47 protein-coding genes and 6 pseudogenes (1 of these 53 cut by a window edge) are annotated in these 57,671 nt (G+C 69.3%); 22 read left to right on the top strand and 31 right to left on the bottom strand.

From position 1 onward, the window contains the following. Together ACIGXX_RS17240 and ACIGXX_RS17235 are read left to right on the top strand one after the other, a co-directional pair. Positions 1-249: the 3' portion of an aldo/keto reductase gene (locus tag ACIGXX_RS17240; protein ID WP_399976385.1), read on the top strand. The gene continues 603 nt to the left of window position 1, outside the view; only the last 249 of its 852 coding nucleotides appear in the window; its start codon lies off the left edge, out of view; its stop codon occupies positions 247-249. A gap of 157 nt (positions 250-406) precedes the next feature. Then, a complete protein-coding gene (locus ACIGXX_RS17235; RefSeq protein WP_399976382.1) occupies positions 407-1,033 on the top strand; it encodes a flavodoxin in 627 nt (208 codons plus the stop codon). An 805-nt stretch (positions 1,034-1,838) separates the two neighbouring features. Here ACIGXX_RS17235 and ACIGXX_RS17230 read toward each other — a convergent pair. From ACIGXX_RS17230 to ACIGXX_RS17215, 4 genes are all read right to left on the bottom strand, one after another. Continuing rightward, positions 1,839-2,117, bottom strand: coding sequence for a hypothetical protein (locus tag ACIGXX_RS17230; protein ID WP_361472589.1), 279 nt, complete (start codon positions 2,115-2,117; stop codon positions 1,839-1,841). A gap of 313 nt (positions 2,118-2,430) precedes the next feature. Then, positions 2,431-3,222, bottom strand: a complete 792-nt coding sequence (locus tag ACIGXX_RS17225) for a hypothetical protein (protein ID WP_399976379.1) — start codon at positions 3,220-3,222, stop codon at positions 2,431-2,433. After that, positions 3,215-4,006: a hypothetical protein gene (locus ACIGXX_RS17220; RefSeq protein WP_399976376.1), complete on the bottom strand. Its 792-nt coding sequence runs from the start codon at positions 4,004-4,006 to the stop codon at positions 3,215-3,217. Before ACIGXX_RS17220 ends, ACIGXX_RS17225 begins: the two co-directional genes overlap by 8 nt. After that, positions 4,003-4,338, bottom strand: coding sequence for a CU044_2847 family protein (locus ACIGXX_RS17215; protein WP_361472596.1), 336 nt, complete (start codon positions 4,336-4,338; stop codon positions 4,003-4,005). Before ACIGXX_RS17215 ends, ACIGXX_RS17220 begins: the two co-directional genes overlap by 4 nt. A 164-nt stretch (positions 4,339-4,502) precedes the next feature. On the opposite strand from ACIGXX_RS17215, the pseudogene ACIGXX_RS17210 reads away from it, so the two are divergent. Continuing rightward, a pseudogene (locus tag ACIGXX_RS17210) lies at positions 4,503-5,098 on the top strand (FAD-binding domain-containing protein); the annotation flags it as partial. A gap of 445 nt (positions 5,099-5,543) precedes the next feature. Here ACIGXX_RS17210 and ACIGXX_RS17205 read toward each other — a convergent pair. The 5 genes from ACIGXX_RS17205 to ACIGXX_RS17185 form a co-directional block, all read right to left on the bottom strand. Continuing rightward, positions 5,544-6,098, bottom strand: coding sequence for a DUF4383 domain-containing protein (locus ACIGXX_RS17205; protein WP_351167832.1), 555 nt, complete (start codon positions 6,096-6,098; stop codon positions 5,544-5,546). A 532-nt stretch (positions 6,099-6,630) separates the two neighbouring features. Then, positions 6,631-7,203: an ECF RNA polymerase sigma factor SigK gene (gene sigK, locus ACIGXX_RS17200; RefSeq protein WP_399976898.1), complete on the bottom strand. Its 573-nt coding sequence runs from the start codon at positions 7,201-7,203 to the stop codon at positions 6,631-6,633. Positions 7,204-7,462: 259 nt separating this feature from the next. After that, positions 7,463-9,034 (bottom strand): SDR family oxidoreductase, encoded by a 1,572-nt coding sequence (locus ACIGXX_RS17195; RefSeq protein ID WP_366463748.1) that lies wholly within the window; start codon positions 9,032-9,034, stop codon positions 7,463-7,465. A 62-nt stretch (positions 9,035-9,096) separates the two neighbouring features. Then, the gene (locus tag ACIGXX_RS17190; RefSeq protein WP_366463747.1) at positions 9,097-10,089 is read right to left on the bottom strand and encodes a hypothetical protein; all 993 of its coding nucleotides are present in this window, start codon (positions 10,087-10,089) and stop codon (positions 9,097-9,099) included. Then, positions 10,089-10,685 (bottom strand): sigma-70 family RNA polymerase sigma factor, encoded by a 597-nt coding sequence (locus ACIGXX_RS17185; protein WP_351167841.1) that lies wholly within the window; start codon positions 10,683-10,685, stop codon positions 10,089-10,091. The genes ACIGXX_RS17190 and ACIGXX_RS17185 overlap by 1 nt, the downstream gene beginning before the upstream one ends. A 152-nt stretch (positions 10,686-10,837) precedes the next feature. Between ACIGXX_RS17185 and ACIGXX_RS17180 the strand changes: the two genes are divergently transcribed. From ACIGXX_RS17180 to ACIGXX_RS17155, 6 genes are all read left to right on the top strand, one after another. Further along, on the top strand, positions 10,838-11,824 hold the full coding sequence (locus ACIGXX_RS17180; protein WP_399976371.1) for a MerR family transcriptional regulator: 987 nt from the start codon (positions 10,838-10,840) through the stop codon (positions 11,822-11,824). Between the two features lie 96 nt (positions 11,825-11,920). Next, positions 11,921-13,174: an NAD(P)/FAD-dependent oxidoreductase gene (locus tag ACIGXX_RS17175; RefSeq protein WP_366464824.1), complete on the top strand. Its 1,254-nt coding sequence runs from the start codon at positions 11,921-11,923 to the stop codon at positions 13,172-13,174. A 282-nt stretch (positions 13,175-13,456) separates the two neighbouring features. Next, positions 13,457-14,176, top strand: coding sequence for a methyltransferase domain-containing protein (locus ACIGXX_RS17170; protein ID WP_366464825.1), 720 nt, complete (start codon positions 13,457-13,459; stop codon positions 14,174-14,176). 190 nt (positions 14,177-14,366) lie between these two features. Then, on the top strand, positions 14,367-15,161 hold the full coding sequence (locus tag ACIGXX_RS17165) for an anti-sigma factor (RefSeq protein ID WP_366464826.1): 795 nt from the start codon (positions 14,367-14,369) through the stop codon (positions 15,159-15,161). A gap of 134 nt (positions 15,162-15,295) precedes the next feature. Continuing rightward, entirely contained in the window at positions 15,296-16,531 is a 1,236-nt protein-coding gene (locus ACIGXX_RS17160; protein ID WP_399976366.1) for a lycopene cyclase family protein, read from the top strand. Positions 16,532-16,622: 91 nt separating this feature from the next. After that, entirely contained in the window at positions 16,623-18,119 is a 1,497-nt protein-coding gene (locus ACIGXX_RS17155) for an FAD-dependent oxidoreductase (RefSeq protein ID WP_366464828.1), read from the top strand. 149 nt (positions 18,120-18,268) lie between these two features. Here ACIGXX_RS17155 and ACIGXX_RS17150 read toward each other — a convergent pair whose 3' ends face one another. The 6 genes from ACIGXX_RS17150 to ACIGXX_RS17125 all read right to left on the bottom strand — a co-directional run bounded on the left by ACIGXX_RS17150 (position 18,269) and on the right by ACIGXX_RS17125 (position 24,279). Further along, positions 18,269-19,291 carry a DUF5914 domain-containing protein gene (locus ACIGXX_RS17150; protein ID WP_366464829.1) on the bottom strand — a complete coding sequence of 341 codons (1,023 nt, stop codon included), beginning with the start codon at positions 19,289-19,291 and terminating at the stop codon, positions 18,269-18,271. Beyond that, the gene (locus tag ACIGXX_RS17145) at positions 19,288-20,331 is read right to left on the bottom strand and encodes a phytoene/squalene synthase family protein (RefSeq protein WP_366464830.1); all 1,044 of its coding nucleotides are present in this window, start codon (positions 20,329-20,331) and stop codon (positions 19,288-19,290) included. Before ACIGXX_RS17145 ends, ACIGXX_RS17150 begins: the two co-directional genes overlap by 4 nt. Next, positions 20,328-21,866 (bottom strand): phytoene desaturase family protein, encoded by a 1,539-nt coding sequence (gene crtI / locus ACIGXX_RS17140; RefSeq protein ID WP_366464831.1) that lies wholly within the window; start codon positions 21,864-21,866, stop codon positions 20,328-20,330. Before crtI ends, ACIGXX_RS17145 begins: the two co-directional genes overlap by 4 nt. Further along, positions 21,863-23,038, bottom strand: a complete 1,176-nt coding sequence (locus tag ACIGXX_RS17135; RefSeq protein ID WP_366464832.1) for a polyprenyl synthetase family protein — start codon at positions 23,036-23,038, stop codon at positions 21,863-21,865. The genes crtI and ACIGXX_RS17135 overlap by 4 nt, the downstream gene beginning before the upstream one ends. Positions 23,039-23,543: 505 nt before the next feature. Continuing rightward, positions 23,544-23,723, bottom strand: coding sequence for a DUF6480 family protein (locus tag ACIGXX_RS17130; RefSeq protein WP_351167862.1), 180 nt, complete (start codon positions 23,721-23,723; stop codon positions 23,544-23,546). 109 nt (positions 23,724-23,832) lie between these two features. After that, positions 23,833-24,279: an SRPBCC family protein gene (locus ACIGXX_RS17125; protein ID WP_399976359.1), complete on the bottom strand. Its 447-nt coding sequence runs from the start codon at positions 24,277-24,279 to the stop codon at positions 23,833-23,835. 337 nt (positions 24,280-24,616) lie between these two features. On the opposite strand from ACIGXX_RS17125, the gene ACIGXX_RS17120 reads away from it, so the two are divergent. Beyond that, positions 24,617-25,459: an oxygenase MpaB family protein gene (locus tag ACIGXX_RS17120; RefSeq protein WP_399976357.1), complete on the top strand. Its 843-nt coding sequence runs from the start codon at positions 24,617-24,619 to the stop codon at positions 25,457-25,459. A 311-nt stretch (positions 25,460-25,770) separates the two neighbouring features. Continuing rightward, on the top strand, positions 25,771-25,998 hold the full coding sequence (locus tag ACIGXX_RS17115; RefSeq protein ID WP_351167868.1) for a DUF2945 domain-containing protein: 228 nt from the start codon (positions 25,771-25,773) through the stop codon (positions 25,996-25,998). A gap of 218 nt (positions 25,999-26,216) precedes the next feature. Here ACIGXX_RS17115 and ACIGXX_RS17110 read toward each other — a convergent pair whose 3' ends face one another. The 8 genes and pseudogenes from ACIGXX_RS17110 to ACIGXX_RS17075 form a co-directional block, all read right to left on the bottom strand. Further along, entirely contained in the window at positions 26,217-26,576 is a 360-nt protein-coding gene (locus ACIGXX_RS17110) for a hypothetical protein (RefSeq protein ID WP_383824939.1), read from the bottom strand. Between the two features lie 351 nt (positions 26,577-26,927). Beyond that, positions 26,928-28,643: an oxidoreductase gene (locus tag ACIGXX_RS17105; protein ID WP_383824936.1), complete on the bottom strand. Its 1,716-nt coding sequence runs from the start codon at positions 28,641-28,643 to the stop codon at positions 26,928-26,930. Between the two features lie 132 nt (positions 28,644-28,775). Beyond that, positions 28,776-29,147, bottom strand: coding sequence for a hypothetical protein (locus ACIGXX_RS17100; protein WP_399976353.1), 372 nt, complete (start codon positions 29,145-29,147; stop codon positions 28,776-28,778). Between the two features lie 595 nt (positions 29,148-29,742). Further along, positions 29,743-30,012, bottom strand: a pseudogene (locus ACIGXX_RS17095) (helix-turn-helix domain-containing protein); the annotation flags it as partial. Between the two features lie 384 nt (positions 30,013-30,396). Next, complete coding sequence (locus tag ACIGXX_RS17090; RefSeq protein WP_366464835.1) at positions 30,397-31,599, bottom strand: family 1 glycosylhydrolase; 1,203 nt, start codon at positions 31,597-31,599, stop codon at positions 30,397-30,399. 176 nt (positions 31,600-31,775) lie between these two features. Then, complete coding sequence (locus ACIGXX_RS17085; RefSeq protein ID WP_366464836.1) at positions 31,776-33,119, bottom strand: MFS transporter; 1,344 nt, start codon at positions 33,117-33,119, stop codon at positions 31,776-31,778. A gap of 113 nt (positions 33,120-33,232) precedes the next feature. Then, positions 33,233-34,996, bottom strand: a complete 1,764-nt coding sequence (locus ACIGXX_RS17080; protein ID WP_399976349.1) for a sulfatase — start codon at positions 34,994-34,996, stop codon at positions 33,233-33,235. After that, positions 34,993-35,562: a PadR family transcriptional regulator gene (locus tag ACIGXX_RS17075; protein WP_351167881.1), complete on the bottom strand. Its 570-nt coding sequence runs from the start codon at positions 35,560-35,562 to the stop codon at positions 34,993-34,995. Before ACIGXX_RS17075 ends, ACIGXX_RS17080 begins: the two co-directional genes overlap by 4 nt. 83 nt (positions 35,563-35,645) lie before the next feature. Here ACIGXX_RS17075 and ACIGXX_RS17070 point away from each other — a divergent pair, with 83 nt between their 5' ends. Further along, a complete protein-coding gene (locus tag ACIGXX_RS17070) occupies positions 35,646-36,572 on the top strand; it encodes a formylglycine-generating enzyme family protein (RefSeq protein WP_351167883.1) in 927 nt (308 codons plus the stop codon). 16 nt (positions 36,573-36,588) lie between these two features. On the opposite strand, the gene ACIGXX_RS17065 is transcribed toward ACIGXX_RS17070, so the two are convergent. Then, complete coding sequence (locus ACIGXX_RS17065; protein ID WP_351167885.1) at positions 36,589-38,895, bottom strand: glycoside hydrolase family 3 C-terminal domain-containing protein; 2,307 nt, start codon at positions 38,893-38,895, stop codon at positions 36,589-36,591. A gap of 64 nt (positions 38,896-38,959) precedes the next feature. Continuing rightward, entirely contained in the window at positions 38,960-40,249 is a 1,290-nt protein-coding gene (locus ACIGXX_RS17060) for an MFS transporter (protein WP_351167887.1), read from the bottom strand. Between the two features lie 112 nt (positions 40,250-40,361). Between ACIGXX_RS17060 and ACIGXX_RS17055 the strand changes: the two genes are divergently transcribed. Next, entirely contained in the window at positions 40,362-40,976 is a 615-nt protein-coding gene (locus tag ACIGXX_RS17055) for a TetR/AcrR family transcriptional regulator (RefSeq protein ID WP_351167889.1), read from the top strand. Between the two features lie 20 nt (positions 40,977-40,996). Here ACIGXX_RS17055 and ACIGXX_RS17050 read toward each other — a convergent pair whose 3' ends face one another. Next, a complete protein-coding gene (locus tag ACIGXX_RS17050) occupies positions 40,997-41,605 on the bottom strand; it encodes a TetR/AcrR family transcriptional regulator (RefSeq protein WP_351167891.1) in 609 nt (202 codons plus the stop codon). 118 nt (positions 41,606-41,723) lie between these two features. Here ACIGXX_RS17050 and ACIGXX_RS17045 point away from each other — a divergent pair, with 118 nt between their 5' ends. The 4 genes from ACIGXX_RS17045 (at position 41,724) to ACIGXX_RS17030 (ending at position 46,914) form a co-directional block, all read left to right on the top strand. Then, positions 41,724-43,223, top strand: a complete 1,500-nt coding sequence (locus ACIGXX_RS17045) for an APC family permease (RefSeq protein ID WP_399976342.1) — start codon at positions 41,724-41,726, stop codon at positions 43,221-43,223. A gap of 7 nt (positions 43,224-43,230) precedes the next feature. Further along, complete coding sequence (locus tag ACIGXX_RS17040; protein ID WP_351167895.1) at positions 43,231-44,112, top strand: carbon-nitrogen hydrolase family protein; 882 nt, start codon at positions 43,231-43,233, stop codon at positions 44,110-44,112. Positions 44,113-44,690: 578 nt separating this feature from the next. Further along, positions 44,691-45,863 (top strand): hypothetical protein, encoded by a 1,173-nt coding sequence (locus tag ACIGXX_RS17035; RefSeq protein WP_399976339.1) that lies wholly within the window; start codon positions 44,691-44,693, stop codon positions 45,861-45,863. Positions 45,864-45,903: 40 nt separating this feature from the next. After that, complete coding sequence (locus ACIGXX_RS17030; RefSeq protein WP_399976336.1) at positions 45,904-46,914, top strand: TauD/TfdA family dioxygenase; 1,011 nt, start codon at positions 45,904-45,906, stop codon at positions 46,912-46,914. Positions 46,915-47,672: 758 nt separating this feature from the next. On the opposite strand, the pseudogene ACIGXX_RS17025 reads toward ACIGXX_RS17030, so the two are convergent. Then, a pseudogene (locus ACIGXX_RS17025) lies at positions 47,673-48,041 on the bottom strand (transposase family protein); the annotation flags it as partial. A gap of 214 nt (positions 48,042-48,255) precedes the next feature. Between ACIGXX_RS17025 and ACIGXX_RS17020 the strand changes: the two are divergent. Then, entirely contained in the window at positions 48,256-48,456 is a 201-nt protein-coding gene (locus tag ACIGXX_RS17020) for a hypothetical protein (RefSeq protein WP_399976333.1), read from the top strand. 136 nt (positions 48,457-48,592) lie between these two features. After that, positions 48,593-48,856, top strand: a complete 264-nt coding sequence (locus tag ACIGXX_RS17015) for a hypothetical protein (protein ID WP_351167903.1) — start codon at positions 48,593-48,595, stop codon at positions 48,854-48,856. Positions 48,857-49,306: 450 nt separating this feature from the next. On the opposite strand, the gene ACIGXX_RS17010 is transcribed toward ACIGXX_RS17015, so the two are convergent. The 3 genes and pseudogenes from ACIGXX_RS17010 to ACIGXX_RS17000 form a co-directional block, all read right to left on the bottom strand. Then, entirely contained in the window at positions 49,307-49,933 is a 627-nt protein-coding gene (locus ACIGXX_RS17010) for a hypothetical protein (RefSeq protein WP_399976329.1), read from the bottom strand. Between the two features lie 433 nt (positions 49,934-50,366). After that, positions 50,367-51,144: pseudogene (locus ACIGXX_RS17005) on the bottom strand (transposase family protein). A gap of 122 nt (positions 51,145-51,266) precedes the next feature. Continuing rightward, positions 51,267-51,696, bottom strand: a pseudogene (locus ACIGXX_RS17000) (XRE family transcriptional regulator); the annotation flags it as partial. Between the two features lie 27 nt (positions 51,697-51,723). On the opposite strand from ACIGXX_RS17000, the pseudogene ACIGXX_RS16995 reads away from it, so the two are divergent. After that, positions 51,724-51,987: pseudogene (locus tag ACIGXX_RS16995) on the top strand (DUF6415 family natural product biosynthesis protein); the annotation flags it as partial. Positions 51,988-53,339: 1,352 nt separating this feature from the next. Here the strand turns inward: ACIGXX_RS16995 and ACIGXX_RS16990 are convergent. Beyond that, positions 53,340-53,678, bottom strand: coding sequence for a MerR family transcriptional regulator (locus tag ACIGXX_RS16990; protein WP_351167911.1), 339 nt, complete (start codon positions 53,676-53,678; stop codon positions 53,340-53,342). Between the two features lie 1,586 nt (positions 53,679-55,264). Here ACIGXX_RS16990 and ACIGXX_RS16985 point away from each other — a divergent pair. Both ACIGXX_RS16985 and ACIGXX_RS16980 read left to right on the top strand, forming a co-directional pair. Further along, positions 55,265-56,629 (top strand): MFS transporter, encoded by a 1,365-nt coding sequence (locus tag ACIGXX_RS16985; RefSeq protein ID WP_383824887.1) that lies wholly within the window; start codon positions 55,265-55,267, stop codon positions 56,627-56,629. Between the two features lie 597 nt (positions 56,630-57,226). Further along, the gene (locus ACIGXX_RS16980) at positions 57,227-57,619 is read left to right on the top strand and encodes an ATP-binding protein (RefSeq protein WP_351174264.1); all 393 of its coding nucleotides are present in this window, start codon (positions 57,227-57,229) and stop codon (positions 57,617-57,619) included. Positions 57,620-57,671 lie beyond the last annotated feature (52 nt).

Here is a 57,671-nt window from a genome sequence, read left to right as displayed (position 1 = left end):
ATCGGCAAGGAGCACGGCAAGTCCGTCGCGCAGGTCGTCCTGCGCTGGCTCACCCAGCGCGACGTCATCACCATCCCCAAGTCCGTACGGGCCGAGCGCATGGCGGAGAACTTCGACGTCTTCGACTTCAACCTGACCGACGAGCAGATGGCCGAGATCGCCACCCTCGACACCGGCAACTCCCTGTTCTTCGACCACCACGACCCCGAGATCGTCACCTGGCTCGCCAAGCGCCGCCTCGACGCCTGATCCGAAGTTCCACGGCTGCAGCGGGCGGCAGGCCGTCCGCCTGCCGCCCTGTCAATTGCTCGAACCTCGTCTTTGGGACCCACCTGTGACCCGAACCGTCCGCCTGCCGGCGCGGCGCGAAGTCTTGCGGGCCGCGCTGCTGACCGGAGCTGCCGCCATGACCACCCCCGCACTCGCCGCCTGCGCAGGCGACCCCGACCGGCAGAACTCCGGCCAAACCTCGACCTCCGCGACATCCGAACCCACGAGTACGCCTCGCGGCCGGATCCTGCTCGCCTACTTCTCCCGCCCCGGTGAGAACTATTACTACGGCGACCGCACCTACCTCGAGACCGGCAACACCGAAGTCGTGGCCCGAAAGATCCACGACCTGATCGGCTGCGACCTCTACCAGATCGAGCCCGCTGACCCCTACCCCGGCGACTACGACGCGACCGTCAACCGCAATGTCCGCGAACAGGACACCAACGCCCGTCCCGCCATCAAGGGCCGCCTGCCTCGCCTGGAGGGGTACGGAACCATTCTGCTCGCCAGCCCGATCTGGAACATCCGCGCGCCCATGATCATGACCACCCTCGCCGATGGGCTGGACTTCCGCGACAAGACCGTCCACCCCGTCACCACTTACGCCATGAGCGGCTTGGGCACCACCGAACGCGACTACGCAGCCGTCTGTCGCGGAGCCACCATGGGCGCCGGCCTCGCTGTCCAGGGCGAGAAAGCCAACGACGCCGGGCCCACGATCAAGGCGTGGCTCCAGCGCACGGGCCTGCTCCAGGGATAGTCACACGGTGACACGCCTGGGGATCTTGCGCAGCCAGCGGGCGAACTCATGGGCCTCCTCCGTGTGCCCCTTCAGCTCGCCCCAGCGGCCGCCCCATGCACTCCCCCGTCCTGCTTGTCCCGGAACAAAGCCGGTAGTCCCCGATCTTCGAGCCCCCACCTGCGGCGACCGAGTCCGACTAGAAGGGACAAGACACCCCTGGTTGACCGTGGTCCTCCAGCACATCAGCCAATCTCAGGAGGCCACCATGTCCACGCGAACTCGCCTCATCAGCCCCGCCGTTCATGGCCCTACGTCACGGCTGCAGCCATCGCTCTGCCCCTCCAGCAGGGCTGGGACGCAGAAGACGTCATCGCCCTGGTCGGCTGCCTGCTCGTCCTGATCGCCCTGGTCACCTCAACCGGAAACGGCCAGTAGCCCTTCGCGGGCCCGGAGCCACACACACGGGGTGATTGAGGAGAGGCTTCCGAGAAAGGGGGCGCCGCTCTGGGGGGCCAGGCAGATCGGCTCGGAGAGTTGTATCCGGCCTGGCTGGGCGCGCTGCTGAGGATGGGCGGCCCAGTGTGTTCCTCGATGGCAGCGCGCAGTTCACGGTCGGCAAGCAAGCGGTCGCAGGCTGGGCGAGGCGCCCGCGGCATGGCCGGGCGGTCAATCGTGCCGAGCATCTCCGCGAACAGGGCCCGTCGATCCGGCGCCGGCTCCCAGCAGTGAGGGAAGTGCTGCGCTCGCTCGTGCGCTCGGGCGGGGCGGCCCTTGCTGCCGGGCAGGCACCGCCGTGAGGGCAACGAGCCGACCTCGACCCTGGTCAGGAGGGCTCGGTGAGAACCCACAACTCCCAGACTCCGGCGGCCCGGCACTCGTAGGCGCGTACGCCGTTCTCCAAGTACCACCGGCCGCGCTCATGACAGCGGCTCTCCTCGGCCGCAGGAAAGTCCGCCACGTGGTGCCAGCCTGGCCCGGCTGCCGGCGTGGACCGCACGGACGCGGACTGTACGGGCGCGGAGGCCGCGGCAGTTACACCGTGGCTCGCCACCAGCAGCGACGCGGCCGCAGCCGCGAGGAAAACGCGCTTCATGGTTCGCATGGAACGCATCCTTCCGCAGCTGGCAGGCCCACATCGATGGAGACCGCCCCGCCTTCCCCCGATTGGCCTAAAGGCTGATACGCGCAGCCTGACTAGGGGACATGACGCGGTTCTTGAGGGTGCGGCAGTCTGCGCGCCCGCCCATCGCCCCCATTGGCTCATCGCGTTCTCAGCTTGCGGATTCCGGCCCGGTCTTTCGCGGTGTTTCGTATCTTCCTGCTGCAGCCTGACCCGGCGAGCAGGGCGAGTACCTCCGGCGATGTCGAATGCTCGGCGAGGACGCGCTCCATCCACCGCCTCACCGGCGCCTCCCTCAGGCGGCCCGTGCCTGCGGGTGGCGCGCACCGAGGAGGCTCGCGGAGCGTTGTGCCGTCACGGCGAGCACGTCCGTATAGCGCTCCGCGGCCGCCCGGTCGCCCTGCTTCTGCGCGTGCTCACGCTGCGCCACGGCCATGATCGTGAGGGCCTCCAGGGCTCGGGGATGGTCGTTCCCCCAGCGGTCGATCTGTCGCCCGCAGACATCCACCAACTCCCGTACGAGGGAGCTTTGGTATTCGATGCGCAACAGCGTGTAGGCCGATCGCATGCGGACGTCGAGCCAGGTCACTGAGTCCTCTGCCTGGGGTACGAGTCGCGCGGCCCGCTCAGCGTGGACCCTGGCATGAGACGGCTGGTGGTAGTGGATCTCCAGCTCGCCGAGTCGGGCGAGGGCGTATGCCTCCTCTGACGGACTGACGGCGGCGTTCACGGCGGCACGCAGAGCCATGAAGGCCACTGCGCCGCTTCCGCTCTCGGCGAGGACGGTGCCGATCCGGCTGTACACCGCGCACTGGTAGGCCGGTGGCACGCTTCCGTTCTCCCCCCACATCCGGGCCGCGTCCACGGCCAGTGCATATGACCGACTGGCCGCCGGCCCCAGCTCACGCAGCAAGGCGAGGAAATAGGACATGGCCCGTGCGTCGGCCGGAGTCATCAGCAACTGCGGATCCTCGGCAAGAAGGTCAGCCTGGTCGGCCAGGCTCTGCCCTGCGCCCGGAAGACCCGCGACAGCCCTTTCGCCGGCATCGATCCTGCGCCGCCACTCCTCCATGCCGCTGTCAGTCATCGCTCTCGCCTCCCAGGGCACGTTCACCGAACCCCCGCAGCAGGTGACGGCGCTGTTCCCGGGCCTCGTCCGGCAGGATGAGGCCCTCGTCCTCCCACTGCCGCAGCGATCGCAGTACGGCCGCGACATCCTCCGACCCGGTTCGCACGGTGGGTTCCGGGCCCGCCTCGCATGTCTCCCGGCCACCGCCTCGCAGGGACTCGGTGCTGAAGTGCGGGAACAGTTCCATGGCATGCCGCACGGATGCGCCGACGAGTACTTCGGCGCCGCGGGACGGGTCCTCGCGGCCCGCGGCCTGCTCCATGAGGATGCCGATCACGGCCGGTTCGGTGTCCACAGGGCTGCCCGAGTATCCCGAATAGTCGCCCATCAACTGCTCCACGCTGAGCTGCATCCCGGTGAACTCTCCGCCCTCCACGCTGCGGTAGGTGATCGGGGCGTGCGAGACGCGGCCGCTGAGCTGGGTCTGCTCATCCGGCGGGCAGTACGTTCCCCGCCATCTCGTGTTCGGGCGCGGCCAGTCGACAGGGGCGGCCAGGGGCAGGTCGTACTGGTGCGCGTCCTCGATGTGGATGAGGGCGAGATCCTGAGCCTTCACGGAGTCGCACAGGCGGCCGGTCAGTGTGCGTCCGTCGGCCAGTTCGAGGTCGAGGCGGCCGTATTGCACGCGGACCGCGCGCAGGCAGTGCATGGCCGTGAGGACGTAGACGCGGGTCAGGAGGAGACCGGCGCCCAGAGATCTGCCGTCCTCGCTGATCCGCACCCAGTAATGAGCGCCGGTCATGGCCCTTCTTTGGTCCGCTCCACCGTGAGCGTCACCTCGAACGAGGCCTCCGCCGACGCCTTCGAGAGGATCACTCCTGCCTCGGCGGCCAGGGTGATCCCGAAGGTGACTTCCATGCCGGTGACGGACCAGCCGTGACGTGCGGGCGCTTGGGCGAGGGCGTCCTGCGCGATGGTCGAGGCCTGCTGGATGGCGTCCTGCAACTCCTGCGACCGGCCGGCCAACGACGCGGACTGCCGCGTCCTGCTGCCGATCTGCCGGGCACCGTTCCCATTGAGCTCTACCGTCTCAACTCGCACATCTGATACGGCACTTGCTGCTTGTTGCGTCACTCCCCCAGGGTAGCCGCGCAGAGGTAGAAATGGGGCCCGGGAAGCCGAAGCGGCGCATGCTGCCGCCGATCCGAACATGGGCATGTAAAAGCCCCGACCGCCTCGCAGCGGCAGCCGCAGAGCGAAGCCCCGGAGGCTCGGCCCGCCTGCCCCCGTGCCGGATAGACAGAACCGCTCCCTGCGGGACCTCGCGGCTCTCCCTGCACCTGCACTTCGGCACGCTGTCCGCTGTCGAGGGACGGGGGTCCGCCGCGTTCGTGCGACACCTGGCCTGGCATGACTTCTATCAGCAGGTCCTGGCTGCCCGCCCGGACGCGTCTGGCAGCGGCTATCGCCCCCAACACGACTCCTGGCGCGGCATGGAGGAGGCACGAGACGACATCGAGGCCTGGAAGGAGGGGCGGACCGGGTATCCGGTGATCGATGCCGCGATTCCGCGATGCGCCAGCTGCGTCACGAGGGCTGGATGCACGATCGCGGCCGCCTGCTCACCGCGAGGACCACCAAGCCCTGCACCTCGGGCGGCGCCTACTTGAACCGGATGAGCGATCTCTGCCAAGGCTGCGCCTACCGCCCCACCCAGCGCACCGGCGAGCGCGCCTGCCCCTTCACAGCCGGCTACTGGTCGTTCGTGTACCGCAACCAGCGTCGCCTTGCCGCCCACCCACGCACCGTGCGGGCGGTGAGCGGAATGGAACGACTGGGCGATCTCGACCAAGCGCTGCGGGAAGAAACTGCCCGCCACGACCAAATACCGTGACCGGAGTTCGCTGTCCCGGTGGCGGTCAGACCTCCGTCGGCCCGTCAGGGGCCATCTGGCTGTGACGGCGAATTAGGGCCCTGCGATATCGGCTTGACCTGGACCCGTTGGGCGACCGTCCCTTCGCAGCCGGGCCTCGCTGGTGGGCCTCGCTGATGGGCCGTCAAGGCCTTCGCAGCCACAGGAACGTGCGCGTCTTCGACGACAATTCGCCGTCATTCAGCGATGTTGTCTATGCCGGGCCCAGGTCCAGCCGCCATCGTGGGGCCGTGTATCGGCGTCACAGTCCGCCACCTGCATCGGCCGCCGTTCGTCCTAGCCGGCCACATTCCAGCCGTCTAGGCGCCATCAGCGCGATGACCGGCCGCACGGCCGTGCCGTCCTGCAGCAGTACCTGTGCGGCAGGACAGCGCGCGACCGTCCGAACAGCCTGCCGGTGCGCCCATCAGTCTCCTGGAGCCGTGTTCTCCAGGGCCGGCGGCTCTCGGTTCGACAGTTGCGCTGGTGCTGCTGATCGCCGGGCATCCTCCTCATGGGCTGCCTGTTCAGGGTGGCGCCGACGCCAGAAGGGGTTGTCGTGGGACAGCTTGCTGGAGACGCGGCCGTACATGCCGAAGGTGAGGATCAGCAGACCCGCCGCGAAGCTGAACAGCACGTTGGTCATGCCGAAGTCGAGGAAGTTGGCCGGTCGGTCCAGGGTGAAGAGGTGGTAGAAGCCGCTGAGCAGGAAGAGCGTGCCCACGGACATGTTCAGAGCGGAGGCGAAGGTGCCGCCGATGACCCCGCCCAGGATGAGCGCGGTTCCCACGGTCAGGGAGATCACGCTCAGCGCCACATTGGTGGACAGGCCGGCCACGTCGCCGTTGGTGCTCAGGGGGGTCAGTGCGTCGGCCAGGCCCAGGCAGCCGAAGGTAATGAGTACGAGGCCGCAGAGCGCCGCGCCATAGCGGTAGACGACTGCGAGATGGTGATCGACGGGCAGTTCGTCCTGCAGTTTCATGCCAGCTTCCTTTCCGCGGGCCGTCCGGCGGGCGGCTCAAGTTCCATCGCCGTACGTCACGCACGCATCGGCTGACAGCGGCTTGGTTGGATATGGCACGATCTATTCCGGTCCGACGGTTTCAGCGGATGCACTTCGACCGCATCCACTGGTCCGCGGTTGGAGGGGGACCGCCGCGCATCCGTGCTCGGGGGTTGGCTCCCATGGGGCTGGCCGCTGTGGCGTGCACGGAAAGTCGGCCATCCAGAGGCCGCCGTCGCGCCGAGACGGAGCCTCGCCTGCATCGTTGCCTTCGGTGTCCTGCTCGACCCCCTGGTCGTGCGCTCCTTCCTGGTCCCGGCGCTGGTGCGGGAGATGGGTGCGGCCGCCTGGTGGCCCGGTGCCATCAGCCGCGGGACGCAGGCTGTGCTCGGCGCGCCGACCACGCGCACGCGCACGCGCACCGCGGAGTTTGGCCTGCGCGGACGGGATGCAAGCAGCCCGTGCCACGCGGAGAAGGGTCCTTTGCGGCGGAGGCCGCAGGGCATCCGATCTACGCGGGCACTTGCAGGGTGTCGCGCAGGCGGATGAGTCCGTCGCGCAGGCGTGTCTTGACGGTGCCCAGCGGCAGCGAGAGCCGTTCGGCGATCTGTCGGGACGTCATGCCCTGGTAGTAGGCCAGCACCAGGCACTGCCGCTGCGCCTCGGTCAGGGTGAGCAGGCACCGGCGCAGCTGCTCGTGTTCCATCCGGGTCTCGACCTCTTCGCTGACCGCGTCGAACACGGGCGTGTGCGCCAGCTGCGCGGTGCGTTTCTCACGTGCGCTGCAGGCCGCCGTGGAGCGGACCCGGTCCACCGCACGCCGGTGTGCCAGGGTCAGGACCCAGTTCATGACCGTTCCGCGGTCCGTGCGATAGCGCGGGGCGGTATGCCAGAGCTCCACGAGTACTTCCTGGGTGACTTCCTGGGACTGAGCAGGGTCGCGCAGCACGGTGTGGGCCGCTCGCAGGACCGGAGCGGCCACGATGTCGTACAAGGAGGAGAAGGCGTCCTCATCTCCATGAGCCACTCGCTGCATGAGCTCGGGAAGATTCGCCGCCGATTCCGGCCGCTTGGCGGCCGTCACAACATGGTTCACGTTCGTCCTCCGAGGTTTCGTCCCCCGAGGTTTCGTCCTCCGAGGTGCGGCGGCAGTGCGGACACGGCGTGTGCGCCCGGCTGTTGGCGCCACTGCGTCGTTCAGCACGGGACCGAGGCGGGTTGGAGCGCGGTCGTCGGCGCTGCCCCTCTTCAATGACTTCCGGCCGCCCCGGCCGGCGGATGCAACGACAAGGCGGGTGCACGTTCAAGGCTCCTGTAGTGGCCTCGGATGGGGGGTGTGCGCGCTAGCGCCGCGCCCTTGGCCTGAGACGGGGACGTCGAGCGCGACGGGGGCCGGATTTGCTCTGGTGTGCGCTCAGGCCTTTGGCGGCGGCCTGGGTGATGTTGCGGGCCATGCCGCCGAAAACGCTGGCGTGGAACGGGGCGACGGACCACCAGTAGGCGTGACCCAGCAGACCGCGTGGATGGAACAGGGCGCGCTGCCGGTAGCAGGTGCGGCCCTCGTCGTCGGTCTCGGCATACATCTCCAGCCAGGCAAGCCCCGGCAGCCGCATCTCCGCCCTCAGCCGCAGCAGCCGTCCGGGCTCGATTTCCTCCACGCGCCAGAAGTCCAGCGAGTCGCCCACCCGCAGGCGTTCGGCGTCGCGTCGTCCGCGGCGCAGGCCTACGCCGCCCACGAACCGGTCCAGCCAGCCCCGCACCGCCCAGGCGAGCGGGAGGGAGTACCAGCCGTTGTCGCCGCCGATGCCCTCGATCACCTTCCACAGCGCCTGAGGGGACACGTCGACCGACAGGCGCCGCTCGTCCGTGTAGAGGCTGCCGCCGGCCCAGTCGGGATCGGTGGGCAGCGGATCGCTCGGCGCCCCGGGAACGGAGGCGGACGACCAGCGGGTGACCACCTGTGCCTCGCGCACCCTGCGCAGGGCCAGGGCGAGCGCCTGGTCGAACGGCATCGGCCGACCCGCGAGGTCGGGCACGTACTGGGCGATGTCGTGCTCGTGGCAGATGACCTCGTGGCGCAGCGACTCCGTGAGCGGCCGGGCGATGGAGGCGGGTACCGGTGTGACCAGACCGACCCAGTGGCTGGAGAGCCGGGGTGTGAGGACCGGCACCGGCACGATCAGCCGCCGCGGCAGCCCGGCGACGCTCGCGTATGCGCGCATCATCTCCCGGTAGGTGAGAACGTCCGGGCCGCCGACGTCGAAGGCCCGGTCGACCTCGTCGGGCATGGTGGCCGATCCGACGAGATAGCGCAGGACGTCGCGCACCCCGATGGGCTGCGTGCGCGTGTGCACCCAGCTGGGGGTGACCATGACCGGTAGCCGCTCGGTCAGGTAACGCAGCATCTCGAAGGAAGCCGATCCCGAACCGATGACGACCGCGGCCCTCAGCACGGTGGCCGGAACGGGGTGGTCCAGGAAGATCTGTCCTACCTCGGCGCGCGAGCGCAGGTGAGGCGACAGCTTGGATTCGGGGATGCTCCGCGGCGTAAGACCACCCAGGTACACGATGCGCCGCACACCGGCCGTGTGCGCCTGCTCGGCGAAGATCTGGGCCGCGCGGCGGTCGGTGTCCTCGAAACCGGAGCCGGAGCCCAGCGCGTGCACCAGGTAGTAGGCGACGTCGATCCCGCGCATGGCCTGCGCGACCGAAGCGGCGTCCGTGACATCGCCCGGGGCCACTTCGGCATCCCTCGCCCAGGGATGGTCGCGGAGCTTGGCGGGGGAACGGGCCAGGCACCGCACCTGATGGCCGGCCTCCAAGAGTTCTGGCACCAGGCGTCCGCCGACGTAGCCGGATGCCCCGGCGACCAGGCAGTGCAGCCGATGTACGTCCCGCTGTCCGTCCGTGTCCACGATCGTTCCTCCGCGCGCTTGCTTCGGTACCTATGTCCTGGCTGTGGTCTGTGACGTCCGTTTCACGGCCCGAGCAGCGCCACCGTCCCCAACGCGGCAACTGCGCCGCCGACCGTGACGAGAACGCGCGATCCTCCTGGCTCCGCGATCACTTCGGCCAGGGCCCCGCTCGGCGGCACGGGGGCCTGCAGCTCCACATGCAGCCCGGCCACTGCCTGCGCCGTGAGGCCGGAAGTCAGCAGCGCCGCCTGCCGGACGGCCTCCAGCACCGCAAGCGCGGGCAGCCGGGGCGGGCGGCCGGCGAGCAGGACGGGATGGCCGGGGTCGCGCGGGACGATGACCAGACGGCCCTGAGGTGCTCGCGCCAGCAGGACATCGGTGTCGGCGGCCGCGCCCACCGCGGCAGCCGGGGGGTGCAGATGCGACAGCGGGGGCGGTGCGACGACGCAGGGCGCCGCCAGGTGGACCGGGCGGGCACACCGCATGGTGCACGAACCGAACGGCATCCCCTCATGCTCATACTCGGCAGAAATGCGGTAGGCGGCGAGCACACCGGCGTGCGTGGCGAGGTCGCCCACGCTCACCCGGACGGACACGTCCGTGGCGCTGCCCCGCTCCAAAGGCCGGACACCAGGACGCACGCCCAGCCTCACTGAGAGGGGTTCAAGCGGGGCGGGACCGTCCGGGGCCAAATACCGGCGCTCCAGTGCGCGGGCGAGCTGGCGGGTGGACTCCACCATGATCAGCGGATGGTGGCTGACGGCGATCGCGCGCTCGTTGAGGGGATGAAGGCGAGGCCACTGGCACTGCGCGCTGAAACTGCTGCCGCCCAGGCGCTGCAGGGACAACAGCAGCATGGATGCCAAGGTGTCCAGCCCCAGCGTCCGCCAGGTCAGAGGCGTGCCCGGCTCGCCTTTGTGCCACCCATCGCCCAGAGCGTCTTGCCGCTCTCCGGCCGCCTGCGCCGCCTTGACCAGCACGCCGGGCGCTGCCTCCTGGTGAAGAGGCCCGGCAGCGCCTTGCGCGCCTGCCCCGACGGGGTGGAGCGCCGACATCAGCGGCCCTCCTCGATCTTGGTGCGCAGCTGAAACAGGCCCCGTCGCACGTGGCTCTTGACCGTGCCCAGGGGCAGGCCGGTGCGCTCGGAGATCTGCACCTGGGTGAGGTCCTCGTAGAACGCCAGGTGCAGCACCTCCCGCTGGCGCCGCGGGAGGCGGGAGAGCTCCTGGGACAGCAGCACACGGTCCAGGACCCGCTCGGTGACTGCCACGCGCAGGTGCGGCGCAGCCATGCCTGCGGCGTGGCCTGCCGCATCGATCAGGCGGAGACGTCGGCTGCGTGCTGCCAGCGCATCGACGATCTTGCGGCGCGTGATGCCGACCATCCAGGCCCCCAGCGGTCCGCGTTCGGGGTGGAAGCCGGCCCGGCCCCGCCAGACCGCGAGGAACACCTGTTGGGTCACGTCCTCGGCTTCCCGCGCGTCCCCGAGCGAGCGGGCGGCCATGGTGTGCACCAGAGGGCTCCAGCGCCGGTAGATCGCGGCGAACGCCTGCTCGTCGGCGTCGACAAGTCCTTGGGCCAGCTCTTCCTCGAGCGCCGTTGCCTCGGTGGGCGGGAACAGGCGCTCCGAGGTTCGCATGATCGAACTCATGGTCGTGTTCCTCCTGCGGAGCGGCTGTGCGGGATAAGACGTCATGTGCTGAGGCACACCCACAGACCAGTGCGCACCTGCGCCAGTTCTGAGTCTTGGACGCACAAACGACGCAGGCAACACGCGTCGGTTGTGCGTCGTACGCTGGGGCAGTGAGTTCGAGCGAGCACGACCCCGCAGGGCTGTCGACCGGTGCGGTGGCCCGGCGGCTGGGCGTCGCGCCGACGACGGTGCGTTCCTGGGACCAGCGCTACGGCCTGGGCCCCGATGTCCACACCCGGGGCAAGCACCGCCGCTGGACCGCCACCGACATCGCGCGGCTGGAGCGGATGAGCGCGCTGACCATGGCGGGGGTACCGCCGGCTGAGGCCGCGCGCCTGGCACGTGACGGAAGGCCGTCGGACATGGCGCTCGCCGCCCGGGCACCGGCGCGCCCTACCCCAGCCCGCAGCCCGTCAGGCACCGGTCTCCGGCTCGGGGATGCGCGCCGGGAGTGCAAGGGTCTCGCCCGCGCCGCGCTGCGGCTCGACGCCGCGTCCGTGGACGACCTGCTGACCGCAGCGATCGACGAATACGGGCTGGTCACGGCCTGGCAGGAGGTGATCACGCCAACGCTGCAGGCAGTGGGCCGCAAGTGGGAGAGCTCGGGGGAAAAGTACGTGGAGGTCGAGCATCTGCTGTCCTGGCACGTCGTCGGTGCGCTGCGGCGCAGCGCACCGCGTGTCCCCTCCGGCCAGGCGGCTGCCACGACGCTCCTCGCCTGTGTGCCCGGCGAGATCCACACCCTTCCGCTGGAAGCGCTGGCAGCGGCCCTGACCGAACGTGGCCTGCCCGTGCGCATGTTCGGTGCCGCGATGCCGGCCGAGGCTCTCGTGCAGGCAGTGCGCAGGACCGGGCCCGCGGCGATCGGACTGTGGGCGCAGTCCCGGAGCACCGCAAGCCGCCCCCTGGCCCAGCACGTGGCGGCGATGACGTGGGGCGTCCGGGGTGCCCGCCGCCACCCCCTGGTGCTGACGCTGGGACCGGGCTGGGCCGGTCCCAGCGTGCCCGGGCTGCCCCGCCCCTCAGGGCTGGCCGAAGCTCTGGCCGTTTTGGAGACGGCGATTTCCGGCGATGCCCGGCGGCCTGTCACGCGGTGAGCCCAACCACGGCGGTGACATCCTGGCCCACCGCCGGCTGCGCCCTTCCCGGGACCAGCGATGTGACGGACGGCCAACGAGACGAGGAGACAGTTGATGCCCCTTCAGCACCCCACGGCCCCCCGCACCGTCGTCATCGGTGCCGGGCTCGCCGGCCTCGCCTGCGCGATGGACCTGTGCCGCGCCGGACAGCGGGTCACCCTGCTGGAGTCGTCCGATGCGGTGGGCGGGCGGATGCGCACGGACCACACCGACGGCTTCCAACTCGACCGCGGTTTCCAGGTCTTCAACACCTTCTACCCCCAGGTCAAGCGCCGCCTGGACCTTCGCCGGTTGCGGTTGCGCCCCTTCACCCCCGGATTGATGGCCCACACGCCCGCCGGGGTGCTGCGCCTCACCGACCCGACCCGGCGGCCGCGCGAGGCCGCCAACCTGCTGCCCGGGCGGGCATTGAGCGCCCGCGACCTCGGCGCCCTCGCGGCACTGACCGCACGGGACACCCTGTTGCCGGCTCGCGCGCTCACGCGCGGGCATGACCAGGCCACCGCCCGCGCGCTCACACGCTCCGGGCTGTCCCCCCGTGCCGTCGACAACCTGCTGCGGCCGTTCCTGGCGGGCGTGTTCCTGGAGGACGAGCTGGAGACCTCGGCACGCTTCTTCCACCTCATCTATCGCAGCATGGCCCGCGGCAGCCTGTGCCTGCCCTCCGGCGGCATCGGCACGGCTCCGGCCCAGCTTGCCGCAGGCCTGCCAACAGGCACGCTCAGGCTCGAGACGCCGGTCGCGGCCCTCACCGACGCCGGTGTCCTCTTGGCCGACGGCCGCGAAGAACCGGCCGCCACAATCGTCGTCGCCACGGACGCCGCAACGGCCGCGCACCTGCTGCCCGGCCTGACGGTCCCGGACGGACGCACCGTCACCACCTACTACCACGCCACGGACACACCCCCGTTGAGCGAACCGACCCTGGTGACCGACAGCACGCTGGCGGTCCTCAACACCTGCGTCCTCAGCGAAGTCGCCCCCACCTACGCTCCGCCGGGCACCGCTCTGGTGTCCACCTCCGTCCTGGGCGGCGACGCGCCCAAGCGAGAGGCCGCCGTACGCCGTCGTCTCGCCGAGCTGTACACCACGGACACCACCACCTGGCAGCTGATCGCGACCTACACGATCGCCGGTGCACTGCCGGCGATGAGGCCACCCTGGCCGCTCAGCCGCACGACCCGCCATGCGCCCGGCCGGTACGTATGCGGAGACCACCGGGCCACCGGATCCGTGCAAGGCGCGCTCGCCTCCGGCACCCGGGCCGCCCGCGAAGTACTGACCGATCAAGCGCAGCCTCACCGGTAGAGACCTGCAACCGTCCCACCGCATCCGCCACAGCCCTCCGGGCCGAAGAAGAGGCGTGGCCCAGTTCCCTATCGGGCCGACTTCTGGAGGAACCGTGCCATCCACGGAGCACGCATCCTGGTCGCCCGGTGCCACCAGATCCATCGGCAGCGCCGTGGCGGCCGAACTCGACGTACGCGGAGCCCGCCTGGCTCTCGCCGCACACAGCTGTGAGCAAGCCCGCGTCCTCGCCCCGGAACTGCCCGCAATGCAGCCGCACAGCCACCCCGGAGACATGCACCGATGACACTTCTCCACGACGACCTCCTCGCCAGCGCCTTCGACCACGCCGCGCCCGCCTACGACCGACTCACCGCGATGAACCCGGGCTACCGCACGGACCTGCTGCGATCGGCCCGGCGGCTCAGGCTTCCCCACGGCGGAACCAACCTGCGGATTCTCGACCTCGGATGCGGCACCGGCGCCTCCACCCGCGCCCTGCTGCGAGCAGCCCCCCACGCCCGCATCACCGCCGTCGACGCATCGGCCGGCATGTTGCAACAAGCACGCACCAAGACCTGGCCGCCGAACGTGCGCTTTCAGCACCTGCCCGCCGAGGAACTGCTGACCGACCAGGACACCGGCACCTTCGACGCGATCTTCGCTGCCTACCTCTTCCGCAACGTCAGCGACCCGGACGCAGTCCTGGGCGCCGTCCGCACCCTGCTGCGCCCCGGCGGCAGGCTGGCCGCGCACGAGTACAGCCTCAGCGGCTCACCCGTCCACCGCGCCCTGTGGACGACGATCTGCCACGCAGTGATCATTCCGGCCGGGACCCTGACCGGTGACCGCGCGCTCTACCGCCATCTGCACGACAGCGTCAGCGCGTTCGACACCGCACCCGCCTTCGCCGCCCGTGTTCACCGGGCCGGATTCACCGACGTACGCACCCTCCCCGTCGCCGGATGGCAGACCGGCATCGTCCACACCTTCCTCGCACGCAACGGCTCAGCCATCCAATGAGCTCGCTCCGCGACCTTCGAACTCGCCGTCGCCCAGGCGGTCATCCGGGAAACCACCATCCTGCGCCTGCCCCCGTATGAGCATCTGACGACGACGGAGATGGCCAAACGGCCCGGGCTGTCGGTGGGCCAGATCAGAATGGAGCTGGCCCAGGGACTCGAACCCTGACGCCGCGCGGAGGTGAGAGATCGTGAAGCATCTGGACGCGGCGGACCTGGCCGAGCTTGCCCTCCAAGACGAGACCCCCGAGCGCTTCAGTGCCTTCACCGCTCATCTGGAACAGTGCGACCGGTGCCGGACCGAACTCGAATCGCTGCGGCGCGTGGTGGGCGCGGCGCGGGCGATGTCGCCCGACGACATCCCATCTGCGCCACCCGACAGTGTCTGGCATGTGATCTCCTCGGAACTGGCACTCGCTCCGACGACCGGGGCGCCGGAGCCCCAAGGCAACGGCGACGCGGGCCATGGCACCGGCAACGTGCCCCCGCTGGTGGTCTCCACTGGTCAGGTGGCTGAAGAATCCGAACCCCGACCAGCCGGAGGCCTGAGGCCGGCGGTGCTGCTCGCCGCTGCCTGCCTGGTGGCAGGGGCGGCACTGGGAAGTGGCGCCACCTGGTGGCAACTGCGCGACGACGAGGGGGAAGCCACCCGCACCGGAACCGCATCAGCGCTTGCCCCGTTGGCAGTCGGGGACGCGCAGGGGCAGGCGCGGCTCAAGGAAGCACAAGGCCCCCGACGGCAACTGCACATCGATGTGAGCGGCCTACCCCGGACAGACGGCTACTTCGAAGTGTGGCTGATGGATCCGACCCACAAAAAACTCATCGCGGTCGGTGTCCTTGACCCGAGCGGGTCGGCCACCCTGCCCCTGCCCCGAGGCGTAGACCTGGCCGACTACCCACTGGTGGACGTCTCGGACCAGGCCTACAACGGCAGTCCCGCGCATTCCGGCAAGAGCGTGGTCCGTGGTTCTTTGAAGAACTGATCCCTCACCAGGCCACGATCGCGACACTCCCCGGTTGGTCCTTCGGCCGTGCATCCAATTCGCCGCCTCGTGCGGAATCCTGGGAGCCCGCTGCACGCACAGCGGCCCGCCACGCGACAGCGAACTGGGGATGCATGTACGACACGGAGATCGCCATCGTCGGTGCGGGCGCCGCCGGACTGTCGCTGGCCTACCACCTGTGTGCTGCCCCCTCTAAAGCCCCCTCGATCGTCCTGATCGACGCCCCGCCGGGTCCGCTGCGGCCCCCGGAGCGGACCTGGTGCTTCTGGGAGCAGCTGCGCGGCGAGTTCGACGAAGTGACATCGGCGGACTGGAGCACCCTGCGCCTGCGCGGGCCGGACGGTATCTCCGTGACCGGCTCGCCCGCACCGCTGCGCTACAAGATGCTGCGTTCGCGCTCCTTCGAGACCTTCGTGCACAAACGGCTGGAGGCCACACCCGGCGTGACACGCCTGGCGGCAGCGGTCCACGACGTGCGTGATGGGCCTCAAGGGGCGGAGGTACGGGCAACCGGCAGCCGGGGCGAGACCCTCACGCTTCGGGCTCGGTGGGTGTTCGACTCCCGCCCGCTGCCCCGGCTTCCACCGGCCCGCACCACGCTTCTCCAGCACTTTCGGGGCTGGTTTCTCCGACTCGACCAGCCCGCCTTCGACCCCGGAGTCGCGGACCTCATGGACTTCCGCACCCCGCAACCGCGGCACGGCCTTTCCTTCGGCTACGTCCTGCCCAGCAGCCCCTATGAGGCGTTGGTCGAGTACACGGAGTTCTCGGCCTCGGTCTTGGACGACGCAGGATACGACCAAGCACTGCGCACCTACGTGGGAGACCAACTCGGCCTGGAGAAGTACGAGGTACACCGCATCGAACAGGGCGTGATTCCCATGACGGACGCCCGGTTCCCGCGCCGGGCAGGTCGATCGGTGTTCCGTATCGGCACGGCCGGTGGCGCGACCCGCCCGTCCACCGGCTACACCTTCGCCGCCGTCCAACGACAGGCGCGGGCCATCGCCCATGCCTGGCACGAGGGCCGTACCCCACACCCGCCGCCCGCTCACTCGCGGCGTTCTCTGGCCATGGATGCCGTCCTCCTGCGCGCCCTGGACACCGGCAGGGTGAATGGAGCGGGATTCTTCACCGGCCTCTTCACCAACGTTCCCATGGAACGCCTCCTTCGCTTTCTCGACGGTGCCACACGCTGGCACGAGGACTTCCGCATCGGACTGCACACCCCCGTGCGCCCCATGCTCCGCACCGCGATCGAGCTGCCCCTGCTGCCCCGCCTCTCGACGGCCCGAGAGCGCACACTGCCCGCGTCCAGGCGGCAACACGGACGACAGAAAGAGATGTGACATGCCTGTGCCGGGCGACAACACCCCGCCACTTCGACACTCCGCCGGATCACGGAGCACGGTCCGACGAGGCCGAGACCGGCGCGCGCGCATGCTGCCCGGCCCCAAGGGACGGCAACGTGTCGAGGGCCAGGCCCCCCGAACGGCGGTGATCGGCGGCGGCATCGCGGGGCTCGCCGCGGCAACGGCCCTGGCAGAGCGCGGTGTCCACGTCACGCTGTACGAACGAGAGCAGCAGCTGGGGGGCCGTCTGGCGGGCTGGCCGGTCGGGCTCTCCGACGGATCTGCCGTGACCATGAGCCGCGGATTCCATGCCTTCTTCCGCCAGTACTACAACCTCCGAGGCCTGCTGCGGCGTGCGGACCCCGGGCTGCGGATGCTCACCGCGCTCCCCGACTACCCCCTGCAGCACAGCGGTGGCCTGCAGGACAGCTTTGCGCGTGTGCCCCGTACGCCGCCGTGGAGCGCACTGGGCTTCGTCGCGCTCAGCCCCACCTTCGGCCTGCGGGACCTGCCCCGGATGAACGCACGCGCCGCCCTGCCTCTTCTCGATGTCAGAGTGCCGCAGGTGTACGAGCAGTTGGACGGCCTCAGCGCTTGGGACCTTCTGGAGCGCATCCGGTTTCCCGAGGCCGCCCATCACCTGGCCTTCGAAGTATTCTCGCGCAGCTTCTTCGCCGATCCGCGCGACCTCTCGGCAGCCGAAATGGCTTTGATGTTCCACATCTATTTCCTCGGCTCCAGCGAGGGCCTGCTGTTTGATGTGCCCAACGAGCCTTTCCCGGCTGCACTGTGGGAACCGCTCGCCCACTACCTGTCCGGCCATGGGGTCGATATCCGGACCGGTCAGAGCGTCGAGAGCATTCAGTCCGCCCCGCACGGCGGCTCGCGGGTCATCACGCAGGACACCGAATCCCGTTACGACGCGGTGGTTCTGGCCCTCGACACCCCTGGCCTGCAGCGGGTGGTCGCCCAATCCCCGCAGCTTGCCGACCCGGAGTGGCGGTCCCGGATGCTGCGGCTGCGCACCGCTCCGCCGTTCTTGGTGTCCCGGCTCTGGCTGGATCGCCCAGTAGCCGCCGACCGCCCGGGCTTCCTGGGCACCAGCGGCTACGGGCCTCTGGACAATGTGAGCGTCCTCGAGCGCTGGGAGGGCGAGGCTGCCCGGTGGTCCGCCCGCCGTGGAGGATCCGTTGTGGAACTGCACGCCTACGCGGCGGCCGGGCACGCCGACCGGGCAAGCGAACAAGAGCGGCTGGTAGGCCAGTTGCACCGGGTCTACCCTGAGACACGCGATGCTCAGATCATCGATGCGCGGCACGAGTGGCGCGCCGATTGCCCGCTGTTTCCCGTCGGGGGGTACGCGGACAGGCCCGAGGTACGCACCTCAGATCCCATGGTGACCGTGGCCGGCGACCTGGTGCGCACACAACTGCCGGTCGCACTCATGGAGAGGGCGGCGACCACAGGCTTCCTCGCTGCCAATGCGCTGCTCGAGCAGTGGGGCGTGCGTGGCCAGACGCTCTGGACGGTTCCGGACAAAGGCAGGGTCGGCGTCCTGCGAGCCCTCAACCGGGCGCTCGGCTGAGCATGCTGTCGCCTTCCTCCGCCGGTGTGGCGGGCGTTCGCCCTGTGTGCGGGTGAGGTGGTCGACAAGGGCTGTGGCTGCCGGGGTGCGGGCCCGCGCTCCCGCCGCTGAGCGCCTCTCCGATCGGTGGTTCGACCAGTCCTCGTGGCTCAGCCAGGGAAGCGGCCGCTGGTGCGCAGCGCCCAACGGCGCTCCGCATAGGCCATGTCGTCCCGCCACAGGCGTCCGGCGGCGGCCCGCATCACGGGTCGCAGGGCGGGTGCCGCCGCCCGGGCGATGGCGAAGCCACGGCGGTCCGATGTGGCGATGACCGCTTCGATCACCGCGGTCCGGGGCAGCCCTGCGGTGTCCGGTCCCAGGGGCGTGGCGTGCGTCTCGACGACCGATCCGCGTCCTTCTCCGTCGGTGATGTGCATGACGACGGTGCGTGGCTCCGGTGCGGTGAACACGGCCCGTACCGGAACCACCGCGCGGGCGGCGACCTTGAAGGAGACATCGACGGCGAAGGAGTCCTTGCCCTCCTCGGCGTGCGCATCGTTGCCAGGCTCACTGACGACGGTCAGATCGACGAACGAATAGGGGTGGAACCATGCTCCGTGCCAGGGATCGAGCCGGTTGGCGATCACGTCCTCCGGTTCGCAACGCCCGGCGACTTCGCAGACAGCGGCCACTCCTCGGGAAGGGTGTGGACGTTCTGGGATCACTGGCCGGTCCAGCGGCTGCTCGCCGCCGAGTTCGTCGAGCCTGACCCAGATGAGGACCCCGTCGTCGAACGCCGGATAGGGCTCCCAGCCCGCAGTGGCCTGACCGTTGAGCGCCATCCCGTGCCAGTGGCAGATCAGGGTGCCGCACTGGACCGGACTGTCCTTGAGCGGGGCTCCCAGATGGGGGCAGCTGCCCGGTCCTGCCCGCAGCACGCCGTCCGCGTCCCGCCATGCGACGACTTCGACACCTGCGACGCTTCGGCCCAGTGAGCGGTCGGCGGTGACGTCCTGCGAGCTGCCCAGGACATACCAGTTGCCCGAGGGCCGGGCCAGCGCCCGCTTCAGCGCGCCGGCGATGATGCCCGGTTTCGCCTCGCGCCAGGTGGGCCGCTGGCGCTCCCAGGCCGTGGGGCCACGGCGTAGCCGCAGAGGGATACGCCCCGCACCGGGGGCCCGGCCACCCCTCACACTGTCTCCTTTCCCACAAACCACTCCCGCTCCGCGGCGGCCTGCACATGCGAGGCCGGGTAGGCGCGTGCTCCCGCGACCGCTCCGGCGACGGGCTCGATCCTGCCGCGGGCACGCGTACGAGCCATCGCCAGGCGGACCAGGCCGTCACAGGCCACGGCCGCCCGCCGTCGGCGGGGAACGATGGCACGGCGGTGCAGCACCGCGTATCCGTCGTCGGCGATCGCATCCAAAATGGCGCCGTACAGCACGAAGGCGGTGCGGATGCAGGGCCGGGACATCGGAGCGAGCATCGCCAGCCCAGGCGCGGCCTCGCGGTAGACGCCGCGGGTGAGTTCGGCGGCGGCCTTGAGCATCGCGGTGATGCGCCGGTCAACGGCTCCCGTCGTGCGGCTCCACTGCAAGAGGTCGCGGTCCACGCCGTGAGCAGTCAGCAGGTTCAGCGGCAGATAGAGACGCCCGCGGTCGAGATCCTCGCCGACGTCCCGAAGGAAGTTGGTCAGCTGAAAAGCCACCCCCAGGGCGGCCGCATGCGGCTCGGCCTCCGCACGCGGTACCACCGTCCCGAGCACCGGCAGCATCTGCAAGCCGATCACCGCGGCGGATCCGTGCATGTAGCGGCGGAGCGCCGCATAGTCGGCGTACTGGCTGACCTCCAGATCGAGGCGCATGGAGGTCATGAAGTCGGTGAAGTGCCGCGCCTCGATCGCATACCGGCCAGCCGTGTCGGCGAGCGCGGCCACCACCGGCTGGTCACTGGTGCCGTGCCGCAGCGCGACCTGCAGACGCTGCTCGAGCCGCTGCAGGGCCGCGGCGCGCTCGGCGGACGTGGCGGAGGATTCCAGGTCGTCGACGATGTCGTCGGCCCAGCGGGCGAATCCGTACAGGGCGTGCACCGCGGGCCGGTGCGCCAGCGGCAACAGCCGGGTGGCCAGGAAGTAGGTCTTGCCGTGGCGCGCGTTGAGGCGCCGGCAGTGCGTGTAGGCCGAACGGAGAGCTGGGTCGCTGATGCCCGCGGCATCGAGTTCCCGGTCAGTCATGCATCTGGTCCTTTCACTGCCCCGCCTGCTGTCCGGGGCCTTGGGGGCCGGGACAGCCCCGCTCCCGTGACTCGCGCCGCGGCCAGCTTTCCCGACAGGAGCACCGTCGGCACCCCGACACCCGGTGTGGTGCCGCAGCCCGCGAGGACGGCATTGGTGGTGCCGCGCACCAGGTTGGCCGGCCGGAAGGGGCCGGTCTGGGCAAAGGTGTGGGCGGCGGAGAACGGGGTCCCGGCGGCGTGCCCCTGCGCCGCCCAGTCGGCGGGCGTCACCAGGCATTCCTCCTGGATCGCGGCGCCGAACCCCTGAAGCCCGCGCCGCTCCAACTCCCGCACCAGGCCATCGCGGTAGCGCGGCGCGAGGTCGTGCCATTGGCGTACTCCCGTACCGAGGGCCGTGTTGGGGCAGGGCGCGAGAACGTAGTGCAGGTGACGGCCGGGCGGTGCCAGATCGGGGTCGGTTGCCGTGGGCCGGGTGATCAGGAGCGAGGGGTCGCTCATCAGCTCCCCCGTGCGGGTCAGTTCCCGGAAGGTGCCTTTCCAGGCGGCACCGAAGGACAGGGTGTGATGCGCCAGTTCGGGCCAGGTGCGGTCGGTTCCCGCATGCAGGACCACGGCGGAAGGGGAATACCGCAGCGCGAGGGGGCGCAGCGGCCGGTGCATGAGCAACCGGTAGGCGACGGGCAGGTCCGGGGTGAGGACGACGGCGTCGCAGGCAATGCGTCCGCGGTCCGTGATGACGGCGGTAATCCGCTCCCCGGCGCGTTCGAGGCGCGTCACCTCGTGCTCGAAGCGCAGGTCGCCGCCCGCGTCGGTGGCGGCCTGGGCCATGGCGCGGGGCAGGGCGTGCATGCCGCCCTTGGGGAAGTAGACCCCGGCGACGGTGTCCATGTAGGCGATGACGGCGTAGGCGGCCATAGCGCGGGCCGGAGGGACTCCGGCGTAGAGAGCCTGGAACGTGAAGACGCGGCGCAGCCGCTCGTCGGAGAGGAACCGGCCGATACGGGCGTCCAGGCGTCCGAAGCCGCCGAGGACTGCCAGCCGGGCGAGGTCAGGGGTCAGCAGACCCAGGGGGGAGTCGAAGTTCGTGTCGATGAACCGGCGCATCTGCACCCGGTAGAGACGCTCGAGCCAGCGGCGCAGCCGCCGGTAGCCCAGGGCATCGCGTGCTCCGGCGAAGCGGGCGATCTCGGCCTCCATGGCCGCTGCGCCGGTGTGCACGTTCAGGGTGCTGCCGTCGGCGAATCGCGCGCGGTAGGCCGGATGTAGCGGGATCAATTCCACGCGGTCAGCCAGGCGTTCCCCGACCGCCGCAAAAGGCTCGTCCGCGATATCGGGCATGGTCAAGACCGTTGGCCCGCTGTCCATCCGATACCCGCCCTGCTCAAGCAGGCCCGCGCGGCCTCCGGGCACCGCCGCGCGTTCGACAACGGTCACCCGGCGCCCGGCGCCGAGCAGGTGCAGGGCGGCCGAAAGACCGGACAAACCCGCTCCGACGACCACGACATGATCGGTCGGGCCTTGCAGCGTTCTCATACGTTGCTCGCTTCGGCGAAAGGCGGCAGAGGGCTGACTCGATGCCCGTCGCCGGGTGCATCGGATGAGCCGGTCGCGATATCGGCAGCGGCTGTCGAAGGAATACCCGCCGCCGTGCAGAACAGCTCCCGCAGGTGCGCGACCGCAGCGGGCTCCAGGGCGACGCGGTCCAGGTGCCGCACACTCTGGGCGAGCAGCCGACGGATCTTGGCTTCGACCGTGTCACGCGCACCGCTGGCGACCAAGGCGCCGCGTACGCGCTCCATCTCGCGCTCTGTCAGATCGGCATCCCCCACATGGGTGTCCAGGATCCGGAGCAGAGCGCGGCTCCCGGTGGCCTGGGCGCGGGCCCTGGCCACGGCCAGAAGGTAGGTGAGCTTGCCTTCCTTGATGTCGTCACCCGCGGGTTTGCCGGTGTGCCCCGGGTCGCCGAACACCCCCAGCAAGTCGTCCCTCAGCTGGAAGGCCAGGCCCGCGCAGCGGCCCGCCGAGCAGAGCGCCCGCGTCGTGCGCTGGTCCGCCCCGGCAAGGGCCGCGCCGAAGGCCAACGGCCGCTCCACCGAGTAGAGTCCGCTTTTGAGCGACGCCGTCTGGAGAGCCAGAGACATCGATCGGGAACCGGTCCTCTGCCCGTACAGATCGAGATACTGGCCGGCCACCATCTCCGACCTCATCGCCTGCCAGAGTCTGCGCACATCCCTGGCCAGGTCCGGCGAAAGCTCCGTAGCCGCCACGACGTCATCGGCCCAGGCCAGGGCCAGATCACCGATGAGGATGGCGGCGCTCGTGCCGAACGACGCGCCCGGCCCGGTGGCGGGAGCGCCGTGCTGGGCCGCAAGTTCCATGTGCATGGCGGCCCGGCCACGCCGCACCGGCGAACCGTCCATCACATCGTCATGGACCAACGCGCATGTCTGGATCAGTTCGAGTCCCGCCGCCAGGCGGAGGGCCGCCTGGAGTGAAGCTCCATCGGCGGGGCCACCGCACGCCTGCATCCCCCACCACAGAAACCGCGAGCGCATGCGCTTTCCGCCGGTCAGCGTAAAGTCGGCCACCATTTCGGCCACGCCCTTGGCGAACCTGGCGTCGATCGAGGCAGCCGCGTCCAGCCGCTCTTGGAACACTTCATCGAGGACACGGCCGACCGCGGCTGCCACGTCGGCGCTGACCACGGCCGCATCACACGACCTGGAGCTCTGGCCCGCCGACTGCCAGGCGAGTTGAGCGCGCGGCAGCGGCCGGATGCCTGATGGGTCCTGTCGGCGGGCTCGGTCGTCGTGGCCGCCGGTGACCAGTGGCGGTGCCTCCGCCCGGGTGCGGCGCATCGCAATTCCTCTCATGGCGTCAGGTGGGCCTCGGTCCACACGTCTTCCCTGCGGACGTCCCTCCCGGATGCACCTGCGAGCATCTCCCTGCGAAAACCGGCAAGCGCAATAAGCCGATCACAGTCAGCTGGCCGCACCAGGACCGGCAGAGGGGGCGCCCAGACCGTGCTGTCCGCGGACTGCCAAGGTGCGGCAGGCCGGGCCCCGAGCATCTCCCCCGCGCGAACACCACGAACCGGGTCGGCAGACCGGGAGTGGAGTACGGCAGGGCGCTCGCCAGCGCACGGCGCCGAACGGGCGGCATGGCCATCGGGCAACCGACTGCCAAGGAGCTGCCCGCACGTGGGAAGCCTCAGAGCCCCGCGAGGCGCGCGACGAAAAAGGCGGCGATCAAAGCAGCGCCGAGCACGATCAGCCACAGCCACCAAGTGGGGTGCTCCCAGATGCCTCCATCGGGCCGCTCCTGGTGCGCCTCGGCTATCGACCCTTCGGCGGGTGGCGTCTCCGTCGGAGGGACACGTGGATCCGTCATGTATTCACTGTCCCTCGGAGCGGACTGCTGCGCATATCGGCCGCATCTCCTTGCTGCCTGGCCGGCACGATCCTGCGTACCTCCACTCATCGGGCGTCCTGGCGGCGGGTTAGGACGCAGATCCCAGGGCGCGGTCGAGCGCGCGGGGTAGCCTCTCGGACACCTCATCGCCCAGCCGTTCGAACTCCCGCTTGAGCAAGGGCGTCGCGAGGCGGGCGATCCCATGGAACTGTATGCGCGCGTGGTAGGCGAGCCGGGTACCGCCCTGGCAATTCTCGAAGCGCATGTCGTCTGTGGAGGTGACCGTCTCGTTGCGACCCACGAACGTCAGTTGGTCAGGGTTCATGAGGGTCAGCCGGTAGCGAAGCTGGGTGCGGCGGCCGCGAAATTCGGAGACGTTGTGCCATTCCGTGCCCGCCGCTGCCGGGCCGGGGCTGATCTGCTGGCAGGTGACGGTTCCTGGATCCCAGCTCTCGGCATGGGAAGAGTCCGCCAGAAAGGCGACGACTTCCTCTACGGGGTGGGGCAGGTCCAGGACGCGCTCGACGTCGATCATGTGGTTCCCTTCGCGGCGGGCTCTTCCAGCACGGTGCACGCACCCATCGGCTTCTCGTCGGGCTGCGTCGTTGGATGCACTCCACCGTGACCCGATGGACGACGCCGTGTCCCCACCCGTCGCGGGCTGCCCGAAGTGACCAGTCACTCGCTGAACCAGACGGTCTTGAGCGGTGCATCAGCCCGTCGAAGCTTGCCCAAGTACAGGTCGAAGCTCGCCCAAGTACGGAGGGCGGGGCGGAGCGGGACAAAGAACCCAGGCATCCTGCATCCGACACCCGGTTCAACGGCGAAGTACTGGTGTGAGGGAAAAACAGCAGGGAGCCTCGCAGGCCGTCATGTCGCTCCTCGATCCGCTGCGTGAGCGCGCCGGCTCCCTGCTGTTCACCCGTGTCGCCGGACCCGAGGGGCCGCGCAACCGCCACAAGATCCACGCGTCTCCCGGGCCACGCTGGTTCCCGCCCGACAGCCCGATACGCCGCGTACACGCCGATAGCTCCATGTTCATCGGCGGACTCTCCGCTCTGCTCATGCAGTCCCTTCACCCGGTCGCCATGGCCGCAGTCGCCGCGCACTCCGGCTACAGAGGTGATCCCTGGGGAAGGCTTCAGCGAACCAGCACGTTCCTCGCGACAACGACCTATGGCACTGCTCAGAGCGCCCAGGCAGCCTGCGAGCGCCTCAACACCGTCCACGAGCGGATCAAGGGCGTCACCGGGGAGGGCATCGCCTACCACGCAGCGGACCCCCACCTGCTGGAGTGGGTGCACGTGGCGGAGATCGACAGCTTCCTGCGCGCGCATCAGCGATTCGGGGCGCACCGGCTGACGGATGAGGAGTGCGACAGATACGTTGCGCAGACATCTCGCATAGCCCAAACGCTCGGGGTTCTCAGACCTCCACAGTCGATGAACGCCTTGAGCGCCCGAATAGACGACTTTCGCAGCGAACTGCGCTGCACCCCCGAGGCGCTGGAAACAGCCCGCTACCTGCTGCTCCGGCCCCCGATCCCCACCGCGGCGCTGCCGTTCTACGGCGCTCTGGCATCCAACGCCATCGCCCTGCTGCCGCGCTGGGCATCCACGGAACTGCGATTGCCGCGCTGTCAGCGCGCAGAGCGATGGGCCGTAGAGCCTGTGGGGAGAGCAGCTACCGGCCTGATCAGATGGGCGATGGGCTAGCGAGCACCGCAGCTACAGAGCACCCATGAAGCCCGGACAGAGTCTCTCTTCGCCACCGCTGGACGCAAGGGTCGGCGCGGACGAAGCACCAATCCAGCAGCAGCACCGCGCCGCCGCTCGGCCGCGCGCACGCCCACGCCAGGGGGCCGGGTGAGCCGCAGATGCGCCAGCAGATGGATCACAGGAACCTGTGGACACGGCCGAAACGCACAAGGAGCGCGCGTTCGGCAAGCCGTGGGAGCATCCGGGCCTTGTGCGTGAATGCTCCCACGGAGACCGACCCTGACCCCAGAATGCAGAAGGGAACAGCCATGCCGAAGAAGGATGACTTGAGCAAGGGCGACGAAGTGTCGTGGAAGAGCCACGGCCAGGATGTGCCGGGCAAGGTCAAGAGGAAGATCACCGACCGGACTCGCGCGGCAGGCCGGACCGTCGATGCCTCGACGAAGGATCCGCAGTACGAGGTGGAGAGCGCCAAGTCCGGCCGCTCCGCTGTGCACAAGCCCGGCGCTTTGCGGAAGAAGGGTATGCGCTCTTGACGGCCGCGAAGCAGAAGGAAGACCGGGATGAGACGGTGCCCGCGTTCAGGGGGCGGTCAACATGCCGCCGGGCAACTGGAAAAGTAGACCTGCATCGCATCCTGTCCACGAGGGCGACCACCGTCGTCTTGGACCCATCTCGTAAGGCTCGCGCACGAGCGCGCGGTCCCGGTCGCGGCTGCTCCCCCATCGAGCCAGGCCGCCCGTCATAGGTGCAGTCACTTCGCCGAGGGCACCCACGTCGCAGTCGTCGCAGGAGGCTCCGGGGCCGGAGTCGCCTCGTCCATCTCGGCTACATCCATGTCGACCACGCAGCCTTCCGGGATCTTCTCGCTGGAAGTCGCGCAGGCCGAGGGATCGGCATCGGGGGCGACTTTGTTCGCCTGGCGCTGGCTCTTCCCCTGTTCGTCCGAGGTCGATGTGCCCGAAGACGGGTTGCCGTCCGAGGACGACGAGCAGGCCGCCGCGCCCATCACAGTGCACAGGATCAAAACAGCCGAAGCTGCAGCCGCACGAGTACGCATGAAAGTCCCCCCAACGCGGACGCGGAATGTCCGGCCCATCAGTCGATCAACCATGCCACCTTGCGTCGCGCAGCTGACGTGGGAAATGTGAAGAAATGACATGCCTGCTTGGCGCGCACTCGGCTAAATCCGGCATATTGCCGCACGAGATCGCGCCCCGGATCTGCCGGGCGCTCACGTGTTGCAGCGGAGCTGGAGACCGGGTGTGGAGCAGGGCGGCCAGACCGAAGCCGCAGGCCCACAGATCGCCAAGGTGCCGAGCGTCGGCGAGGGTCACGTCGGCCGCCCGGCCGCTTCCGAGGCTGCTCAATAGCACTCCCCGTAAGCCGCGGACGTGGACGCATCCCCCGCCCGGCCGCCTGTCGCGAGTGCTTGCCTGTTCGATGAGCGATGGGGCCAAGGCGGTCAGGGCGGCGTTGGCGCCCCGTCGTCTCCGGAGAGAGCAGGGGGCGCGAGAGGGCCGTTCCCCGGTGCGCTGCCCGGGTCAGGTTCGAACGGCTCTCCCGGAGGAAGGCCGGCGCGGGCGCGGAGCATGTCGGCTTCGGCTCTTCTCATCTCAGCCTGTGCGCGGATGAGGTCGGCGTCGGCCTGCCCGCGCACCTGCACGATGTCGGAGGCGTTTTGCCCCCGGGCTCTGACGAACTTGGCGAGTCCGTTGAGGATGCCGCCGATGAGCACGCCGGAGGCGGTGATGAGGCTGACGATGGCAACTACCACGGGGGGCGCGTCGGATGGCCCCAGTCCGGCACTGTGGCTGATGTCCGGCAGGACCGCCCGCGTGCTGCGCCAGGCCACCGTCAGCAACGCGATCACAGTGACGGCCCACAGGACCACCGCGATACCTGGAACGGCCCGCACCGCATGCCATGCTCGCTGCGGCCATGGCAGGGTGGCGCGCCAACGCCGCTGTTGGGCACGGTGGATCCGACGGGCGTCGGCGTGCTGGCCGCCGTTGCGCAGGATGGTGGCCAGCTGCTCGTACGGCTCGGGGTCGTACTCAGGGGTCGCGGCCGCCAGCCACTCCAGCCGCGAGGAGAGCGGGAAACTACCCAGCGGGACGAGGCTCTCGTAGCTGAAGCCGCCTATCTGGAGGCGGCCGGGACCTGGCCAACTGGTAGACCTGTCAATCAGGTTGAGGACCTTGGCGCCCGACAGAGTGACCTTACCGCGCTCGGGGGCCTCCCCGAGGAAGCGCAGTTCGGTCGTCCGGACGCGGCGCAGCGACATCTCCTGGTCGCTCTCCAGGACACAGCGCGCCCCGTCCATGTCGACGGCGTCCCCGAAGAGGCCGTCGTCGAGCCGGATGCCGCCCTGGCACTCGAAGCGCTGGACGCGGCTGCCCCGGGCGGGGGTCTGGCCGGGCAGAAGCCGGTCGGCCAGCGAGGCCGGCGTCATGTAGAGCGTGCGCTCCACGGTCATCTGCGGGGCGTCGAGCGCCCGCTGGCCGTACGGATTGGCGAGCTTGCAGCCGCGCAGGCTGAAGGAGCCTCCGACCGTCGCACCGTGCAGGCTCAGTTGGCCGTGCGACTCCAGCAGCTCGGCCTGGAGGTCCTGCCCGACCGAAAGCCCGTCCGCCGCGATCGAGTTGCCGCGCCGGTCGCGGAACACCACGGCCTGGTTGAACAGCAGGTCTCCACCGATGTGGGCGCCAGTCAGGCGGACGCCTCGCTGGAATCGGCAACGGGACAAGTCCAGGTCGCCCTCGGTGTAGACGCGGTCCCCTGCTAGGCGCGGCACTGAGCAGTCCACGAGCCGTAGCGTGGTGAAGCGCGCCTTCGGGATCAGCACCTCCTGCTCCAAGCGGCACTGCTTCAACTCGACGTAGGGGGCGACGGTGCCGCCCGCGACATCGAGCACGTCGGTGATCTGCACGCCCCGGAGCTTGAGGCAGGAGAGCCGCCCACCCACGCCGGGCGGCCGGTGAAGCAGCAGCCACGCAACGACCCGTGCGCGCACACTGCGCTCGGGGCCCCAAGGGTGCTGGCCGTGTGGATCGTCGACCTCCCCGTCGCCCGTGCGCAGGTCGTAGACGCTCCCATTGCGAAAGGCCTGCCACATCCCCATCTCGGCCTCGGTCAGCCAAGCCGGTGGATCGCTGGTGCCTGCCGTGGCCATGTCCATCGTCGCGTTCTTCTCCCTGCCGACGTCATCGTGTGCGCCCCATACCTATTGCATCGGGCTCGTATCAGAGTGTGGTGGCACGCGGATGGGCCCATCCGTCGCCTTTCCTCCAAAACCCGCCAGGCCCTGGATTCAGCACGGCCGGGTCCGGTCAATGGTGTACTCACCGTTCAGCCACCGGTCTCCCACACAGACCGCCCTGGCGGTCACCGGCCCGCGGTCAGGCTCCTCGGAGCCCTTATAGAGGGCTGACTTGCCCGTCGTCTCGTAGACGGTGTCCGATGCGCGGTTGGCCAGGCAGCCGGAGAGGACTGCCGTCTTCGACTTACCGTGCAGGGCAACCGAGTTGACTCGGGGAGCGATGCGCGGCTCGCCATCGACCTCAAGGCCCTGTTGCTCATACCAGGCCAAGGTGACCACGACGCCGCTGGCGGCTTTGTCCCGGGCGTACTTCTGCAGTTCGGCGTTGTTGAGCTTCCCGGTGCGGGAGGCCTCGTACTGCACTGTCTGCATCCCCCCCCGTACGCGGCTAGGATCTGCTCCTTGGCCTTGTACTCCACGGGCTGGGACGGGGTCGCTTTCGGCGAAGTCGTCTTCTCGGGCGCGGGGGTGGACCTGGCTGAGTCTTCGGTCGAGGAGCACCCTGCCGCGCCGCTCAGAAGCAGCGCAGCTCGCACAGCCACTGTCACTCTCCCCAAAAGCGATCGTGACCCGTCACACCCCAAGCGCATCTGTGGTCCCCCGCCCCATCCGCCAGTTGACGACACACACTAGCGGTGTGGTTGGCGTCGGCCGAGGGGCCCGCCTGCCTGATCCAACCCCCGCCCCCGCTACCGCTGTCCGGGAAGGCGCCACGGGCGTGTGGCGAGTCCAGAGGTCGACCGTCGCGGACCTCTGCATGCCCACCTTCGGACAACTCGCCACCCGGATCAGTGAAATCACGGCGCCACAGCAGGATGGTCAGGACGGCTCCGACGTCACCGACCGTGCATGTCGGCCTTGACACGCCTCGATGTGCTTGTGCGCCGCCTCAGCGAAGCAACGCGTCTTCGCCGACATGACAGCGACCTTGCTCAGCAGAGCGAGCGAGTTCATGCGCTCATCGACTGGGAAACGGAGCCTCTGGTCTTGAGTAAAGGTGAGCGAATGGATCTCCTCCCGCCCTTCGCGGCCGGCCCACCGTCGACTTCGACAGGCCGCTGTGCCGGGCCATCGAGGTGCGCGACCGGTGGGTGGCATTCTTCGGAAGCTGTTCCAGCGTGGTGACCACCACGTCTTCCACCTGTTCCACGCTGATCGTGGGTGGCCGGCCCGGCCGCGGCTCGTCGGCCAGACCCTCCAGCCGCTCGGCGAGAAACCGCCGCCACCACGTACGGACCGTGTATCCGCGGCCACCCGCAGATCCCGGGCGACCACGACCACCGGCGGCACCTCAGGCTCCGCACACGCCAGCACGATCCGAGCCCGCAAGGCCAGGGCCTGGGCCGATGTTGCCCGACGTGCCCACCGCTCCAACTCCGCCTGTTCTTCAGCGGATAACAGCAGGGCTTCCAGCTTGGGGCCCCGGCACGGAACTGACGCACCAGCAGCAGAAGTCACACATCTACTAACGACCGACTACTGGCGCAGAACACTAGCCGAGTATCCGGGCCAGACGAGTGTCCACATCCCGGATCTGCCCGGAGACCTGGCCGATCCGGCAAGCCAGCAGACCAACACCGTCCCGTAATTACGCCGCGCCTGCGCGATGCCCTCACGCCACGCTGGGCAGCACGCGGGTCCGGCCGATGGCGCCGAGCCAGGCGGCCGAGGGCTTGGGGGTACGGACAAAGGTCTCGCGGTCTACGGCGATCAGGCCGAAGGTGGGCTCGTAGCGGCCCCATTCGTAGTTGTCCAGGGCGCTCCAATGGAAGTAGCCGCGGACGTCGATGCCGTCGTTCATGGCGTCGGCAAGGGACTCCAGGGCGCCGGTGGTGTACTGGATCCGGCGGGAGTCGTCGGCGGTCGCGATGCCGTTCTCGGTGACGATCAGCGGGGTGCCGCCGGTGACGGAAGCGCTGTGCCGCACGGCATCGCCCAGTGCCTGGGGGTAGTACTCCCATCCCATGAGGGTGCGCTCCGCGTCCTCGGGCACGGGCAGTCGGCCGTTCGGGCCGATGAGCGTGCGGGTGTACGCCTGCACGCCGAGCCAGTCGTCGCCGCGTGCGGCTTCGAGGAACACGTCCACACGTGGGTGCCGGAATGCCGCGGCGACTTCCTCGGATCCGGGCAGGGCTTTGCACACCAGGTTGGCGACGGACCAGCCGGTGCTTACGTGCGGGGCAAGGGACTTGACCGTTTCGACGGCTCGGGTGTGTGCCCGTACCAGAGCGTCGGTGGTGGCCTCGTCCGGAGCCGGCGGGTCCTCGGCGAAGTTCACGGCCTGTCCGGAGGCGAGGGCGGCCTGTGCGGCAGCCATGACGGCGACGATGTTGGGTTCGTTGATGGTGCACACGTGCGCCACGTCCGCGGCGAAGATGGGTGCGGCCGCGGTGAGGTAGCGGGCGAACAGTTCGTCCGATCCGGTGGCGGCCCAGCCGCCGCGCCGTGCGAACCACAGGGGTGTCGTGAAGTGGTGCAAGGTCACCATGGGCCGTAGACCGCGTTCACGGGCGCCTTCGACCATGCGCCGGTAGTGGGCGATGGCGGCGCGGGAGAACTCGCCCGGGGCCGGTTCGATACGGGCCCATTCAATGCTGAACCGGTAGTCGGTGAAGCCGAGTTCGGCCAGCAGGTCCATGTCCTCGCGCCACCGATGGTAGCTGTCGCAGGCGTCACCGCTGGGCTCCTTGACGTAGGGGAGGTTGCCGTGCTCGAACTCCCACCAGTCGCTGTTGGTGTTGCCGCCCTCGATCTGGTGGGCGGCGGTGGAGGTGCCCCACAGGAATCCATCGGGCAGACGTCGTGCATGCGTCATGAGTTGCCTCTCTCTTGTGTGTGGCCACGTGCGTGACCAGTCGCGGCGAGCCGGCGGAACCGGCGGCGGGGGGCGCAGGCGGCAGGCAGGCGCCGATACCGAAGGCATCGCCGCCCGTGGGCTGCTGGAGACTGGCCCGATCCCGCTTCGGGCGGCGCCTGCGTGGGTCTGAGGGGTCAGGTGGTGGGGTCGAGGGCCTGGTCGCGGCGCGCATGCAGTTCCCTCTGGACTCGGGCCACGTCCTCGGCGTATGAGCGGTGAAGGAGCGTCAGGAAGACGCCGTTGACCAGCATGAGGAGGACGAGCGCCCACAGGAAGACGGTGCGGAGCCCGATCGCGTCGCCGAGGAAGCCGGCGCCGAGGCTGAAGGAGGCCCAGGCGATCGCCTCGAAGACGGAGACGTAGATGGCGAAGGCGGCGCCGCGCAGCTCGGGTGGGGTGATGGCCATGACCATGGGGCGATTGACACTCGGGTTGACGCCCTGGGCCGCGCCCATGAGGGCGAAGAAGACACCGAAGAGGGCAATGCTCCCGTAGTCGAACTGGGTCCCGAGGTAGGCGAAGCCCGCAAAGGCGAACTGGGCCGCCTGAAGGACGCTGACCAGGCCGTGGCGGGGGCTGCGCCGGGTGGCCCAGTCCGCCGCGAAGCCGCCCAGGAGCGTGCCCAGGAAATAGCCGACCCCGAAGGGGAGCAGCACGATAGACGCCTTCTGCGTGCTGAAGCCGTACACATCCACCAGGTATACGACGCCGAAGGTGCCCACCAGGAGATGTCCCGACAGGAGGCGGGAGACCAGGAGGACGATCAGGCTGCGGATCTTCAGGAGCGAGAGTGCCTTGGTCCAGGTGAGCTTCGAGTGGGCGTTGCGCGTGGCGCGGTCGAGGTCGGCGAGCTGTTCCTCGGACGCACCCCGGCCCGGGTCGCGAAACCACAGCCACATGGCGAGGCCGAGCAGGATGTTGAAGGCGCCGATGCCCCACAGGCCCCAGCGCCAGCCCTCGTCGATGCCCGCCAGCTGGCCCTTGAGCGGGCCTATCACCGCGCTCACCAGCGAGACGGCGCCGTAGACCACACCGATCGCGCGGCCGCGGGTCGATCCCCCGAAGAGGTCGCCGATGAGTTCGGTGATGATGGGGTGCGCGGCCGCGTAGCCTGCGGCCAGGATGGTGTAGAGGACGACGAGTTGGGTGAAGTTCTGTGAGAAGCCCGCGGCCACGCCCCACACCCCCCAGAGTCCGGTGGCCACGACGAGGACGCTCTTGCGCGACCAGCGCTCCGCCACCCACACCCACAGGGGCCCGGTGAAGGCACCCGCTATCTTCCCGGCGGCGGTCAGTATGCCGAGGGCGCCCAGCGAGACCCCGAGGGACTGCCGGATCAACGGGAAGAGGCTGCTGACCAAGCTCGCCTCGGTGCTGTCGACCAGCATGGTGCCGCCGAGCAGGGACAACTGCCGCCAGCGCCCTTTCACCTGCACCTCGGGTTTGGGCATGACGGGGCTCTGGCTAAGCTCGGGCATCGGGCCGTCTCTTTTCTCTGTGACTTTCTTCGCGGGAGGTCTGCGGGAAGGGGAGGTCGTACGCCGGTGACGGGGCTGCAACCCCGTCACCGGCTCAAGTGATCGCGTGCGTCTCAGAGTCGGGCGAGTTCCTCGGCGACCCGGTGGAGACTCGGGGGCGGGAACAGCGCACCCGCCATGGCGGCGACGTCGATGAGCGGCGTGGCGCCGATCATCTGCAGCAGCTCCGAGTCGGCGACACCGGGCAGGTGTGTGCGCAGCACCTCGACGGCGACCGGATCGGAGATCAGTGCCTTGAGGGGGGTGCGCAGCGAGAGGCGGCCCTGTGGATAGTCCTCGGCCCGCGGCAGTGGCTGCGCGGCACGCTCCGCCTGCTCACGCTGGGAGCGGACCAGCAAGTGCTGCTCCGTGACCGGTCCAAGGGCGGGCAGGCCGAGGCGTTCGTACTGGCTGGGCGGGGCGTCGTTGGCCCGCATGAGCTCCACCAGCAGGGTGGCCATGCGCAGTTCGGCGGCGTCGTCGATCAGCGGGGTGTTCTGCTCTGGGTCGGTCTCCAGGTTGAAGAGGAGCGTGCCGTGGTGGTAGGGGTTGACGAGGGTGCGGCCAGGCACACGCAGGGTGCACACGTTCTTGGTGAAGCCGAAGGGCTCGGCCAGTTCCAGGTCCACGAGTTCGGCGGGTGAGAAGCGGCCACGCATGTGGGTCGGCATCAGGGTGTGTTCGTACAGGGGCGCATTGTCGGGTGTGGCGGGCGCCCGCATGTAGACGTAGCGGCCGTCCGTGATGTTGACGTGTCCGCCGTGGATGCCGAACAGGCCCGCCTCCCGCACCGGGATGTCGTCGGCGACCGGGAGGGGCGCTCCCTGCATGTCGGTGGGACAGCCGACGCCGAAGAACTCCAGCAGGGTCGGCGCCACGTCCACGGTCTGCACCAGCGCCGAACGCCGCTGCCCCGCCGCGCGGTTGCGCGGGTCCCAGGCGAACAGCGGCAGATGGACCAGTTCGTTGAACCATGGCTGGATGCTCTTGCCCCACCAGCCCTTCTCCCCCAGCAGCAGCCCGTGGTCGGTGTTGACGATCAGCAGGGTGTCGTCCCACAGCTCCAGCTCGTCCATGGTGTCCAGGACCCGGCCGAGCGAGTGGTCGCACATCGACAGGAGCGCCCCGTACTCGAAGCGGGCGTGCTCCACCTGGCCGTCGGTTTCGACCACGCGCTTGTAGTCGGGCCAGTCGAAGTGCGGGCCGTCGTAGTCGTGGGGGTAGAGGTCCTTGTAGGGCTGGTGGCTGAAGAACGGCTCGTGCGGGTCGAAGGTCTCGATCTGCACGAACCACCGGTCGGCGTCCTGGCTCGTCCGCACGAACTCCAGGCCCGCGTCGAAGGTGAGGGTCTGCGGGTGCCGGTCCTCCGTCGCCATGTGAGGCCGGTTCACCCAGTCCTGGCGGTAGGAGCCGAACCGCATCCGCTTCAGGTCGTCGGGGATTTCCGGGTCGGACACCTGGCCCTTCCAGGGGTCGCCCTCCTGGCCGCGGAAGAACTCCCAGGTGTTGTAGCGGCCGTGATAGGTGGCGCCGCCGTCCTCCCAGTAGTGCGGGTGGTCGCTGACGAGGTGGGTGTAGACGCCGTTCTGCTTGAGGAGTTCGGGCATCGAGTCGTCGAACGGCTCTAGAGGGCCCCAGCTGCGGTGCAGGAAGTTGTGCCGCCCGGTGTGGATCTCGCGGCGGGCCGGCATGCAGGGCATCGACCCGGCGTACGCGTTGTCGAAGGTGACGGCCCGCTCGGCGAGGCGGGCGAAGTTCGGTGCGTGGGTCCAGTCGCCTCCGTACGGCGGCAGCATGTGCCGGTTGAGGCTGTCGAACATCACCATGATCGCCCTCATCGGACGGGTTTCCCTTCTGTCAGGTTGCGCAGGGTCCGCTCCAGCCACGCGACCCAGCGGTCCATGGCGGCCGCGCCGAGCGTGTGGAGGGCGTCGTGGACCTGCAGGTCGAGGTCCTGGTCGAGGTCGGGTGCCGGGTCCTCGTAGACCAGGGTGCGATCGCGGTCCCGGTTCTTGGCGATCTGTGCGCGGCGGTGGTCGAGTTCGGTCCCCACGATCCGGATCGCGGCGTCCTTGTCGAGCGGCGCCGCGACGCTGAACCGCGCGAGGAAGTCGATCTCCTGGAAGCGGCTGGGCGGCTCGTAGGGCGAGCGCACCCATTCCAGGAGGACCTCGCGCCCGCGCGGTGTGAGCCGGTACACCTTGGCGTCCGGGCGGCCTTCGCGTGCGTCGACCTCGTGCCGCACCCAGCCGTCGGCCTCCATCTGCCCGAGCTTGCGGTAGATCTGGCTGTGGTGGGCTCGCGCCCACAGGAACTGCCCCTCGACCTCGAGCCACTTGCGCAGGTCGTACCCGCTGTAGGGGCGACGGGCCAGCAGGCCCAGCAGGACGTACTCGAACTTCACGGACGTGGACTCCCTTGTGCGGAAGCGGTGTGCGATCTTGCTATGTGCAGTCTCACCTAGGTGAGAATTCATATACTCGCGTCATGGAGACGTCAATGGGATGTTGCATACCGGAAACCCGGATCCGCTCCACCGGCCCGCTGCCCACGCCGGCCCACACACCGCCCGCACACGCCCACGTCGAGCTCCCCGGGGGCGAGTTCTTGATGGGCGACTCCTTCGGCGAGGGCTATCCGGCGGACGGTGAACAGCCGGTGCACGCCGTACGCGTCACCCCGTTCGCGATCGACGTCACGACGGTGACCGTGGCGATGTTCCGGGCCTTCGTCGACGACACCGCGTACGTGACCGTCGCCGAACGGGAGGGCAGCTCCGCCGTGTTCCACCTGGCCGTCGCCGCCGAGCGGGCCGACATCACCGGGAACGCCCCGGCCGCCCCCTGGTGGCTGGACGTACGGGGAGCCGACTGGCGCCACCCCCATGGCCCGCTGTCCACCGCGGAGCCGGACCACCCGGCGGTGCACGTGGCATGGGACGACGCCCTGGCGTACTGCGCGTGGGCGGGACGCCGCCTGCCGACCGAGGCCGAGTGGGAGTACGCGGCCCGCGGCGGACTCGATGGCCGCCGCTTCGCATGGGGAGACGAACTCACCCCCGACGGACGGTGGTTGTGCAACATCTGGCAGGGCACGTTCCCGTACGCCAACACCGGTGCGGACGGCTGGCTGGCGACCGCACCGGTCCGCACGTACCCGCCCAACGGCCACGGCCTGTATGAAGTCGCCGGGAACGTGTGGGAGTGGTGCGCGGACTGGTTCGCCCCCGACTACTACACCCACTCCCCCGCCACCGACCCCACGGGGCCGCGGAGCGGCGAGCGCCGTGTCATGCGCGGCGGCTCCTACCTGTGCCACCACACCTACTGCCACCGCTACCGCGTGGCCGCCCGCTCGGCCAACACGGGCGCCTCCAGCAGCGGAAACTGCGGCTTCCGTACGGTCGCCGCGTGAGGGGTCACGCCGGGCGTCAGGAGGTCTCCTCCCTCCCGGCGCCCGCGGCCGACCGCACCGTCTCGACCAGTTCCTGTACGTCATCGAAGCCCAGGGGGACGATCGGGAGCCCGGCGAGCTGGCCAAGGCGCATGTTGGCCACCATCCGATGGCGGGGGCTCCCCTCCTTGGGGTAGGCGTCGCCCATGGACGTCCGGACCCGGCCCAGCAGGGCCTCGATGGCCGGACCGCCCACGGGGTGGGCGAGCCACACCGCGACGGTCGAGTCGGCGTCCGGCTGCTCGGCGTAGGCGTCACCCTCGACCGGGACCGTCGCGCTCAGCCGGATGTCGCGACTGGAGGCCCCGATGTCGATGCGGTGGTCGCCGTCCTCGACGAGCCAGGTGTCGGCTGCGGTGTCGAAATAAGCCAGGTCGGCGCGGGTGACGCGGACAGTGACGTTCTGGGTCTCGCCGGGCATGAGGTACACGGTGGCGAACCCCTTCAGCTCCCGTACGGGGCGCCGAGCCCGCGTCCCCGGTGCGGCCACGTACACCTGGACGACCTCGTGCCCGGCCCGCTCCCCCGTGTTGGTGACCGCCACCGTGACGTCGAGCCCGCCTGCGTCCGAGATGACCCGCAGGTCCGCGTAGTCGAAGGTGGTGTACGAGAGGCCGTGCCCGAAGGGGAAGGAGACCGCCATGTCGCGGGCATCGTAATGGCGATAGCCGACGAACAGGCCCTCGCTGTAGGTGACATGACCGCTCTCGCCCGGCCAGGCCAGGTACGCCGGGGTGTCGGCGAGGCGCTGCGGGATCGTCTCCGCGAGACGCCCCGACGGGTTCGCCCGGCCGAACAGCAGATCAACGGTGGCCGAGCCGCCGGCCTGACCGAGCAGCCAGCCCTCCAGGACGGCCGGTACGTCGTCGATCCACCCGGCCAGGCGGACCACGCCACCGTTGGCGAGGACGACGACGGTGTTCGGGTTCACCGCGATGACGGCGGCGAGCAACCGGGTCTGCTCGGCCGGGAGTTCGATGTGCTCGCGGTCATAGCCCTCGGACTCCAGGCTCGGCGGCAGACCGAGGAAGAGCACGGCCACGTCCGCGCTCTCGGCCGTGCGGACGGCCTCCTCGTGCAGCGCGGCCGCGTCGGCGTCCGCAGCGTCGACGGGGAAACCGGGAGCAAAGGAGATGTGCGCCGCGGGCGCGGACTCGCTGAGCGAGGTCAGTGCGGAGTCGAGCCGGGTCGGGGTCACGCGCGAGCTGCCCTCGCCCTGGTAGCGGGGTGTGCGTGCGAACTCGCCGATGACCGCGATGCGGTGGGATGCGGCGGGGTCCAGAGGGAGGAGCGCGCCATCGTTCTTCAGCAGTACCGCCCCGCGCGTGGCGACCTCGCGGGCCAGGTCGTGGTGGGCGGCCGGGTCGAAGGGGGCGTCGGGGCGCGCGTGCGCGGCCGCCTTGCGGGCGAGTGCCACGACCCGCGCGGCGCTGCGGTCCAGTGCTCCCGCGGAGAGTTCACCGGATTCCACGGCCGTGACGGCCCGGGCGGGGCCGGCGCCGGACGAGGACGGCATCTCCAGGTCGAGCCCGGCGGCGAGGGCCCGCGCCCGGTCGACGACGGCGCCCCAGTCGGAGACGACCACGCCGTCGAATCCCCACTCGTCCCGCAGGACGTCCGTCAGAAGCCACGGATTCTGTGACGCGTGCACTCCGTTGACCCGGTTGTACGCACACATGACGGTCCAGGGCCGGGCTTCGCTCACCACACGGCGGAAGGCCGGGAGATAGATCTCGCGCAGGGTCCGTACGTCGATGTCCGCGCTGACCGACATGCGGCCGGTCTCCTGGTTGTTCGCGGCGAAATGCTTGACCGAGGCCCCGACCCCATGCGTCTGCAGTCCCTTGACCCAGGCCGTTCCCAACTCCCCGCTGAGCAGCGGGTCTTCGGAGAAGTACTCGAAGTTGCGTCCGCACAGCGGGCTGCGCTTGATGTTGACGCCTGGTCCGAGCAGCACGTGCACGCCGCGTGCGAGACACTCGCGGGCCAGTGCGCCGCCGACCCGGCCCGCGAGGCCGGTGTCCCAGGTGCAGGCCAGGGTGACGGCCGGCGGGAAGCAGGTGGCCGGAGCGCTGCCGTTGATGCCCAGGTGGTCGGCCTGGGTGTCGTTCTGCAGCCGCAGTCCGTGGGGGCCGTCCGAGAGGCGGAGCTCCGGGATCCCGGCGTCGGGGAGTGCGGTGGTGCGCCACCAGCCCGCGCCGGTGGTCAGGTCGGCCTTCTCGGCGAGGCTCAGCCGGGCCACCGTCTCGGCGGGCGTCTGCGCCGACTGATTCGGGTTGTTCATGCTTTCTCCTTGGAGCGTGGTGCGGATTGATGCGCGGTGCGGAGGTTGCCGTGGTCGGCGGCGGTCATCGGACGCTCTTCACGCGCAGGACCGCCACCGCACCGAGCAGCGCGAAGGCCATGGCCAGGGGGAAGAGCGTCCGGTACCCGCCGAGCCACAGGACGACTGCTCCGGCGATGGCGGGGGCTAGGACCTGCGGCAGGGTGGCCGCAACGTTCACGACGCCGAGGTCGCGGGCGAAGGACCGCTCGGACGGCAGCACTTGAGAGATGAGCGCGGTGTCCACGCCCTGGAAGCAGCCGAAGCCGATGCCCACCAGGAAGGCCATCGCGGTCATTCCGGTCATGGTGGGGACGGCGAAGGGGATGAGCATGGCGCAGCCGATGAGGGACGCCGAGGCCACCACGAACACCTTGCGCCGGCCGAGCCGGTCCGAGAGGGGTCCGCTGATGACGGCGGCCGGAAGCAGTCCCGCCACGGCGCTCAGTGCGAGAGCGGGGACGTGGTCGATGGCCTGGTCATGCAGGCCGATGTAGTCCTGGAGGATGTAGAGCTTGTAGCCGATGACCAGGAAGTACGACAGGTTGGTGCACAGCCTGCCGATGAACACCCAGAAGAAGTCGGGGTGCCCCCGCGGGTTCGGCAACAGCCCGCCCAGGAACTCACGGACCCGGAAGGGCTCTTGGAGCTCGTCCCGGCTCGGGTGGTCCGGGTTGAGGGTCACGAAGACGACCGCCAGGGTCGTCGCGAGCGCGGCGAGCACTCCGTACGCCGTGGTGATCCGGTCGTCGAAGGCGGCGGCGAAGACCTGGCCGAGCAGCGAGCCGCACATGGCGCCGAGGCCGAAGACGGTGGAGAACAGGCCCCGCTTCTGTGGCGGCACCCGGTCGGGCATGACGGCCGAGAGCGGACCCATCGCGAAGTTGTAGCCGATCTGCACCAGGCACCAGAGGGCCAGCGTCGCCGGTATGGAGTGCGTGAACGCCATGCCGATCAGGGCCAGGCCACCGGTCGCCGTGCCGGCCACGATCCAGGGCCCGCGCCTCCCGAAGCGGCTGCGGGTCCGGTCCGAGACGGCTCCCGCGACGGGCTGGGCGACCATCGCGACGAGCGCGCCCACCGTGGTGACGATCGCGAGCGTGCCGACCTTCGCTTCCTCGCCGACCGTGCGCTGGATCTGGAGGGCGAGGAGGGTGCCGGGGACGGCTCCCCATACGAGGGCGATGCCGAGGTTGGCGGGGCCGATGCAGGCCATGAGGCGCCGCAGCGCCCGGCCGTCGACCGGCCGGGCCGCTCCCGCCGGATCGGCGGGCAGCGCGAAGGGAGCACGGAGCTCCCCAGGGGGTCTCGCCATCGGGACCTTCCTTCGGTGGGCCGCACCTGCGACTGGCGAGAAACAGTACGGCGTACTGTTTTTGTGGGCAAGGCTTTGCGCGGGTGAAATGTCGGCGGCATAGGGTGGGCGCGTGAAAGCCAGAAGCTCCTACCCCAAGGGGGTCGCCAAGCGTGAGGAGATCCTCAAGGTCACCCTCGAGATCTTCGGCCGCGAGGGCGAGCGGAACACCACGCTGCGGACGGTCGCCAAGGAGAGCGGGATCAGCCTGACCGGGCTCATGCACTACTTCGCGTCCAAGGACCACCTGCTGACCGAGGTCCTGCGCGCCAGCGACCGGGCGGCCGAGGCCCGCTTCCACGGCCCGGACGCCGTGCGCGATCCCGGCGAGTTCCTGGCCCGGGCCCTGACGGCGAACGCCGCCAACTCCGCCCGCGTGCGCCTCTACATCACCCTCGCCGCGGCCTCCACCGACCCCGCGCACCCGGCGCACGCATACTTCAAGGAACGCTTCGCCCTGCTTCGAGCAACCATCGCCGAGCAGCTCGCGGCCGAGCAGCGGGCGGGCCGGGGGAACCCCGACCTCGACCCGGACTTCACCGCCTCCGCCCTCGTCGCGGCGTCCGACGGCATCCAACTCCAGTGGCTGAGCGACCCCGGCATCGACATGGCGGACCAGGTCCGCCGCGTCTGGCGGATGCTCATCGCGACGCCCGGCCCGTCGGACGCCGCCGCCTCAGGCACGTAGCACTTCAGGCCACCAGCGCTTCAACCACGGTCGGCCCATTCGTGGCCCGTGACCGCGCGGGCATAGGCACGCAGAGCGGTGATCACTTCAGCGCGGGTGCGGCGGCCGGCGAGGACTTCCATCTGATAGCCGTCCTCCATGGCGACGAAGCTGGCGGCGAGCAGGCGCGGCGGGTCCTGCAGCGCGAAGTGCCCCTGAGCCTGCCCCAGCACCAGGATTCCTGAGTACACGGCGATCTGGCGTTCCGTCAGCGCGCTGTCGAGGGCCGCGGCCCTGGCGTCGCGCAGGCAGCGCGGCCAGTACTCGAAGAGCAGCCGGGTCAGCGCGTCGTCGGGCCCGCTGGCGACCCCCTTGTCGATACAGGCTCCGAGTTGGTCGCGGGCGTCGGCGAAGTGGTTCGCGGCCTCTTCGCGTTCCTGGCTGTAGCGCTCGATGGCCTGCTGATAGGCCACGTGAACCAGAGCGTCCAGGTCTCCGTAGTAGAGCACCGCGGCGGGGGTGACTCCCGCCTCCTCCGCGACATCACGCAGCCGCAGACCCTCGAGCCCACGTGCCACCAGAGCGCGCTCCACCGCCCTGCCCAGCTCGGCCCGACGGGCCTCCTTGCTGCTGCCCTTCCTCGCCGCCACGCCGTTCCCCTCACCGTTCTGTTGTATCCAGATTTAACGATAGCTCGCCATCTATTGACGGGCCAAGCCAGCCGGTCTTAAATCTGCGTTTAACAAACCTGCGGCCTACGGAGGCACCATGCCCGACCCAACCGACGCAGCGGCCGCAACGAGGTCCGCGCCCGCCCCGGGCAAGGGGCTGCGCGAAGGCTCGGTGGGCCTGCTCGCCTCCGTCACCCTCGGCCTGTCCTGCGTCGCCCCGGCCTACAGCATCGCCGTCACCCTCGGTTTCGTGACCCTGACCGTCGGGGATCTCGCGCCGGCCGCACTGCTCCTCGGCTTCGTCCCGATCCTGCTCACCGCGTTCGCCTTCCGCGAGCTGAACCGCGAGATGCCGGACTGCGGCACCACCTTCGTGTGGACCACCCGCGCGTTCGGGCCGCTGGCCGGCTGGCTCACCGGCGGCTGGGTGGTGCAGGTCGCCACGCTCATCGCGATGACGGCCCTCTCCCAGGTCGGCGCCACCTACCTGCTCCAGCTGCTGGGCCTGCACTCCCTCGCCGACGACAGCACGGCCGTGACGACCACCGCGGTGGCTCTGCTCGCGGCAGTCACCTCGATCGCCTACCGGGGCCTGCATCTCGCGGCGTCCGTCCAGTACGTGCTGCTCGGACTGCAGTTGGCCGCCCTGTTCGGTTTCGGGGCCGCGGCCTTCGCCCGGCACGGCGCCGTCACCCCGTCCCCGAGCTGGCTCAACCCCTCCGCCATCGACGGCTTCGGCCCCTTCGCCGAGGCGGTGATGCTGTGCCTATTCATCTACTGGGGCTGGGACGCCCTGATCACCGCGAACGAGGAGACGCGCGACGGGGAACGCGTTGCCGGCCAGGCCGCCGTCATCTCCACCCTCGTACTGCTTGCGACCTACCTGTTCACCGCCTTCGCGGCGATCAGCTTCGCCGGCATCGGCACCGACGGCACCGGGCTCGGCAATCCCGACAACGCCGCCGACGTCCTGTCCACCCTCGCCCCACCGGTCCTCGGCACAGCGGCGGCCAAGGTGATGCAGCTGGCCGTCTGCGTGTCCGCGGTCTCCGCCCTGCTCACCAGCCTCGTCGGCTCCTCCCGCGGCACCCTGTCCATGGCCGCCCACGGCGCTCTGCCGTCCGCTTTCGCCCGCGTCCATCCCCGGCACCGCACCCCCGGCTTCGGCACCCTCTTCATCGGCGCGACGGCCGCCGGCCTGCTCGTCCTGCTCAGGCTCGTCTCCGCCGACTTCCTCGGCGACGCCATCCTGTGCATCGGACTGCTGATCGCCTGCTACTACGGCACCACCGCACTCGCCTGCGTCTGGTACTTCCGGGGGCAACTGCGGAACTCACTCCGCGACCTGCTCCTGCGCGGAATCCTGCCCCTGCTGGGCGGGCTGATGATGCTGGCCGCCTTCGCCCGCAGCGCCCACGACATGTACGACCCGGCCTACGGCAGCACCTCCTTCCACGGCATCGGCGGAGTCTTTCTCCTCGGCGCCGGCTCCATCGCCGCAGGAGCCCTGGCCCTGACCATCGCCCGCAGCCGCTTCCACCACTTCTTCCGCAACGGCCGCGCCACGGTGGCCGAACTCACCATCACCGAGGACTGACACACACATGCGCACGCTCGCCATCGCCGCCCTGCAGACCACCCCCGTACCCCACGACCCCGAGGCAAGCTGGCAGCGCTTCGCCGACCAGGTCCGAACCACCCGCAGCCTGTTCCCCCATGTCCAACTCGTCGTCGTCCCCGAGCTGTTGCTCGCCGCGGAAGGCGCCCTCCTGCAGCCGTCCCCCGACGACTGGATGGAACAGGCCGCCGTCACGATCCCCGGCCCGCTCACCGACCGGATCTGCGCCCTGGCAGTGGAGACCGGCCTGTGGCTGATTCCGGGAAGCGTGTACGAGCGCGCCGAGGACGGGCTCATCTACAACACCGCCCTGGCCGCCTCACCGGAGGGTGAGATCGCCGCCCGCTACCGCAAGGTCTTCCCCTGGCAGCCGTACGAGAAGACCGCCCCCGGCCACGAGTTCACCGTCTTCGACATCCCCGGCGCCGGCCGGGTGGGCCTCGCCATCTGCTACGACGGGTCCTTCCCCGAAACGGTGCGCCAACTCGCCTGGCTGGGCGCGGAGATCGTCATCCAGCCCACCCTCACCCCCACCCGCGACCGGGAGATGGAACTGGTCTGCGCGCGCGCCAACGCCTGGACCAACCAGGTCTACGTCGTCAACGTCAACGCAGGCGACCCGGCCGGGGTCGGACAGAGCGCCGTCGTCGACCCAGAGGGCACTGTGCGCCAGCAGGCCGGCCCCGGCGAGGAGATCCTCGTCGACGTCCTCGATCTCGACACCGTCACCCGGGTACGCAGCTACGGCTCCGCCGGCATCAACCGCCCCTGGAGCCAGCTCGCCCGCTACGGGGAGTCGCTGAAGCTCCCGATGTACGGCGGCAGCGGAATCCACACACCGGACTGGCTTCAGGACGAGACTCCGTAACGCCTCCCTATGGAATCGAGCACGAGGCTTCAAGAGTTCCCGGTGATGATTCGGCGCCGAAGGCGATCAATTGAGGGGGCCATCGTGGCGCGGTCCACCCGCAGGCATTCGGACTGCATCAGCCCTTCGAGGACCGGCACCCCTTACGTCGGCGACCCTGGCAACAAGAAGATCGTCTCGGTGCGCGTGCGCGAAGTCGAGCCGGAGCCACGTCCCATCCAGGCTTATCCCGTTAAATGCGGCGGCCTGTAGGGCATCACCTGCAGGGATGGCATCCCCGCAGGTGATGCAGTGATCTTGAAGTGGTCGCCCCAGGGGTGTGACGCCCGGGGCGGAAGTTCCTTGCGCGTGGTGGGAAGAACCGACTCCAGCGCCATCGCCCCCCTCCTGCGGCCGACGCGACAAAACCCTGCTGGACAGCGTGTCACGGCGGGAACCCGACCCAGCTGAGGTCGCTGCCTCCATCGGCCTCGGTACGGGTGAGCGTATGCAACTGTCGCGAGAGTGCGATTCGTCCTTGTGTGGCGGGAGGATTGGCGAGGTGGATCTGCGAGCCCACGAGGGCGCATCGCGCCGGAATGATCTTGCAGATCAGGTTTTGTGTGGAGTGCTTTTGGCGATGTACTTCCACCATGGGCTTATCACCGGACGCCGATCATCCTGCTGTCGCTGTCTTCCGAGAGCCGCGAGGCGGGCAGCCCGTCTCGGGGCTCGGCCTACAGGTCGACGCCGAGGCGAAGCGCACCGCACACGTGCTGGCCGGGTTGACAACCCATGCCGGACCTGTCGAGCGGGCCCTCGCGCTGCGGCAGGCCGCCGCGGTTGCCGGGGGGTTGGTGGCCGCGCTGTCAGCCCTGGCTCCGGCCGTGACCGGTGAGGACCTGCCGGCGGAGTCGACCAGTCAGTCGTTCTTCCGGGTTCGCGAGATGGAGCTGTCGGATCAGCAAGCCGCCCTGCACGGCGCCTTGGTCGTCCACCGCGGTCTGGAAGACCTGTGTGAGGCTCCGTTGTCAGGCGCCGACCTGGCGATGGAGGTGGCCGGGATGCAGCAGGCGGTGCTCGACCTCACTGGCGCAGCGCCGGGCTCAGTCCCTGACTTCGTCCCGCCGGTGTCCGTCCCCGAGCCTGCTGCAGGGGCGTCGATGGAGAGGGTGTGGAATGCTCGGTGGCTCATCGGCCACCAGGTTCATGTCCTGTTCAACATCTGCGCTGCGGTCGCCGTGGCCGACGCCACCAGCCATCTGCGGCACGGCGATGGCGATGCAGCGCTCACGCGGCTGGCAGATGCGACGGTGTACATACGCGGCTTCCCGGCAGCCATGACCCACGCCAGTACGATCCCGGCCGATTACTACATGGCGGCGATACGCCAGACCATGGCACCGCCATCGGTGGACGTCCCGTTGAGCGGACGCCAGCATCGCGGTTACAAGCTGTTCCGGGCAGCGGTGAAGGATCTGCTGTCCGTGGTTCCCGATTCCTATGAGCAGTTGGCGCCCCGCGCCCCGGAGCTGGCCGAGGCACGGGGCGCGCTCCTGGAAGCCGACATCGTGGACGGCGAACGGCACGTCACCCTCGCGTACTCGATGGTGCATCTGCATCGCTCCATCGCCCAGAAGCCAGAAGGCCCCGACAACGCCGTCGCCGAACTACGGCACATGCGCCATCGCCGTGCCGCCCAGTACGCCCCCCTGGTCCGATTCGGGGACCACTACATCGCCGACGCCGTGGACGGCCTTCGCCACAAGTAGGCCCGCCTTTCCGCCGCCCAACCTCCGGCAGGAGACCTTGATGGCCGAGATGACGCCCGACACCACCCAAAGCACTGCCGTCGCCGCTGACTGGTCACTGGACCCGGCCGATGCCGGCGCGTACGAACGGGTGGCCCGGACTCTGTGCACTGGCGGACACGGCCACGTCGACAACCCCGAGTGGGTGGCCCGCGCCCGGGACGCCTGGGAGGATGTTCCGTTACCACTGCGCCGCGCGGTGCGCCGGTTCAGGCGGCATTCCGGCCCGAACGGCACCTTGGTGATCGGCGGCTTTCCCGTCGATCAGGCGGCCCTGCCGACGACACCGACCGTACCCGGCTCGGTCCAGCGCCGGCCCACCGTCCCGGCCGCGGTGCTCACCATGGTGGCCTGCGGCCTCGGCGAGCCTCTCGCCTACCTGGCGGAGAAATCCGGTGCCCTCGTGCAGGACGTCGTGCCCGTGCCTGGGCAGGAAAGCTTCCACGGCAACGCCGGATCGGTGCCACTCTCCTTCCACACCGAGAACGGCTTCCACCCCCACCCGCCCGACTATGTGGTCTTTCTGTGCCTGCGTGCCGACCACGACCGACACGCCGGCATGCGCGTCGCCGGCATCCGTCAAGCACTGCCGCGCCTCACCCGAGCCAGCCGCCAGGCCCTGTTCGCAGCGGAGTTCATCACCACACCACCTCCTTCATTCGGTCCCGACGCTGCCGCGAGTGAGCCCGAAGTCGAGCCCCGACCAGTGTTGTCGGGAGCGGTCGAGGATCCCGACATACGGATGGCTCAACTCGTCACCTCCCCGCTCACCCCTCGGGCCGCCGCGGCGCTGACCGAATTCGGCCGTGCCTGCGAGGCGACTGCCCGCACCCTGCGCCTGACTCCCGGCGACCTGGTCATCATCGACAACCGCGTCACCGTCCATGGCCGCACAGCCTTCCATCCCCGTTACGACGGAGCAGACCGCTGGCTGCAACGCACCTACGTCACCACCGATCTGCGCCGCTCCCGCGACCACCGCCCCGATGACGACCACGTACTGGCCCGCTGACCAGCGTCCAGCCCCACAGGTAGGTGCTCACGTATGCGGTGAACGGCTTTCCCGCGTTATCCCAGCCTTCCACGGTCCTGCGGGCCAGGTTCCGCTCTGCGCTTCCTCGCCCCTGAGTCGCTCGCACGTCGTCTTGCGCAAGGGACGCGATGGCGCCGGACGGCCGCCGGACGGCAGGCGCTGCTCGTGCTGGCTCCCTTACCCACGCCCTGCTCCCCGCCGGGTTCGGCGTGGGCGCCACCACCGCCTACCGATACATCGCCGAGGCCGTCGACGTCCTGGCCGCTTTGGCTCCAACCCTCCCCGAGACGGTGAGGACAGCCTCCGGCAGGCGTTCGCGACCTTGGACGGCACGCCGATGCCGATCGACCGGATCGCCGCCGACTGCCCCTTCCACTCCGGGCAACATAAAAGGCGGTGGATTGACGCATCTACTCGCCCGCAGCTTCCGGGCCACGCGGCAGCCGAAGCCAGCCGGGCATCTCGGGCAGCCGGAACGAGTACCGCCGAGCGAGTTGGTGTGCTCATGGCCAGCAGGGACAGGCAAGCGGATCGCTGCAATATCTGTAATCCCTATGGCGAACCGATGAAGGGGATGTGGTCCTGCGACGACTCGGGCACCCAAGAGGTTAGGACTCATCTAGAACTTGTGCATCAGGAAGAGTTCTACGAGAGCCTGGCAGAGAACGCCTAAGAGTTGTTCCGTAAATGATCTCCGCATGTCGTCGGGCATGGCGAGCTGCTGTGTGTCGGATGGTCTATCCGGCGAGGGCAAGGTTGTGCATCCGTGCGATGCCGAGCATGGCGTGGTGGACGCCGTCGCCTTTGAGGCGGCAGTCTCGGAGAATCTTCCAGGTCTTCATGCGGGCGAAGACGTGCTCGACGCGGGCGCGAACTTGTTTGTGGGACTTGCTGTGAGTTCGCTGCCAGCCGGACAACTCCTCGCCCCTGCGGCGCCGGTGGGGCATCACGAGCCCGGTGCCCGGATAGCCGCCGTCGGCGACGGTCATCGTCTTGCCGACGGCGGCCTTCGCGCCGGACTCTTCCCACGCCTTGCAGTCGTCTCGATTGCCCGGCAGGGGCCGACCGACCACCACGACAAGGCGAGTGTCGGCATCGATGTGGACGACGAAGACGCCAAGCGCACCGTCCTCATGGACAACAAGGCCGCCGACAACGGCTACGACGACCGGGCGCTGGCCGAACTTCTGCATCAACTCCAGGTGAATGAGAACGGCTTGGAAGGCCCGGACTTCGACGGCGCGGCCGTTGACGAGCTTCTCGAACCCCTCGCCGACTCCGCTCTAGACCGCGGACCGACTGACCTCGGCCCCGGCGGCGATGCGGCACAGGGCGACCTCGAATCTGCCCATCGGTGAGCGGGACTGGCAGGTGGGGCTCGTCGTCGACCCGTTGGGGGCGGGACGGTGCATAGCGTTCGCCTCGTACGTGCACTTCCCCCACTCCAAGACCCAGACCCTGAAGATGGCGCACCGCACCGTGTGCCTGCCCGACTATCAGGGCCTGGACATCGGCGCCTAGCTGACCCAGTGGCTCGGGGCGAAGCTCTGGCGCGAGGGATACCGCTTCCGCATCACTTCCGCGCACCCCGCCATCCACGCCTCGTGCGCCAAGTCGCGGCGGTGGCGCCAGGGAAAGATCCTGCGGGGCCGAGCCCGTGGCCGGTCAGCTTCGCGAGGACCGTATTCGCCTGGCCACCCTCATGCCCGAACTCGTCATGGAGTGGCACACCTACCAACCCGACTCGTCCTGGTCACCGGGCCGCATCGACGCATCGGTGCTTCTGGCCTACGAGTTGCTCGGGCCGCCGTCCTCGGTGAAGTCCGTGAGCGCCCCGACGGGTTCACGCGAGTCGATCTCCAGCCGCGCGGGGCAGGGCCGCCGCATCAACCGCCGCTCGCATGGCGGAGGTCAGGACTAAGAACTCCTCCATGGCGGTGTTGCGGGCATTAAGGACGTGCACGGAGTGGTGTTGCAGCAGCGTGGATGCTGCTTCGCGTTGCGGGGCTGGTCGGGGAACTTTCCGGGCAACAGGTAGGGAGCCACGTCGTCACGTGTCCGACGCATGCGGGTGGCCTGCCCACGCTTGTCGAACCACCGCCGCAGACGGCGGCCGGTGGGGGCCCACCGGGTGTCTGCAGAGACGCTGCGCTGGGACAGCGCTTCCGACTTCCCTTGCCCATACCAGTGCGCCGAGGTGAAGCGCTCGGCTGGAAGTTCCCAGCCGAGCGCTTGTCTGTCCTCGCTCACTACACGTCAGTGAGGAGCAGCGATCAGGTACCACGCCCCGTCATGTGCGTCTCCTGGGGCTTACGGCCGGCCAGCATGCTCCGGCCCGCAAAGGAGCCGGAGCTCGAGCCTGGCGGTCCGCTCAGCAGGGGAGAGTGGTCTTGCCTGCCGCGCCGGTGGCGCCGGCTGTGCCGTCCGCACTCACCGTGGCGGCGGTGCCGTTGCCGCCGGGCTTGCCCGGGCACACCGCACTGGCCGCACCGCCCGCACCGCCGACCCCGCCCGTGTGGCCGCCGCCGACGGTGGAGGCACCACCCTTGCCGCCCTTGCCGCCATTGATGCCAGCACCGGCGTTGCCGGCACCGCCTACGCCGCCCTTGCCGCCCGTGCCCCCGAGGGCCGCGTTGCCGCCGGCACCCGCGACGCCGCCGTTGCCGTTGGCGCCGCCCGCACCGCCCGCGCCACCGGCGCCGCCGGTGCTCCCATGGCCGGTGCCGCTGCCTCCGGCTCCCCCGGTGCCGCCATTGCCGTTGGCACCAGCGGCGCCACCGGCTCCGCCGAGGCCACCGACGCCGCCCAAGATCCCCGCTCCGTTGGCGCCATTGGCACCGGGCAGGCCGACGGCGGCGGAACTGACGCGGTTGGGGGTACTACCCGCACTGGCCTGGGCCGGTGCAAGAGCGAGAGCGGGAGTCGCGGCGAGGCCGAGAACAGCGACCGCGGCGATCAGGGCGGTCCGGGGAATGGCGGTGGTGCGCGTAATGCGCATGGGGTACGCCTTTCGGTTGTGCAGCCGAAGAAACTTACCGACTGACTAAGGCCAACCTAGGCTGGAAACCCGCTGGTAGGAGGGGCTTGAGCGGCTCGCGAGCAGGGCGGGCAGAAGGACGCTCAGAGTAGGCAGTGGTACCCGCGTGCCCCGGCGCTGCGAGGGCGCGCGGTGGGTCGCGACGCTGCCCCGTCCACACTTGCTGGCTGCGGGCAGGCCGCGATCGCTGCCGCTCCCGGCCACTGGAACCGCCGAACGTGCGGCCGTGGTTCCAGAGGCTGTTCGTCCTGCTTGTCAAGAGGTTGTCGGACAAACGGAGTGTCTTGATTGGCATGGCCAGGGGCAGAGCGCGCCACCACCGCGTGACATGCCTAAAGGGTGTTGCACAAGGCTGTATTTGCGCAGGTCAGGGTGTGTGATAGCAGCCTTCTGGTCATGATGCGAGCGCGAGGTTGTGCATGTGGGCGACGGCCTGGACGGCGTGATGGAGGCCGTTGCCGTGTTGCCGGCAGCCGCGGAGGATCTTGTAGTTCTTCATGCGGCCGATCACCGATCACATGCTCCACCCGCGCGCGGACCGTGCGGTGCGCGGCGTTGTCTGCTTCCTCGCCCAACAACAGCTTGCGTCGGGGGCGTTTGTGGTGCGGGACGACCATGCCGCAGTTGAGGTAGGCGCCATCGCCCAGAACCGTCACGTCCTGGCAGTGCTCGGCCAGGCCGGAAGCCCGCCAGGCGTGGGCGTCCGCGGGGGTGCCCGGCACTGGCCGGACCGCCGCGATCACGAGACGGGTGTCGGCGTCCACGATGACCTGCACGTTCGCGGAGAAGCGGTAGTTGCGGCTGGAGGAACCGACGTGCCGGTCGCGGACCGGGACCAGGGTGCCGTCCACGATCCACAACCGGTCCGCGGCATCGGCCCGACGCGAAACAGGCTCGAGCGCCAGCAGCGGTCCGAGACGTTGAATGACCCGACAAGCGGTGGACGACGACACTCCGAACAGGGGTCCCAGCTGCCGCATGGTCAGATTCGTCCGGTAGTACACCGCGACCAGCAGCACCCGTTGCGCCAGTGGCAGGCTCCACGGCCGACCCTGCATCGTGCCGTTGCCACCACGCTCCCGCACCGCTTTGAGCAGGCGAGCAAACTGCGTCACCCGCAGCCCGGTGAACGTCTCCACCCACATCCGTTCAGCGCTCAACACCCCAGCCATACAAGGGAAATGCCCAGCTCGCAGCCTTGTGCAACACCCTTTAGGCGCCCGGAACACACGATTATTGAGAATATGGCTAGAGGCCTACCGGAGGGCGGTAGGCCTCTCTGTGTTGTCCGGTCTCAGCTACCCGACTCTGACACGGGCCTAGACCTGGACCTGGACCACAGTTCCTCTGCGTGCTCTGAGAAGCGGTCGAACATGCCGCCTTCCTTGACCCTGCGAAGGTGCATGAGGGGCGAGTCATGGCCAACGAGCCGTGCCAGGTGAGGAGTCACAAGCTCTTGATCATCGAAGCGGAAGACCGAGAGAGACGTGGTTCACCGCGTCTTCCGGCGCGCTGAAGTGGACTTCCAAGCCGTCCAGGTCCCCGATGCGCTTCAACTCTTCCAAGGTCATGTGGATGCGCGTGGAGACCGTCAGTGCAACATCCTCGATGACCTCACGTTGGCGGGTGACCTCTCCGTCCGGGTCCCCCAGCAGGAAGCGCACACGCACGACCTGCTTGGTCTTACGCCGGAGCACCTGGGAGAACGCAGGTGCCTGGGTCCAATCGGGTAGGACGCCGACGTTCCTACCCCGGAGGAACTTGACACCCTGACCCTGACGCTCCGGGGTCACATCATGCTGACCATTCCGGAGGTGGAGTCAGCAGCCTGGAGGCTTGCCGAGGACGACGTCCCCCGCGCGTGCGCTCTCGCGTGCATCGGCGAAGCCAGGATGAAGCTGGGTACGGAAGCCCGTCCGGGACCGCCCGCCGGTATCGCTCACGCGCAGAAGCTCGCTCGCGTGCTGAACGCCTTGGCAGATCACTTCGAGAATCTCGGGGGTGATCGCGCGTGACAGCTCCCAGCCTGGCCATCTGCCGCCCGTGCGGCGACGTGATCCAAGAACCGAAAGAGCGGGTTCTTCTGGGCGCCGAGCCCACCGGGGAGGGTTCGGCGCGGGCCATCTACGCCCATCGGGACCACACCGACTTTGCCGGGCCGGCTGAGGGCACTCTTCGTCTGCTGGTCAGTGTTCGGACGCTCAGGCTGACCACCCAGCACGACCGCGTCGGGACGGAGGATTGATGGAGCGCAACGAACTCTGCGTGGGGATGGCGGTCTACGACCGCTGCTACGAGATGCCCGCTCACGTGAACGGGTTCGAGGGTGCGCGTGTCACCCTCATCCGTCCTGCTGGCCTGACGTGGCCAGTGGACCCCAGGGCCCGGAGGGAGGAAGACACCGGGGCTCTAGTCGCGTCCAGAGGTGACACACGGCGTCCAGAACGACCAAGAGCCCCGACCCATTCGGATCGGGGCTCCTCCGTGTTCGTTTCTCTGGCGTCTAACCAGTGTCACAGCCCCTATGAGCGGGGTACTGGCTGTAACTGTATGACCAGGTGGAAGACCTCCCGGGCCGCCTCACGGCTTCCCACTTCCTGGCCCGATAGCGTATCCACTCCCACCACCACCACCTCCGCCGCAGGGCGACGACGATAGGTCTGCAGAGCGGGCGGCGTACTGGACAGGGGCGAACTGGACACGCCCGTCCCCTCTGCGGTCCGACGGCGCGTCGCGTTGCCGGTACCGGGCCGCGTCAGGCGGTCAGAATCGTGAAGCCGCCACAACAGTCGGCGGGCCCCCATCGGGACGCACCCCGCCAGCCCGGCACCGACAACGCACCGTCCCCGGCCAACAGCCGACACTGTGACATCAAGACACCTCGGTCAGACAGCCGCTGAGTCAGACCCCAGACCCGGGACAGCACCCATCCATCCTCCCGCCCTTCGCAGCATCCCCACCCACAAACACTGAGCATGCTCACTCCCAGCTCAAGGGACATCCTTAACCTGACTCCGGCCGATCGATATACGGCACACAGACCCGCGCCTTGGTTCAAGTTGCTTCACGACCGATGCGGCTTCTCCGCGGCTGCGCCACAAGGCAGGGCACCACAACGCGGGCACTCGGACCGATCCGCAGCAGGGCCTGGCCGAGTGGCTACCCCTCGGCAGCCGACGCCCACTGCACCTACGCCGCCGACTGCGTCTCCACCAAGCTCTGCTGGAAGCTCACCGCCAACAAGCTCAAGACCCAAACGCTGAACGAGATCGCCGCCAACTGCCCCCCATCGACGCCAAGCCAGCCGACGCACCCGCCGACACCGCCCACGCCTGAGCCGGGAAGCCGCGCGTCTCCGCCCACTCATTCAGCCTGTGGTCGTCGGGTTCGCTGTTCCGGTGGCGCGGTGGTGTTCGGCGTTGATGCGCTGGGCTTCTTCGAGTTGGTCTTCGAGGATGACGATGCGGCAGGCGGCCTCGATAGGGGTGCCCTGGTCCACCAGTTCCCTGGCACGGGCCGCGATGCGCAACTGGTAGCGCGAGTAGCGGCGGTGGCCGCCCGCGGAACGCAGCGGGGTGATGAGGCGAGCTTCTCCGATGGCGCGCATAAAGCCCTGGGTGGTGCCGAGCATCTCAGCTGCCCGGCCCATCGTGTAGGCGGGGTAGTCGTCGTCATCGAGACGGCCAAACGAGTCGTCTGCTGTCACTTGCACCTCTCTATGGAACGCGTGGAGGGGCCCGGGTGCCGTATGGCACCCGGGCCCCGAAGGAACTGCTACACCATCTGCCGACCCTGATACTGCGTCGGCCTTCTGTTTCCACAGACCCGACCAAAAAGCTGTCGGGGCTGCTCGGATCGCGGATGCGTGACCGGAGACCACCTCACTAACGATGTCCTGCGGTACCCGGGCTCAAGACTTCCGCCCGGGCGATCCTGATGGCGCTCAACTCCTCCGTTTCTTCCCTCTGGGATCAATCACTTACCTACTGCTGGTGATGCGAACTACTGGTGGCCTTTCATAGCGCCACTCTTCGGCAGCCAGCCCCGTCGCCTCTCCTGCGTCTGCTCTGGCTTAGAACCCCACTGCCGAACCTCCCGGTGCGCGCGCCCGCAGCCGACGCCTTCACCGAGGTACCGCTCACTTAACTTCACTGCCGGGTACTGCGAACTGCACTTACAGGTAATGCACTTGCTTCAACTGCGGTACTGCTCACGGCGGCCCCTGATCACTGCGGGCCACCCGGTCCGGCCGTCAGTCCCGTCGCCGTCATGCAACAACCCTGGCTCCGGAACTCCACCACCGCACCGTCCTGCGTACTGCAACTACGTGTGCTGCTGCCCGCCAGTTCGTCCCTGCCGGGCCTTGTTTGATCTCGGCTACGAGAGAAACCATAGCGACACCGCCACCTAATGTCTACTCCAGCGGGGATAGATTTCTGCGTGCCTGAAGGTGAGGTAACCCGCCTTGACTGGTCCATGGATGGTCGCGGCATCCCCGAAGCTCAGGGGCCGCCGCGCGGAGTGACCCATGGGCAGAGCAGCCCGGCGAGCTTTCTGTGAGGCCGGTGGCGGTGCCACAGTCCGCAGACTGAAGCTCTGGCTGCCGCCTCAGCGCCTCGACGAGGTTCTGCTTCACCGGTGATGAGGATCTATGAATTCGGCCAGTGATGCTCTTCCTTCCCCAGTTCGTCGCTGATGGCAACGAGGGTCGGGGGCGCCGGTAGGGACCGGTCACCAGCCGCAAGAGAACGGTCAGGGCTTCGTAGCCGCAGCCTTCTGGCTGGGCACGGCGCGACTTTGCTTGTCGAAGCGTCAGAAGCCCGTCCCCAGGCGCTGGGTAAATCCGTTTGCGTCCCCGGCTGGCTGACCTAGTCTGTCGGAGGTCATGTGCGGTGGGGCCCCTGCCGCACCATCCGGCGCGTTCGGCGTCGATGCGTACCGCGTGCCCGGCCGGGAGGAGGTGGGAAACATGGATTGGAACTGGACACCGAGTGTTGCGGCCATAGTTGCCCCCAGCCGTGTGCCCCCGTTCGGCGCGCGGTAGGACTCTCCCCCTCTTGCGGCACCTCATGGTGGTGTCCGCTGCTCTCGCGATCCCTTGTGTCGCGTCCCGGGTTGTAGGACCGCGCGTCTGCTCCTACACCTCCGACACAGAATGTGATCGCCTTGACCAAGCAGTCCTCCCCCGGGGACACCGTGCCCACGCCGGTCCCCCACACCACCGCGAATGCGGCCGAGTTGCCCGATCCGAAGCGGTGGTGGGCCCTCGCCGTCATCGCAGGCGCCCAGCTCATGGTGATTCTCGACGGAACGATCGTGAACATCGCCCTGCCCTCCGTCCAGAACGGACTGGGCATGTCGGATGCGAACCGGCAGTGGGTGATCACCGCATACTCCCTGGCCTTCGGCGGCCTGCTCCTCCTCGGCGGCCGGATCGCCGACCTGGTAGGCCGCAAACGCACCTTCATGATCGGCCTGGTCGGCTTCGCCGCCGCCTCCGCGCTCGGCGGCGCGGCCGACGGCCCCGGGACGCTGTTCGCGGCACGGGCCCTGCAAGGGGCCTGCGCGGCCGTCCTGGCCCCCTCCGCACTGTCACTGCTGACGACGACGTTCACCGACCCCGCCGAGCGCGGCAGAGCGTTCGGGATCTACGGCGCGCTCGCCGGGGGCGGCAGCGCCATCGGGCTGCTGGTGGGCGGCCTGCTCACCGAGTACGCGACCTGGCGCTGGTGCCTGTACGTCAACGTCCCCATCGCGCTGGCCGCCCTCGGCGGCGCGCTGGCCCTCCTCAAGGACAGCCCCGGCCAGCGCGGGGTGCGCCTCGACGTCCCCGGCGCGCTTCTCGCCTCCGGCGGGCTCGTGGCGATCGTGTACGGCTCCAGCGACGCAGAATCCGCCGGCTGGGCCGACCCGTTGGTCCTGACCCTGTTCGCGACCGGTGTGGTCCTGCTCACCGTCTTCGTGTGGTGGCAGTCCCACGCCAAGCATCCGATGCTGCCGCTGCACATCGTCAGGGACAGAACCCGTGCGGCGGCGCTCGCGACGATGGGCCTGGCCACCGTCGCCATGTTCGGCGCCTTCCTGTTCCTGACCTACTACCTCCAGGCCATCCTCGACTACTCACCCCTACGGACCGGACTGGCGTTCCTGCCGATGTCCGTCACGATCGTCATCGGCGCGACGCAGATCGCCGCCCGGCTCCTGCCCCACACCGCCCCCCGCAACCTGATGGCCCCCGGCATGCTCCTCGCGGCCATCGGCATGCTGCTCCTGACCCGCCTGAGTACGGACTCCGCCTACACCACCGGGGTGCTGCCCGCGCTGGTGCTGCTCGGCCTGGGCATGGGACTGACGTTCATGCCGGTCTACGCGACGGCGACCGCCGGGATCGCCCCGAAGGACGCCGGAGTGACGTCCGCGACCGTCTCCACCTTCCAGCAGATCGGCGGCTCCCTGGGCACCGTCCTGTTGAACACGCTCGCGTCGTCCGCCGCCACCCGCTACATCGACGCCCACCCGTCCCGGAGCCCGGGCCTGGGGCTGGGGACGGGAGAGGGTATGGTGCACGGCTTCACCGTCGCGGCCTGGTGGTCGGCGGGCGTCCTGCTCCTCGCTGCGCTGGTCGCGGCCATGGCCAAGACGCCTGAGAAACCCTGACGAAGCGATCTCCGTGGTCGTTGGGCCACTCCGGCCCGGATGGTGTTCCAGGGCATCCCGTTCGCGCTCCCCACCGGGATCGCCTGGGAGCACCTGCCGCAGTAACTCGGTGTCGGCTCCGGCATGACCTGCTGACGCCGCTTGGCCAAGTGGTCCGAGTGGACAGAGTGGACCGACGCAAGAATGTGGCCCCGGCTCCACGAGGTCCTCCTGGCCGGGAAGTCCGCAGCGCGAACGCCGCGGACTTCCCGCCGCGATCGACGGCCCTCCCGCACCCGCGTTGAAGGGCGAGTCAAGACCGGACGAAGTCCCGTCGACCGGGGCGGGGCGGGCAGCAAGCATCACCTGATGCGCCCCGCGCCATGTCGGCGGCTTTCAAGTGAGGAGACAAGGTGAGCAGGTCTGTCCCACCTTCGAGCGCAGGGTGGGGAAGTTCAACGAGCCCATCACCGGGCCCGCGGTGACTCTTGAGCCCTCGCCCGCGTGCCTGTTTCTCCGGCAAGAACTGGGGCCCAGCCTGTTTGCGGGTGGAGGGGTAGGGCAAAGAGATCGGAACGGCAAAGGCCGGGCACGGACGATCAGAGACCGGGAGCCCTGATGAACGTGATGGCCGTCAATGCCACAACCGACCCTTCCACGACGGCGGTTGCCGACGCGCGCGATACGACGCGGGTCTTCCTCGAATGCCTGCGCCAGCCGCCCCTGGCCCCTGACGCGGCGGACACCGTGGTCCTGGTCGTGTCCGAACTCGTCACCAATGCCCTGCGCCACGGCGTAGGCCGCTGCACGTGGGAACTGACCGCGCACCCCGACACCATCGAGGTGGCCGTCCACGACTCCAGCCGGCATGCGCCGCGCATGCGCACCCCTGACCTGAACGGCGGCACCGGGGGCTTCGGCTGGCCCATGGTCAACCGCCTCGCCCGCTCCACCGCGGTCACCCGCCGGGCCTGTGGCGGCAAGACCGTGAGCGCCCGTCTTCCCCGGTAGCACCCCAGCACCGCCGCTCAAGCAGCTGGCCGGCCGGCGAATATAATCTTCC

The organism is Streptomyces sp. NPDC055243 (assembly GCF_044544025.1).
Taxonomy (GTDB): domain Bacteria; phylum Actinomycetota; class Actinomycetes; order Streptomycetales; family Streptomycetaceae; genus Streptomyces.
Note: the sequence above shows the minus strand (reverse complement) of the source record. Positions and strands in the feature narration are given on the sequence as shown.

Bases quoted from the DNA above. Each gene is read 5' to 3' on its own strand.
- ACIGXX_RS17235 (WP_399976382.1), top strand. From the start codon at position 407: ATGACCACCCCCGCACTCGCCGCCTGCGCAGGCGACCCCGACCGGCAG.
- ACIGXX_RS17230 (WP_361472589.1), bottom strand. From the start codon at position 2,117: ATGCGAACCATGAAGCGCGTTTTCCTCGCGGCTGCGGCCGCGTCGCTG.
- ACIGXX_RS17225 (WP_399976379.1), bottom strand. From the start codon at position 3,222: ATGACTGACAGCGGCATGGAGGAGTGGCGGCGCAGGATCGATGCCGGC.
- ACIGXX_RS17220 (WP_399976376.1), bottom strand. From the start codon at position 4,006: ATGACCGGCGCTCATTACTGGGTGCGGATCAGCGAGGACGGCAGATCT.
- ACIGXX_RS17205 (WP_351167832.1), bottom strand. From the start codon at position 6,098: ATGAAACTGCAGGACGAACTGCCCGTCGATCACCATCTCGCAGTCGTC.
- ACIGXX_RS17190 (WP_366463747.1), bottom strand. From the start codon at position 10,089: ATGTCGGCGCTCCACCCCGTCGGGGCAGGCGCGCAAGGCGCTGCCGGG.
- ACIGXX_RS17185 (WP_351167841.1), bottom strand. From the start codon at position 10,685: ATGAGTTCGATCATGCGAACCTCGGAGCGCCTGTTCCCGCCCACCGAG.
- ACIGXX_RS17175 (WP_366464824.1), top strand. From the start codon at position 11,921: ATGCCCCTTCAGCACCCCACGGCCCCCCGCACCGTCGTCATCGGTGCC.
- ACIGXX_RS17170 (WP_366464825.1), top strand. From the start codon at position 13,457: ATGACACTTCTCCACGACGACCTCCTCGCCAGCGCCTTCGACCACGCC.
- ACIGXX_RS17160 (WP_399976366.1), top strand. From the start codon at position 15,296: ATGTACGACACGGAGATCGCCATCGTCGGTGCGGGCGCCGCCGGACTG.
- ACIGXX_RS17155 (WP_366464828.1), top strand. From the start codon at position 16,623: ATGCTGCCCGGCCCCAAGGGACGGCAACGTGTCGAGGGCCAGGCCCCC.
- ACIGXX_RS17145 (WP_366464830.1), bottom strand. From the start codon at position 20,331: ATGACTGACCGGGAACTCGATGCCGCGGGCATCAGCGACCCAGCTCTC.
- crtI (WP_366464831.1), bottom strand. From the start codon at position 21,866: ATGAGAACGCTGCAAGGCCCGACCGATCATGTCGTGGTCGTCGGAGCG.
- ACIGXX_RS17130 (WP_351167862.1), bottom strand. From the start codon at position 23,723: ATGACGGATCCACGTGTCCCTCCGACGGAGACGCCACCCGCCGAAGGG.
- ACIGXX_RS17125 (WP_399976359.1), bottom strand. From the start codon at position 24,279: ATGATCGACGTCGAGCGCGTCCTGGACCTGCCCCACCCCGTAGAGGAA.
- ACIGXX_RS17120 (WP_399976357.1), top strand. From the start codon at position 24,617: ATGTCGCTCCTCGATCCGCTGCGTGAGCGCGCCGGCTCCCTGCTGTTC.
- ACIGXX_RS17115 (WP_351167868.1), top strand. From the start codon at position 25,771: ATGCCGAAGAAGGATGACTTGAGCAAGGGCGACGAAGTGTCGTGGAAG.
- ACIGXX_RS17110 (WP_383824939.1), bottom strand. From the start codon at position 26,576: ATGGTTGATCGACTGATGGGCCGGACATTCCGCGTCCGCGTTGGGGGG.
- ACIGXX_RS17105 (WP_383824936.1), bottom strand. From the start codon at position 28,643: ATGGACATGGCCACGGCAGGCACCAGCGATCCACCGGCTTGGCTGACC.
- ACIGXX_RS17090 (WP_366464835.1), bottom strand. From the start codon at position 31,599: ATGACGCATGCACGACGTCTGCCCGATGGATTCCTGTGGGGCACCTCC.
- ACIGXX_RS17085 (WP_366464836.1), bottom strand. From the start codon at position 33,119: ATGCCCGAGCTTAGCCAGAGCCCCGTCATGCCCAAACCCGAGGTGCAG.
- ACIGXX_RS17080 (WP_399976349.1), bottom strand. From the start codon at position 34,996: ATGAGGGCGATCATGGTGATGTTCGACAGCCTCAACCGGCACATGCTG.
- ACIGXX_RS17070 (WP_351167883.1), top strand. From the start codon at position 35,646: ATGGAGACGTCAATGGGATGTTGCATACCGGAAACCCGGATCCGCTCC.
- ACIGXX_RS17065 (WP_351167885.1), bottom strand. From the start codon at position 38,895: ATGAACAACCCGAATCAGTCGGCGCAGACGCCCGCCGAGACGGTGGCC.
- ACIGXX_RS17060 (WP_351167887.1), bottom strand. From the start codon at position 40,249: ATGGCGAGACCCCCTGGGGAGCTCCGTGCTCCCTTCGCGCTGCCCGCC.
- ACIGXX_RS17045 (WP_399976342.1), top strand. From the start codon at position 41,724: ATGCCCGACCCAACCGACGCAGCGGCCGCAACGAGGTCCGCGCCCGCC.
- ACIGXX_RS17040 (WP_351167895.1), top strand. From the start codon at position 43,231: ATGCGCACGCTCGCCATCGCCGCCCTGCAGACCACCCCCGTACCCCAC.
- ACIGXX_RS17035 (WP_399976339.1), top strand. From the start codon at position 44,691: ATGATCTTGCAGATCAGGTTTTGTGTGGAGTGCTTTTGGCGATGTACT.
- ACIGXX_RS17030 (WP_399976336.1), top strand. From the start codon at position 45,904: ATGGCCGAGATGACGCCCGACACCACCCAAAGCACTGCCGTCGCCGCT.
- ACIGXX_RS17020 (WP_399976333.1), top strand. From the start codon at position 48,256: ATGCGGCACAGGGCGACCTCGAATCTGCCCATCGGTGAGCGGGACTGG.
- ACIGXX_RS17010 (WP_399976329.1), bottom strand. From the start codon at position 49,933: ATGCGCATTACGCGCACCACCGCCATTCCCCGGACCGCCCTGATCGCC.
- ACIGXX_RS16985 (WP_383824887.1), top strand. From the start codon at position 55,265: ATGGTGATTCTCGACGGAACGATCGTGAACATCGCCCTGCCCTCCGTC.
- ACIGXX_RS16980 (WP_351174264.1), top strand. From the start codon at position 57,227: ATGAACGTGATGGCCGTCAATGCCACAACCGACCCTTCCACGACGGCG.